We start from the raw sequence: 56,775 nt of genomic DNA on the forward strand, positions 1-56,775 counted from the left end.
ACACGGTTTCCGGGTACTGCTCCTTGATCTGTTTCAGAAAATTTTTCATGACCTCGGTGCCGCCTTCTGTGCCTCCCCAGTCCTTGAACTGCAGATCCAGCAATTCATCATCGTCGGCCTGCATCCACAGGTTCAGAAATTGTGCATCCGTATACGGGAATTCCACAAACAGATCCCGCATTCCTTTTTCGTAATACTCGCCCCAGATGGAAAGTTCCTTGTCGAGAATGCTCTGCTTGCTGTGTTCTTCTCCGTAAAGATAGATTTCGCCCTTCGGCCCATTTTTTACATAACTCCAGAACAGCCCCACCAGCAGGGTCACAATTAGCACGATGGCCGCATATTTCCAGCGTCCGGTCTTTGTTTCCGTTTTCATTTCAATTCCTCTTTCATTTCGGTCATATCTGCCCAAAAGCGTTTGGGGCAGTGGGTCATACGTCCCTTTTCGTTGTGGCGGGCCTTGATCTCCAGCGTTTTGTAGAACTGCCGCCAGAGCTCCTGAAACTGCTGCTCCTTTTCATCAGGTAGGGGCAGGGTGAGGGGTTCGGCCAGCTCCATGAGCTGAGCCTTGTGGTTCTGGTACAGCAGCACCGCCTGATGGACAGCATCATAGATCAGGAAGTTCTCCTCCGGGAAGCGAGCGCAGAAATGCCCGCGCAGGAGGGGCAGAATATAGTTTTTGGGGTGGATGACTGCACCCAGCATCCCATCGTGCTCCTGAAAACGGACAAAGCCCTGAAACTTGTCCACTTCCCAGTCCAGGCTCTGCTTCATCTGGTAGAGCGGAGCCACCTCCGGGTGGCCCCGCCGCTTGACGGTGCCTGGCCCCAGCGCAAAGGCCAGATGCAGAAATCGGATGAGCCGCAGCTCCTTATCCTCCCAGCCCGAGAGAAAATCCCGGGTGACGAGAGATTCCGTCTCTTCGCCCAGCTTGGCGCGGAAGCTGGCAAAGACCCGCCGGGCCGTTGCGCGGTCAGTGGGGATCTCCTTCACTGGGTAGAGGGTAGCCGTCTCCCGCTCCGGGGTCCAGATCGCGAAGGGCAGCTCATGCTGGGCAAAGCTCTCAAACACACAGCAGAGAAAGCCCTCGAAGCTGCCATCATAGAGGTAGACCACGTCGGCATCGTGGAGCTTCCGGGCAGGGCTTACAGGGCTCTGGCCAGACATTGCACTGCCTCCTCCCGCACCATTTTCTGGGCTGTGCGGGGCGGCACGCCCTGCTCCACCAGCCGATCCACGGCGGGCGGGCTGAACATGCTCAGCTGCTCCACCCCGCCGCTGAATACGTTGGGGTCGATAAGCGCCCGGGTGATGCGCTCCCGCCCGGCACTGCCGCGGCCCGGGTGCGCCCCCGCAAAGCCCCGGCAGGTGATGAAATACTGCGCCCGCTTGAGCACCACGCCCATCCGCTTGAGCTCGTCCAGCCCCAACGCGGCCTGTTTGCGGGCGTGCCAGATGCGCCGGGCGCTCTTGGGGCCGATACCCGGCACCCGCAGCAGCATCTCAAAGGGGGCGCGGTTCACGTCCACCGGGAACAGCCCGTAATGCTGCACTGCCCAGTTGCACTTGGGGTCCAGATAGGGGTTGAAGTTGGGGTTGTCCCTGTCCAGAAGTTCCTCTGCCTTGAACTCGTAAAAGCGGAGCAGCCAGTCTGCCTGATAGAGCCGATGCTCCCGCAGCAGCGGCGGCTTGGTGTCCAGCGCGGGCAGGCGGGTGTCCTCGGTCACAGGGATGTAGGCGGAGTAAAACACCCGTTTCAGGTGATACTTATTGTATAATCCTTCCGTTAATTGCAGGATGTGATAATCCGTTTCCGGGGAAGCACCCACGATCATCTGGGTGCTCTGGCCCGCCGGGGCAAATCTGGGGGCCTTGCGGTAGAGCGCCACCTCTTCCCGGTTGGCGGCCCCCTCCACCGCGATCTGCTTCATGGGCCGGAAAATGGAGTGCCGCCCTTTGTCCGGAGCCAGCAGGTTCAGGCTGCGCTCACTGGGCAGCTCAATGTTCACACTCAGGCGGTCGGCCAGAAAGCCCAGCTGTTCCAGCAGCTCCGGGCTGGTGCCGGGAATGGCCTTGGCGTGGATGTAGCCGCCGAAATGATACTCCCCCCGCAGCAGGCGCAGAACCGCCAGCATCCGCTCGGTGGTATAGTCCGGGCTCACCAGCACGGCACTGGAAAGGAACAGACCCTCGATGTAGTTGCGGCGGTAGAATTCAATGGTCAGCTCGGCCAGCTCCCGGGGGGTGAAGGTGGCCCGGGGCACATCGTTGGACTTGCGGTTGACGCAGTAGCTGCAATCAAAGGAGCAGCAGTTGGTCATCAGCACCTTCAGCAGGCTGACACAGCGGCCATCGGCAGTAAAGGCGTGGCAGCAGCCCGGGGCGTAACAGCTGCCGACCCCGCCCGCTCCTGCTGCCCGGGAAGCACCGCTGGAGGTACAGGCCACATCATATTTTGCGCTGTCCGCCAGGATCGTCAGCTTATCCATCAGGCTCTGTTCCATGGGACACCTCCGAAAAATGGGTATAAAAAAGAAAGCCATACAGGATGGCTTTTCTTTTTCAGGCGATAATGGGCCGTTTTACCACTTCGCCTTGGTTTCTACCACACGGCCTGCAATGTGCAGATGGTTGAGCTCCTCGCCCTTGATGACCATTTCCTTATAGGCCGGGTTGAAGGGCTGCAGCACCACGCAGTTGCCGCGCTGGAGGTAGCGCTTGAGGGTACCCTCGCCCTCGTCACCGTAGATCAGCACGCCCAGGTCGCCGTTTTCCAGCGTATCCTGACGGTGCACCAGGGCAAGGTCACCATCGTGGATGCGGGGTTCCATGCTGTCGCCGCGCACAACGAGATAGAAGTAGCTGGAAGGGTCCTTGACCCGGGCATACTCCTTGCCGTAGTCTTCCTCATAGGCCAGCGCGCCGTAGCCCGCCTTGACCGTGCCGATGACAGGGATCAGGCTGTACACATAGCTGCCGAAGAAGCGCTCTTCGGTCTGGCCCTCCGCGGTGGGGTCGAACAGACCCAACAGATAGTCCGCGGTCGTGTCCAGGATCTCCGCCAGCTTTGCCACGGTGGTGGGGTCCGGGGAACTCTTTCCGCTCTCCCATTTTCCCACGGCCTGCTGAGTCACGCCCAACAGGGAAGCAAGCTCCGCCTGGCTCATGTGCTTTTGCTTTCGGCATTGCCGTAACAGCTCCGGAAACGACATTGTTCAACACTCCTCTGCTTGTACCGGGTCCGGTAAGGTTTTATCTGTATTTATTATACAACAAAAAGATGTTTCAGTAAAGAGGAAATCCCGCTTTTTCTCGAAGAAAAGTTGTCGCTCCGCACAAAAATGCGCACAACGAGCGGAAATTTTGATTTTGGGCTTGACAGCGCCGCTGAAATCTGGTAAATTAAATAGGCATTCGGTACGGCGTGTGCGGGTGCCCACGAGGAGAGATGTCCGAGTGGTTTAAGGAAGCAGTCTTGAAAACTGCCGTACGGCAACGTACCGTGGGTTCGAATCCCACTCTCTCCGCCATTTTTATTGAATAAGTGCAACACACTTTGCTCTGGAGTAGTACTCAAGAGGCCGAAGAGGCGCCCCTGCTAAGGGCGTAGGTCGTCTAAACAACGGCGCGAGGGTTCAAATCCCTCCTACTCCGCCAAGAAAAAGCTCGATGATTCTTTGAAATCACCGGGCTTTTTCCATTTTCAGAAACCAAAAGGCCGCCTCCTCGGAATTTGTTCCGTGAAAGCGGCCTTTCTGTTACAAGATCAGATTCGTCACCGCAGCCAGCACGCTCAGGTGCACCGGGTAGAACCAGTAAAAGGCCTTCTTTTGCAGCGGACTGCACGCGCCCCGCTGCCCGTTGTAGAACCAGACCAGCACAAAAGCCAGCGGGGCGGTGAGTTCCCAGGCAAACAGCACGGCTCCCACGATGCACTGCCGCTTGCGGTTTGTGCGGGTCAGATACAGCGCGCAGATGATGAGCACGCCGATGCCGTTGTAGTCCGTACAGGCCAGAAGCGCCGCAAGCGTGCAGCCTGCCGCACACAAGAGTCCTTTCCAGCTGGCAGAGCCGTCCGGCTTTTCATAATGCTTCAGGCCTGCCATGGCCAGCACGCCCAGCGCCAGCGTCCAGTAAACGTTCTGCGCACTGAAGTCAAAGGGGGTGCGGAAGAACGCAAGGTCAAAGGGCACCTCACTGATGAGGGCAAACAGGAACAGCCTCCGGACGTATTTTTTCACATCGTGGGTATGTACAAAGCCCTCCACCAGCAGGAAGCAGAAGATAGGAAAGGCCAGCCGTCCGGTGAAGCGCAGCACCATGTCCAGCCGGTACAGCGGATAGGCGGAAAGGGTGTCCCGCGAGAGGGTGCCGCTGTCCAGCCCGGGCGTAAGGATACCTGCCTCGATGCAGGACGCGCCGATGTGGTCCACCAGCATGGTGATGCAGGCAATGGTTTTAAGGGCGGTGCCGCTGAAGCTGCAGCGCGGGGAAAGTGCGGTCATAAAAAAACACCTCGGTCAGTTTGTAAAAAATCGTTATAAGAACTATAACGGAGGAAAGGTGGCATTTCCTGCGTCTGCTGCGGCAAAATCTGCACAGAGCATGCACAAATCAGCCCAAAATGCTTGACAGGACGGGCGCAGGATAGTAAAATCAAGAAGATAATTGAACTATCTCAAACCAAAGATGAAAAAGATTCACAGAGGATCGAGCGTCTCCGAACCAGATCAGACCGGAAGGAGGCATTGGGAATGACGCTGTTTTCTTATGAGATTTTCGACGCAGTTGCACGGCAGGGCAGCTTTAACAAGGCGGCTCAGCAGCTGCATCTGACTCCCTCGGCCATCAGCCACGCCATCGCCGTGATGGAGGCTGAGCTGGGCTTCACCTTATTCAATCGCGGCAAAAACGGCGTTACCATGACCAGCTACGGCGCTTCGCTGTACCCCTCCATCCGTGCGGTGCTGAACAGCGACGAGGCCCTACAGCAGAGCATTGCCCGCCTGAACGGCCTGGAAAAGGGCAAGGTCAAGCTGGGCGCCTTCAACTCGATCTGCTCCGGGCTGCTGCCCAGCATCCTCAAGGGCTTTATGGCCCACTACCCCCAGATCGAGGTCGAGGTCTATCAGGGCACCTACGACGATGTCAAGGAGTGGCTGCGCACCGGTCAGGTGGACATTGCCTTCCTCTCCAACAACTGCCGGGAGGAGTTTGTTCTGACCGAGCTGTTCCACGAGCCGCTGCTCTGCATCACCCCCATGGACTGGCCCGAGCCGCCCAACGGCGTGATGACCCCCGCCCTGATGAACGGGCAGAACTTTGTGGTGCAGTGGGATGCCACCGACGCGGAGATGCGTCAGTTCCTCAAGAAGTATTCCCTCTCAACGGAGCGCCGCTGCCATGTCATCGACGACCAGTCGAACATTGCCATGGTCGAGGCAGGCCTGGGTATTTCCATCATGCCCCGGATGCTGCTGCGCAACTGCACGGCAGCAGTCAAGATCTACCCCATCGAGCCCGAAGAGGATCGCGTGGTGGGTCTGGCCGTCCAGCGCCCCACCGCCATGGCTCCCGCCGTGGAGCAGATGTTCCACCACATCGTGGAGTGCTGCAAGGATCTGGACTGAACAACAGTGTAACATAACGGGCCGGTGTGCGCAACACCGGCCCGTTTTTTGCCGCCCGGAAAACTTTGGATTGTATCCCCGCCCGGGATACGGTATACTAAGAAAAAAATCCATTCTGGTTTTTGAGGGGAAAAATTATGGATCGAAGAAGTTTTTGCAAGGTGCTGGGGTTTGCGGCCAGCAGCACTCTGCTGCCCGGGCTGATGGTCCAGGCCGCCGGGCAGAGCCCCGTGGGCCATGCAGTGCCGGATGGCCGCTACACCATCGGCATCCGCAGCGACCTGAGCGGCTGCGACCTGACCCACGCGTTCTATTACTCCGACAGCTTTTTCACCCACCCGGCCACCCAATATGACCACCAGCTGGCGCTGGCAACGCTGGGTCTGGTCTGCGCTGCGGCCAACACCGTGGCCAGCGATGCGGAATACTGGGTCAACAGTTCTGTGGGGCGGGAAGCCCACATTGCCGCCGCCTACGAGACCCTGGGCTTTGAGGACGCGCTGTTCTACAATTACGACCTCGACACCGGCCGGGCCGGGGACTTTGTGGGCTACTCGCTGGCCCGCAAGACCCTGACCCTGAACGGCCAGCGTACCACCCTTGTGGCGCTTGTCCTGCGGGGCGGCGGCTACGGCGGCGAGTGGGCCAGCAACTTCCACACAGGCGATACCAGCGCGCACACCGGCTTTGTCACGCCTGTGGCGGCGGTGTTTGCGTCCCTCAAGGCCTATCTGACCCGGGCAGGGCAGGGCGGTGCCTTCAAGCTCTGGCTGGGCGGCTACAGCCGCGGTTCCATCATTGCAAATCTGCTGGCGGCAAAGATCGCCCGGGAGCTGCCCCAGCTGGGGCGTGAGAATATCTATGCCTACGGCTTTGCGGTGCCTGCGGCCCTGACTGCCGCCGACCGGCCTGACCTGCAGCAGGATTTCGATGCCAACCACGCCCCGGACGGCACCCTGCTGGAAAACTGGCCCGAGAGCAACATCTTCAACATCATTTCCAGCGGCGACGCGGTGGCCCGGGTGCTGCCCGCTGCCTGGGGCTACCACCGCAACGGCTGTGACCGCTTTCTGCCCGCCACCCGGAATGCCGAAGAACTGGCCGACCTGGACGCACTGGGGGCGGAATTCGGCCCCACGCCGCTGGTGGTCAGCAGTCTTGCCACCGCCGAGGACACCAGTGCCCTCATCGACATCGTGGCCAAGTTCTGCGTTTCCCGGGAAAATTTCCACCAGAAATACGAGGCCGCCATCATGGACATGATCCAGTGTGCCTTTCTCCGCTCCGAAAAAGAGGTGGTCGATGGCTACATCCTCAGCGACGGTGAGATCGTGGAGCGGCTGCAGAGCCTTTCCCACATGAAAGAGATCGATTACTGGCAGATCGTGGGCAGCGTCTGGGCCGCCTCCACCATGAGCCGCCCCATCCTCGAGCGGTACGGCCAGAACGTGCCCCTGCTGGCCCGGCAGATCCTTATCCCGGTGCTGGCGGTCGGCCTGTGCTACGGCATCGAGACCGATGTGGTGCAGATGGTGGCCCAGTACATCATCCGCCTGCTCACCGCCCGGGGCGAGCTGGACAGTGTTCTGCGCGCGGCGTTCTGCCACCACCCGGAAAACTACATTTCCCTGATGGAATACTACACCCCCGAGGAGCACGGTATGGAGCCCTTTACTCGAAAGTGATTCACTTTTCTTCACCTTTCGCCTGAAATCTCTCCACCGGTGAAACGCCTGCGATTCGTTGAAATCCCGTTTTCTCTATGTTACACTTGATTTTATCAACTGGAAAAGAGGAAAAAACATGGAAACTCAACACAAGCGCAGTGCGTTTTCCGGCAAACTCGGATTCGTGCTGTCCGCCGCCGGTGCGTCGGTCGGGTTGGGAAACATCTGGCGCTTCCCGTATCTGGCCGCAAAATACGGCGGCGGCATTTTTCTGCTCGTCTACATCCTGCTGGCTGTCACCTTTGGCTACACCATGATCATTGCCGAAACGGCGCTGGGCCGGATGACCCGCAAAAGCCCGGTGGGCGCTTACAGCCATTTTGGCAAGGGGAAAGGGCTGGCGTTCGGCGGCTGGATCAACGCCGTCATCCCCATCCTGATCGTTCCCTATTATTCGGTCATCGGCGGATGGGTCATCCACTATCTGGCCCAGTATCTCACCGGCCACGGCAGCGCGCTGGCATCGGACGGGTATTTCTCCGGCTTCATCTCCAACGGTCTGCTGGCCGAGATCGCGTTCCTGCTGTTCACCTTTATCACGCTGGGCATCATCTTTGCGGGTGTGCGCAACGGCGTGGAGCGCGTTTCCAAGGTGATGATGCCGGTGCTGGTGGTGCTCTCGGTGGTCATTGCCCTCTACTCGGTCACACGACCCGGCGCACTGGCGGGTGTAAAGTATTTTCTGGTGCCCAACCCGGCCAACTTCTCGTGGATGACCGTGGTTTCCGCCATGGGGCAGATGTTCTACTCCCTCTCCATTGCCATGGGCATCCTGGTGACCTTTGGCTCCTACATGAAAAAGAACGTGTCCATTGAGCAGTCCACGGAAAACGTGGAGATCTTCGACACCGCCATTGCTATCATGGCGGGCCTGATGATCATTCCCGCCGTGTTCGCTTTTTCGGGCGGCGACCCTGACACCCTGCAGGCGGGCCCGGCCCTGATGTTCATTACCATCCCCAAGGTCTTTGCCAGCATGGGCATGGGCACTGCCGTAGGCGTGCTCTTCTTTGTGCTGGTGCTGTTCGCGGCCCTCACCAGCTCCATTGCCCTGACCGAGAGTGCTGTTTCTACCTTTGAGGACGAGTTGGGCTGGGACCGCACCCGCTCCACCATCCTCATCGGCTGTATTATGATCACACTGGGCAGCCTTTCCGCGCTGGGCTACGGCCCCCTTGCCAGTGTGACCGTGTTCGGGATGCAGTTTCTCGATTTCTTCGACTTCCTGACCAACTCGGTGATGATGCCCATTGCGGCCATTGCCACCTGCCTGCTGGTCTCCCGGATCGTCGGCGTGGAAAAGATCGAGGAAGAGGTCACACGGGAAGGTCAGCCCTTCCGCCGCAAACCGGTGTTCAACTTTATGCTCCGGTATCTCTGCCCCATCTTCGCGGCCATCATCCTGGCCAGCTCGGTCGCCAACGCACTGGGCTGGATCGCGATGTGACCCTGTTTTCTGCACGCAAAAAGCCCCCGGCCTGTATCCTCACAGGCCGGGGGCTTTTCGATCATTCTTTTTCAAACACAAGGAAGCGGAACGCGATGTCCGTGGTCAGCTCGGGCAGGGCGGCCAGGCGGGCCGCGCCATCCCGTGGCGTTTTCCAGTAATAGGGGGTCATGGCGAACAGCGCCTCCAGCTGCCCGGCAGGCACCGTGATGCTGCCCGAGACTTCCCGCTCCCCAATGGGACGGAAGCCCTCATAGGCCACCTCCTGCACCGGATTTTTATAGGGCGTGTCGTAGAGGACAGCCTTCATCTGGTAGAGGTGTTCCGCACCGGGCACGACATAGATCATCCGTCCGCCCGGGCGCAGCACGCGCCGGAACTCTTCCTGCGCAAAGGGCGAGAAGCAGTTGAGCAGCAAGTCGGCCCATCCGGTGCGGACAGGCTGGGCAAAGCTGGATGCCACCGCGTATTTTGCGGCAGGCAGTGCCTTTGCGGCCAGACGCACCGCAGGCTTTGCGATATCAAAGCCCGCCAGCTGCACAGGCCTGCCCGCCTGCGCAAAGGCCTGTGCAATGCAGCGGTCGTACCAGCCCTCGCCGCAGCCCGCATCCAGCAGGTGGAGCGGTGCATCTGCCCCGGCGGAAGCACCGTACGCAAGGCACAGTTCCCCCAGCGCCCGGCCGAAGATGCCGTAATACCCGGCGTTCAGGAAGGCACGGCGGGCGGCGACCATCTCTTTGCTGTCGCCCGGGGCCTTGGTACGCATACTCTGCACCGGCAGCAGGTGCCAGTACCCCTCTTTCGCCCGGTCAAAGCTGTGGTTCCTGCCGCATTTCAGGGCAGTGTCCCCGGTCAGGGGTTCGCCGCAGAGCGGGCACTGCCAGGGGGCAAACGGCTCAGGTTTCATCGGTGTGATCCTCAATGGGTGCGGTGGCACCGCCGTGGGCGGTCATATACTCTTCAAAGTTGGTGAACTTCTGCTGGGGCGGGCGGCGGCTGATCAGCATCAGGCCCGGGTCCTCGTCCCGTGCGGGGGCGGCGTTCCGGCTGCGGCCGCGGGGTGCCTCGCTCTTGGCGGGGCGGTCCGGGCGGCTGCTCGGCACTGCATTGCGATTATTGCGGCTGCCCTGCTGGCTCTGGCCGTTCTGGGCCGGGCGGGCATTGCGGTCGGTGCGCTGCTCGGCACGGGCAGGCTGACCGCCGCGCTGACGCTGGCCGTTCTGGGCCGGAGCAGTCTGCTTTGCGGCAGGCTGCGCAGCCGGAGCCTTTTTGACCGGGCGCAGGGGGGTAGCCTCCGGGGCGCTCACAAAGTGGGGGTCGAATTTGGGCTGGGCGTTGCTGCCGCGGTTGGCCGGCTGCGGGGCATTGCCCTCGCGGCGGGTGCGGCTGTTATTGGAGCGGCGGTTCTCACTGCGGCCGCCGGAAGTGCGCTTCTGGTTTTCCTCCATGGATGTTCCTTCTTTCGGTTCGGTATTCTTGGGACTGGGCTGTTTTGCAGCCGCTTTTTCCTTCTTGGGGGCAGCGGGCTTTTCGGCCTTGGCTGCCTTTTCTGCTTTGGCGGGCTGCTCTGCCTTCACGGGCTGCTCTGCTTCCGCCTTGGGCTTTTTACCCCGCACCGGGGGCGCAGCCTTGACAGGGGCAGGCACGCCGTCCCAGGGATGGCCGGAGACCACCGGGATCTGGCGGCGGTTCAGCTTTTCGATCCCGGCCAGATATTCCTTTTCCTCCGGGGCGCAGAAGCTGACGGCAGTGCCGTCGGCACCGGCACGGGCCGTGCGGCCAATGCGGTGGACGTAGGTCTCGGGCACCTCGGGCAGGTCGTAGTTGAACACATGAGACAGCTCGCTGATGTCAATGCCGCGGGCGGCGATATCGGTCGCCACCAGCACCCGGGTCTTGCCCGCCTTGAAATCCTCCAGCGCCGTCACGCGGGCGGTCTGGCTCTTGTTGCCGTGGATGGCGGCAGCGGGGATGCCCTGCTTGTTCAGATCTTTTGCAATTTTATCGGCTCCGTGCTTGGTGCGGCTGAACACCAGCGCGTTCACCACCTCAGGCTTCAGGTTTTTGATGAGCCAGGGCAGCAGGAACTTCTTGTTGCCCTTCTCCACAAAATACAGGCTCTGCTGGATGCGGTCCACCGTGCTGGACACCGGGTCTACCTTGACAAAGGCCGGGTCACGCAGGATGCCTGCGGCCAGCTGCTCGATCTCCTTGGGCATGGTGGCGCTGAACATCAGGTTCTGGCGCTGCCTGGGCAGCTTGGCGATCACCTTTTTCACGTCGTGGACAAAGCCCATATCCAGCATCCGGTCGGCTTCGTCCAGAACAAAGATCTCAATGTTGGAAAGGTCCAGCAGCCCCTGCCCCACCAGGTCGTTCAGGCGGCCCGGGCAGGCAATGAGGATGTCCACGCCCTTTTTCAGGGCTGCGACCTGCGGAGCCTGACCCACACCGCCAAAGATGACGGTGCTGCGCAGGGTCAGATACTTGCCGTAGGCCTCAAAGCTCTCGCCGATCTGCAAAGCCAGCTCCCGGGTAGGAGTCAGGATCAGGGCGCGGATGGCACCCTTTTTGCGGGGTGCGCTGGCAGTCAGGCGGTCGAGCATGGGCAGCGCAAAGGCAGCCGTCTTGCCGGTACCCGTCTGGGCGCAGCCCATCAAGTCCCTCCCGGCCAGCACCGGCGGAATGGCCGCCGCCTGAATGGGCGAGGGGGATTCATAGCCCGCCTGTGCCACAGCACGCAGCACAGGCGCGGAAAGATTCAGTTCGTTAAATGTCATTCTTCACCTAAAATGTTTCTGCATTCCATATAATAGCGCTTTTCCTCTGCGTGCCCCATGCTGAAGGTCTTGCGGGGCAGCACACCGCCCATAACGATGCCCTTGAACAGATCGCTTTTCTCAAAGGGCGGCATCAGGAAAGCCACACCCCCCTGCCTGCACAGGGCGCGGACAGCGGGCTCATCGTGGACATAATCCACCCGGGCCTCGATGTGGCGGGCCATGAAATACTCAATGAATGCGTCAATGGTGCCCACGGTCAGCGGGGCAACGGGATGTTCAAAGCTGAGCACATTGGCCACATGGGGGCCTGCCAGCGTAAAGGACTGCTGTTTTGCATCGCCGAAGCAGATGCCTGCCGCGTGGGAATCACTCCACGCGATGAGGGCCAGCAGCACGGCACCGCAGTCCACATTGAAAAGGACACGGTGGATGGGCTCGATCTCAATGGCCGGAGAGTGGACATTGCAGACCTCAGCCAGGCACCAGCGGGCCGGGTGGGTCAGCTGCTGCTCCGGGGTCAGGGTCTTTTTCAGCTCCTCCCAGCAGGCCTTGGCGGAAGCCAGCGAATGGTTGCCGTCGCCCACGGCCAGCGTCAGGGGCGCGCCGCCCTTTGCCTGGGGATACCGGGCATCAAAGGCCTCCTGGCTGCCCAGAGCGTTCAGGGCGCTGTCGATCTGTGCCAGCAGGGCGGGATCTTCCACTGCCCAGCCGGCAATGTGGCCGCCGTTCAGCATCAGGTCGCCCTCGTAGACCTTGCGCAGCTGCTCCTTCTTCTCGCCGATGGGCTCGATGAGGGTGCAGCCAGGGTCATCGGCCAGCATCATAATATGGGGCGTTTCCAGCCTTGCCCCCCGGCGCACCGCCATGCGGGGCGGGATGCGGCTTTCCACGGTGTGCTCACTGGGGCGGATGGCAGGCACCGCACCCTCGGCATAGCTGTATGCCTCCAGGTCGATCCTGCCCACAAGGCCCTGCCGCACCCGGCCGCTCTGCTCGGTGCGCTCCACATAAATGAAGCCGTCCACCGCGCGGGTCAGCACGTTCCGGGTGTAATCGTCCATGGCCGCATGGATGGCGCTGATCCTTGCATCCACGTCATCCTCTTCCAGATAGACCTCCGGCAGGATCAGGTCCAGTGTGCTGGGGCCGCCTGCGGCGGCCTGCGCAGCCTTTTCCCAATAGGAACGGTCACTGGTGAACTGATCGCAGGCCACACAGCCCCACTGCCCCACCGGGATCTGTTCCGACGGCAGCAGGATATGCGCCGGGGAAAAACAGGGTGTTTTGTTCATAATACTTCCCTCCCTCTCACAAAAACGCAGGGATCACTCAAAATAGCTGGCGGCATCGTCCCGGATGACCACATGCTCCACACCTGCCTCGGTCAGGGAGAGGGTCAGCTCCTCCCGGGCCGCTGCATCCAGCGTAGAGGAGGACGGGACCTTCACCAGCAGGTTCTTCACGCCCAGTTGGACCGCAGGGGCTCCCAGCTGGCTGGAGGAGCCGGTCACCTCGGCCAGCGAATAACCGTACCAGAGCGTCACCGTATCTCCGAAGCGGGCCTGCCAGGCGGCGATATCCGCAGTCAGCTGCCCGGCACGATCCACACCGTTGGTGGTGCCATAGTCCTGCTTGGCGCTGGTGGACGAGGGGAACTGGACATTTTCCAGCAGCACCTGATCAAACCCGGCGGCGTGTACCTCGGCGATCAGATCGCCGATATACTGCACGGTCTCCGCGGCGTAGGGGTTCAGCCAGGGGTTGCCTCCGGCGGAAGCCTTGTTGTCCAGCCAGAGGTACTCCTGCCCCTGATACCGGATGGCCAGAGCGTGGTCGGCCCGGGCACCGGCAGGGTCACGGAAGGCAGTCAGCGCAACCACCGGCACCAGCCCCTCCTCCTTGAAGATGGATGCCACGCTCGTCAGCTCGACCTGCGTGGGGGCCGCGTTGGCGGCACCCACCGCCGTCTGGGAGGCGTAATACACCTGCCCGGCGGTGTCCTTCAGGGTCAGGATGGCATAGGTCATGCCCTGTGCCTTGAGCTGCCGGGCGGCGGAGCGGATGGCGGCCTCGTCGGTCAGGGTGGTCACATCCACCTCTGCCCACAGGCCCGTCACAATATCAGTGCCCTTGGCCTCGGGCTCCGGCTCCTTTTCCGGCACCGAGGAAGCTGCCGGTTCGCTGGCAGCGGTGCTCTGCGTCCCGGAGGATGCACTCTCGCTGACAGCACTGGATGCGGAAAGGTCACGATCCCGCACCACGGTATACCAGGTGTGGGTGGCCCAGTCCAGCACATGGGGCGCGGCCACCCAGGCCGCTGCCAGCACGGCCACCACCAGCACCGCAATGCCGATGCCCTTTTTCAGCCGCATCTCGCGGGTGTAAAAGCTGCGCCGGTAGCGCTTGACCTTCTGGCGTTTGGGATATCTTGCCATAATCAACCACCCTCCTTGGGGTCAACTTACAGGATCACGGAATGGCCGGTAAAGCCGTAGATGGCCAGCGCCAGCACACCGATATAGATCAGGGTGATGGGCAGGCCGCGGAATGCTTCAGGGATGGCCTTGCTGCGCAGGCGGTTGCCCGCCTCGGTCACCAGCATCACAGCCAGCAGGTAGCCCAGGCCGCTGCCCAGGCCAAAGCCGATGGACTGCGCCAGCGTAAAGCTCTGGGTGCGCTCCACCAGCACGGTGCCCAGCACGCCGCTGTTCACGGCGGCAATGGGCAGGATGCGGAGGAGCAGACCGCTGCGGGGGCCCTTGACCGCCCGCAGGATGGCGTGCTCAAAGATGCAGACCACCGCCACACAGGCCAGGTAGAGCAGCGGGCGAAGCTGGGCACGGTAGGGCAGATCCACGATCTGGCTGCCCGCAAAATACGCCAGCGGAGCCACCAGCGTCTGGGTAACACAGAGCAGCAGGGCAAACCACCAGCTGCTGGTGCGCTCGTCACCCACCAGCTGGATCAGGCGCGACACGCCCAGACCACGGGTAAAGATGGCGTTCTGGGCAAACAGGGCCAGCACGGCGTAGGCAAAGGCCACACCGATGGTATTCATCACAGCACTCACTGATCCTGCACCTCCTTCCGGGGGTGCGCAGCCAGAGTGCCGCGCGCCTCAGTTTTCAGGTATTCCTTGTGTTTGCGGGCCAGCGCGCGCCAGACGGCACACACCACGCCCAGCACGATGAAACCGCCTGCCGGCATGGATGCCATGGGCAGGACAGAGCGGCTGAGCTGGATCCCAAACACACTGCCCAGCGCCAGCCACTCCCGCAGGCAGCCCACGATGAACAGGATGAGCGCGTAGCCCACCGTGATGCGCAGACCCTTGGAGACAGCCTTGTGCATAGATTCCTGCACGCGGCCAAAGCGGTAGGTCAGCAAGGGCTCCACCACCAGCATGGGCAGGTAGATGCCCAGCATCAGCAGGTCGGTGCCGAACACAGCGTTCAGGATGGGATAAGCGGCGAGGTAGACCACCGCCGCACTGCCGCTGTACACCAGCGCCCGGGGCAGCAGCTTTTTCTCCAGCTCTTCCGGGGCGGGCTGCTCGTCCCGCAGGGGGAACAGGCGGCTGACCAGACAGGCCAGCATTCGGGAAGGCGTGAGCAGCAGGGCCACAGCCACGGCCAGCATCAAAGCATTTTTGCCCGTGGTGGCAAGCACCACCAGCGGAGCCAGACCCATGCCCTGCATGACAACGGGGTTGTTTTTGAACACCCGGTCATGGTGGGCGAACTTTTCAGGATCGCGGGTGATCAGTTCTGCAATGGAGCGTTTCATTCAGCGCCCTCCTTTCCGGCCGCAGGGCGGTGCATCAGCTGATACAGGCGGCTCTCGGTGCGGTCCATCCAGCCGGAAATGCTGTTGACCGTGAGCAGGGCAAAGCAGACACCCGTCTCATACACGCCGTAATACCGGAAGCCCATGGTGATCGCACCCACCAGCACACCGTACAGGATGCGGCCCAGATGGTGGTGGGCGCAGGTGTAGGGCTCGTTGAGCAGGAACACCGCGCTGAACAGCATGGCACCGGTCAGCAGCTCGTCCCGCACGCACTGCAGGCGCAGGGCGATGTCCACGCCGTTTACTCCCACCTGACGGGGGAAGAGGAAGGCGATGAGGGCACAGGTGACCACAAAGCTGACAGAAGCGCTCAGACGGACATCCTTCTGCAGCCAGAGGAAAAGCCCGCAGGCCAGAAGGATGAGGGCAGCACCGGTGCCCATGGGGGCGGCGTACTCGCCCAGCACAAGCGAAATTGCGCCGATGTTCAGGCTGCCGCCGCTGCGCAGGGTATCCGAGATGGTGCTGGACACCGGCACGCCGGTGGCATCCCACAGGGGGATGTTGATATAGGGCTGGGGGTAGCGGAACACCTGCTCCGGCCAGGACACCGCCGCCACAGCGTAGCCCACAGCAGCGGGGTTGAAGGGATAGCTGCCGTAGCCGCCAAACACCTCCTTGCCGATGAGGACACCGGCCAGCACCGCCATAATGACCACATACCAGTCCACCGTGGCGGGCATGAGCAGGGCGATGATGAGGGCAAAGCTCTCGTTGGAGAAATCCCCGGCCCGATACACGCGGCGGCGCAGCAGGGAGACCAGGCGGTCACACAGATTGCCGGTGAGCAGCGCCGCGCCGCAGAGCAGCAGGGGCCGCAGACCGTACAGGAAGCATGCCATGCAGAGCAGCGGGATGGTCATAAAGCAGACGTGCAGATAGTACCGCCCCGTCTTTGCAAGCTCCTGCTCCTGCTGCTGGATCAAACGTTCATCCATGGTAAGGCACCTCTCACAGGGCGGCCAGACGGCGCACCGCCGCAGCCGGGTCGGCTGCGCCGAACACGGCACTGCCCGCCACCAGAATATCGGCACCCGCCTCCACACACAGGGGGGCGGTGGTGTCGTCCACGCCGCCATCCACTTCCAGCAGGTAGCGGGCGCTCCGCTTTGCCCGCTCTTCCTTGAGCCAGCGCAGCTTTTCCAGCGCCGAGGGCATGAACTTCTGCCCGCCGAAGCCGGGCTCCACGCTCATCACCAGCACCAGATCCAGCTGGTCGAGATACGGGGCCAGCGCCTCCGGCGCAGTACCGGGTTTGATGGTCAGGCCCACCTTGCAGCCCAGTGCCTTGACCGCATCGATGGTCTGCTGGATGTCGTCCTCGCACTCGAGGTGGAAGTTGTACAGGCTGGCACCCGCCTTGATGAAAGGCTCTGCGTACTGCAGCGGGTGGCTGATCATCAGGTGGACATCGTAGAATGCTGCGGGCATCCCCTTGTGCAGGCTTTTCAGCACCGGCACGCCAAAGCTGATGTTGGGCACAAAGTGGCCGTCCATCACGTCATAATGCAGCATCTGCGCACCGGCATCCAGCACCATGCGGCAGTCTGCGCCAAGCTGATTGAAATCAGCCGAAAGGATCGAAGGACTAATGATCGTCATTGTGTTTTGTACTCTCCGTTATTTTTCAGAAAGATTACACCATCCGTTCTGCCAGAGCACCTGTTTTGGGGCCGGAATGCAGGGCGGGCATGGTTACTCTTAGTTTACATGAAAACACGCAAAAAATCAAACCCGGAGCCGTGTTTTTCACGGAAAAGTCTCAAACCTGCCCCTGTATCCATCCAAAATCCATTCCAAAACCAAAAACGACCAGACCGCCCCGCCCGTTTCAGGGGGACAGTCTGGCCGCGGATTCAGTTGACAGGCTTCATGCTAGCAGGGTCCTCCACCGGCACAGGCTGACCGGATTCGTCCGGCAGTCGCTTCATGCCGCTGGGGTTGGGGGGCGTAGCGGGCAGGGTGAACACGAACTGACACCACTCGCCCTGCTGGCTCTCCACACGGATCTGGCCTCCGGAAAGGTTGACCAGCACCTTGCAGATATTCAGGCCAAGACCGGCCCCCCGGGCGTGCAGTCCGCGGGACCTGTCCTCTTTGTAGAAGCGCTGGAACACATAGGGCAGCGCCTCGGGGCTGATGCCCTGACCGGAATTCCAGATCGAGATCTCCACCTCGGGGCCCAGCTTCTCCACATGGAACTTGATGGTGCCGCCCGCCGGGGTAAACTTGATGGCATTGTCCAGAATGTTATAAGCCACCTGATGGATGAGGTCGGGGTCCGCGTAGACCAGCACCTTTTCATCCATGGTCAGGCCTTCCAGATCGATCATGCCGTCATTGATGCGCTGCTCCGCCGAAAGGGCCACACCGGTGAGCGTCTCCCAGATGTTGAACATCCGGGCGTTCACCTGATACTCGCCGCTTTCCAGCTTGGAGAGATCGAGCATGTTCTGGATGAGCCGGGCCAGGCGGCCGGTCTCCTCGCTGACCAGCTGCAGGTAGTGGTTCTGCATATCAGGCGGGATGGTGCCGTCCAGAATGCCGTCCACAAAGCCCTTGATGGTGGTCATGGGGGTGCGCAGCTCGTGGGCGATGTTGCCCATGAACTGGCCGCGGGAATTGTCGTTGGACTGAATGTTCTCCGCCATCTGGTTGAAGGTGTGGGCCAGATCCACCACTTCGCCCTCACCTTCCACGCCCTCGACACGGACAGAGAAGTCCCCGCCGCCAAACCGCTGGGCGGCATCGGTGATCTTCTGGAGCGGGTCGGTCAGCTTCCGCATCAGAAAGGAGGTCAGCACACTGGCGCAGAGCAGCATGATGCAGGCCGAGAAGAAGAAGTTCGACCAAAACTCCTCCTTGAAGTCGGTCAGCCGCGCGCCGGAGGAGCAGAGGAAGAGATAGCCGCTGTTGTTGCCCTGGGCATCCTGCATGTGCCGCACCGAGACATAGCTCTTCTCGGTCAGCACACCGTCCAGCGTGCTCAGGGTGTGGTAGGGCTGATCCCCGGCAACTTTTTCCATAAGCTCCGGCCCCACAACATCTGTTCCCACCATCTCGGGGTTGGAGGCAATGAGGACCCTGCCCTCTTCATCGGTAAAAAACAGGTAGGCCTCGGCGCTCTCGCCGATGATCTCCAGCTTGGTGTTCAGGGCATCCAGCTCGGCCCCCTTGGGCAGAGCCGCCTGCTGCACGATATAATCCGCCGCGCGCTGGGTCACATCCGCCACGCTGTCCAGCGTGTCGTACCGCTCCTGGGCAAAATAGCGGCTGAACAGCAGCCACTCGGAGCAGCCCAGCACCGCCGTGCCCAGCACCAGCAGGGTGGCCACCATCGAAAAGAAGGTGACCGAAATACTTTTGCGCATTACTGACGCACCTCGAACTTATAGCCCACGCCCCAGACGGTCTTGAGCTCCCACTTGTCGGAAGCGCCCGCCAGCTTTTCGCGCAGGCGCTTGACATGGACATCGATGGTGCGGCTGTCGCCGTAGTACTCAAAGCCCCACACCTCGTCCAGCAGCTGGTCGCGGGTGTAAACACGGTTGGGGTGGGAGGCCAGGCAGTTCAGCAGCTCCAGCTCCTTGGGGGGAGCCTCCACCACCTTGCCCTTGACCCGCAGCTCGTAGCTGTTCATGTCCAGCCGCAGGTTGTCGAACTCGATCACGCCCTCAGTGCTCTCGGTCTGGGCGGTGGTGGTGGTGCAGCGGCGCAGCACCGCCTTGATGCGGGCCACGACTTCCTTGGTGTCAAAGGGCTTGACCATGTAATCGTCTGCGCCCAGCTCCAGGCCCAGCACCTTGTCAAAGGTCTCGCCCTTGGCGGTCAGCATCATCACGGGGGTGTTGCCCAGCTTGCGGATGCGGCGGCAGACCTCCAGGCCATCCATCTTGGGCATCATCACATCCAGCAGCACCATATCCGGTTTGACCTGATTGAACTTGTCCAGACCTTCTTCGCCGTCGTTCGCGGTGGTGACCTGATAGCCCTCCTTGGTCAGATAAAGCCGCAGCAGCTCGCAGATGTTGGTATCGTCGTCCACGACGAGGATCTTTTCGTTTGCCATGAGTGTTCCTCCTGTACCTGATACTCCAAAAAACAAATTCTCCGGCTGTCTGCCGGAGCAGTATTTCCGAATCAAACAGGGTAAAGTTCCCCTATCCTTTATTATACGGAATAGTTATGACAAAATAAAGAAGGTTTTGTATGATTTTTGGGACGCAGGCTCCGCCGCTCAGCTCATCATCAGCCGGATGATCTCCTCATTGGTCTGCCGCATCCCGTCCTTGCCCAGACGTCCGATGCCCTTGATGGTGGTCTCGATGTCCTTCATCACGATGCCATCGCCGCCCTTGAACTCCTGATTGCACTTGTACATGTTGTAGCCCAGCAGCGCCGCATCCACCGAAGATGCGATCTTTGCGGCGCAGGAAGCCTTGGCTCCGTCGCACACGATGCCGGACACGATGGCAAGGGCGTTGACCACCGTGTGGATGGCAGCCTGATAGCCGTCGCCGCACAGGTACACGATGCCTGCGCCCGCACCCGCACCCGCGCTGACCGCGCCGCAGTAGGCAGACAGGGTGCCGATGCCGGTCTTTTCGTGGATGGCCACCAGATTGGAGATGATGAGGGCGCGGTAGAGCTTTTCCTTGCCGCTGTGCAGCTCCTTGGCGTACTCGATGAGGGGCACCGAGCAGGTGATGCCCTGATTGCCGCTGCCGGAGTTGATGATGACCGGCAGCTCGCAGCCGTTCATGCGGGCATCGGAGCCGGCGGCGGCCTTGGCTTTTGCGCGGTTTGAGACATCGTTGCCGTAAGTGGTCAGCAGCACCCGCCCGATGTTGGCACCGTAGTCGCCCAGCAGGCCCTCTTCTGCAATGGCGTTGTTGTAGCGGATCTGCCGTTCCAGCAGGTCTGCCACGTCCCGCAGGTCGGCGGTCTCGGCAAAGTCCCAGATGTCCTGCATGTTCAGCAGGCTGCGGTCGGCGCGGGCATCCTCCTGCACGGTCTCGTCCAGCAGGGGCACCTCGTACAACACCGTGCCGTTCTTCTCGATGCGGCAGATGTTGGTGTGGTAGTCCGCGATGCGCACCCGGGCGTAGTCCTGCCCGCAGCGCTCGGTGACGACGATGTCAAACACATGCCCCTGCTCGGTGTGCTCGATGGTGATGGGCACCGTCTGCAGATAGTCCCGGATGGCAGACTTCTTTTCCTCGCTGACCTCCGAGATGACCTCCAGCTCCTTCTCGGCGGAACCGGCGATGATGCCTGCCGCCACCGCCGCCTCCATGCCCTTCAGGTGCCCGGTGTTGGGCACGATGACGCTTTTCACGTTCTTGATGATGCTGCCGCTCACCTGCAGCTGCACGCTGTCCGGCAGCACCCCCAGCACCTCGCGGGCTTTTGCCGCCGCATAGGCCAGCGCGATGGGCTCGGTGCAGCCCATCGCCGGAATCAGCTCCTCCTTCAGGATCTCCACATAAGCCTGATAGCGCGGGTCGTTGCGTTCCATAACATCCTCCTGCCTTCCCTTCTGGAAATCGGTTCGTATTTTAAGAACAGTATAATATAGAACTCCCGCCGTGTAAATCCGTTGTTTTGCGCCCATCCCCTTGCGCTCCGGGTTTTCATCGCGTATAATGATAGTTGTATCGTTATGCCAAAAAAACGTGTAAGGAGCGTATTTTATATGAAGTTAGGTATCGTCGGTCTGCCGAACGTCGGCAAGTCCACTCTGTTCAACGCCATCACCTCCACCAAGAACGCGGAAGCCGCCAACTACCCCTTCTGCACCATTGAGCCCAACAGCGGCATCGTGGCCGTGCCGGACAAGCGGCTGGACAAGCTGGCTGAGATCTGGCAGACCAACAAAAAGACACCTGCCATCGTGGAGTTTGTAGACATCGCCGGTCTGGTCAAGGGTGCCAGCCAGGGTGCCGGCCTGGGCAACAAGTTCCTGGGCCACATCCGCGAGTGTGATGCCATCGTGCACGTGGTGCGCTGCTTTGATGACGACAACATCATCCATGTGGTGGAGGACGTGACCAAGGCCGAGGCCGTGGACCCCATCGCCGACATCGATGCCATCGACTACGAGCTGATCCTCTCTGACCTCGAGGTCGTTCAGAACCGCGCGGGCCGGATGGCCAAGGCTGCCAAGAGCGGCAACAACAAGGGTGCTGCCGCTGAAGCCGCCTGGCTGCAGAAGCTGGCTGATCACCTGAGCGCAGGCAAGCCCGCCCGCAGCTTTGACTTTGACGAGGGGGATGCCGAGCAGCAGGCCGTGCTGCACGAGATGGGCCTGCTGAGCTCCAAGCCCGTGCTCTACGCCTGCAACGTGGGCGAGGATGACCTGATGGAGGGCATTGAGAACAACCGCTATGTCCCGCTGGTGGCCGCCCGCGCCGCCGAGGAGGGGGCCCGCTACATTCCCATCTGCGCCAAGACCGAAGAAGACATTGCCGACTACTCCCCCGAGGAGAAGAAGGCTTTCCTGGCCGAGATGGGCATCGAGGCCAGCGGCCTGGACAACCTGATCACTACCAGCTACGACCTGCTGGGCCTCATCTCCTTCCTGACCGACGGCAAGAAGGAGTGCCGCGCCTGGACCATCCGCAAGGGCACCAAGGCACCTCAGGCCGCCGGTAAGATCCACAGCGATTTCGAGCGCGGCTTCATCCGCGCCAGCGTCATCGGCTATGGCGACCTGGAAGCCAACAACTTCGATTATGCCGCTGTCAAGGCCAAGGGCCTGCAGCGCACCGAGGGCAAGGAGTACGTCGTGAAGGACGGCGACGTGATCGAGTTCCTGTTCAACGTCTGATGTATGATAAAAGTGTCTCCCGCGCGGCGCGCGGGAGACACTTTTGCCCGGGAGAAAGGACATCTATATGATTATCGGAATTATGGGCGCAATGCCCGATGAAGTCGATCAGCTGTGTGCAAAGCTGGAAAATGTCACCGTGGAGCTCTACGGCGGCGTGGAGTATCACAGGGGCACGCTGGCAGGCAAGCAGGTCGTGGTCTGCTGTGCAGGCATGGGCAAGGCCAATGCCGCCGCCACCACTCAGGTGCTCATCACCCGATACGGTGCCGAGAAGATCATCTTCTCCGGCATTGCAGGCAATATGACCAGCAAGATCGGCATTGGTGATGTGGTCATTGGCAAGACGGTGCTGTACCACGATGCCCAGCTGGACATGATCTGCCAGAACCCGCCCTACCTGAAGGAGTACGCCGGTGACCCGGCCCTCATCGCCGCCGCTGAAAAAGCCTGCGCCGAGGCAGGGGTCAAGGCCCTGACCGGCAAGATCGCCACCGGCGACCTGTTCGTGGGCGACAGCGAGACCAAGGCCGCCATCGAAGCCAAGTGCGCCCCCGACTGCGTTGAGATGGAGGGTGCCGCTGTGAGCCAGATCGCCGCCAAGAACGATGTGCCCTGTGTCATCCTGCGCGCCATGAGCGACAACGCCGACGAGGACGGCCACGAGGTGCTGGTGGTGAAGAAGTTCAGCATCGCCGAGTACGTGGCTACCGCCACCCGGATCGTGGCAGCCATGGTAGAAGCACTCTGAGCAGCCGGAGCGGCCTTTACAGAAACTGCTCCAGTTTCAGCCGGTTCTCTTCCTCCAGATCCTGTAGTTTCTGCATCAGGCGCTTGGAGCCGGGGGCCGCATCGGGATAGTCTTTCTGGCTCTTGATACAGTCCATCACGCCCTGGCTGCTTCCCTCGCTGAGCATTTCGGCCAGATTGCGGGTGGATCTGTCGGTGAGCGTTTTCATCCCGATGCCCATTTTGGTGTTGAGCTTTGCCATGATGCTCTGGCCCTGAGCCGTGCCGCCGCAGGCCTCAATGGCAGTGTGGGCCTCCTGATTCAGTTCCCGGTAGAGATTCCGCTCCCGCAGAAGCTCGGCCCGGAAGGCAGGGTCCTCGGTCATGGGCACGATCTGTTCCAGCGTGTTCTTGCCCATCTCCGTGTTCTGCACCACCGCTTCCAGCAGATTCAGGTTATCATTTTTCTGATTTTCCATACAAAAATCCCCCTTTGTGGCACTAGCTTGTACCGCAAAGGGGGATTTTATGCATTCGGTTTATTTGCTGCAGATCTGGTCGCCGCCGGCGGTCTGGGCCGCCTTCAGGCGCTGCTCACACAGCTGATACAGTGCGTCCCAGTTTTTGCCCCGCACCTCGCCGGTGCAGGCGCAGCCGATGGACTGGGTAAAGGGCACCCGGCGCATCAGGCCCACCGATGCCACACACGCGCGGGGCATCTCGGCATAGATGCCGTTCAGCTCCTCGGCCAGCTCTGCGCAGTTCTTATCCGCGCAGCCGATGGCGAACAGCGTGTCCGTCAGGCGGCAGACCACCCGCTCTGCAGGGCGGTCGTAGTGCTTTTTCCACTGGTTGGCCACAAAGCAGACCAGCTGGTTCATCACGGCATCGCCCTGCCGGGCGCGCATCCCGTCCTCATCGTCCAGCGCCACCAGCGCCAGCGAAGCACAGCGGTGGGCATCCGTCCACTCATCCAGCCGGGTGCAGAACTCCGTTTCAAAATAGCGGCGGTTGAACACGCCGGTCAGAAAATCGTGATTCATATCGTCCCGGCAGAGCTCCCGCTCCCGCGCGGTCATCCGATCCTCCGGCAGGTCGCTGCCCGCCAGCGGAGCCGTCATCTGCAGCTGCCAGAGCTTGCCGTCCGCCTCGATCAGGCGGCGCAGCACGCAGTCCACCTGCCCATTGCGCAGGACATAATCCACCTGCAGGCCATCGTCCTGCCAGGTGTCCGCGGTCTCCTCATCGGCTTCCGTCAGGGTCACGTCTTCAAAGGCGGTCTGTGCGTTTTCTGCAAAGGCGCGCAGATCCTGTTCCGTCCATTCTTTTTTCATGCGTTTTTCCCCACTATCCGGTGCCGGACTCTCTCCCTTCCGGCACAGCTTTGCCACACGGCCGCTGAAAGCGCAGCCCTCATTACCGGAATTATACCATCTCGTGCCGGGCGTTTCCAGCAAAACGCACAAACTTTAACGTAATTTTTTACATTTTCGTCAAACTGCTAAACACGCTCCAGGTTTCCGGCCCGGTTCTGTACGGCAGTACACGGCGCACTCCGCCAGAATGCGCTTGGCCAGCGCGGCAGTGTCGAACCCATCGGCGGCGCGCCAGCTCCAGTTTCCGCCCAGCTTGCCGGGGCTGTTCAGGTGGGCTTCCTCGCCCAGGCCCAGCCAGTCGGCCATGGGGATGATGGCACGGTCGGCCACAGAGCCCAGCGCAGCCCGGAGCAGCGCGGTGCGGGCCGCCTCTGTTCTGACAGCGGCCACCTCCTTTGCGGTGGGCTGACAGCCGGTCAGATGCAGGTAGGCGGCGGCCACAGCCTTTTCCTTGGCCGATGCGCTCTCGTCCCACCAGGCGGTCAGCGTCGTGTTGTCGTGGGTGCCGGGGTAGACCACGCTGTTCTTGACGTGGTTGTGGGGCAGGTACTCGCTGTCCCCGCCGCCGAACGCGAACTGCAGCACCTTCATGCCCGGGAAGGTGCTGTCTGCCAGCAGCTCCCGCACACTGGGAAACAGCTCACCCAGATCCTCGGCGATGATGGGCAGCTTGCCCAGCGCACCTTCCAGCGCGTTGAACAGCTCCATCCGGGGGCCGGTCTCCCACTTGCCGGTCTTGGCGGTAGTGCTGTCTGCCGGGATGGCCCAGTAGGTGTCGAAACCACGGAAGTGGTCGATGCGGAGCAGGTCATAGATGCCCAGGGCATGGCGGACACGCTGGATCCACCAGGCATAGCCGGTCTGCTTATGGTAGGGCCAGTTGTACAGCGGGTTGCCCCAGAGCTGGCCGTCTGCCGAGAAGTAATCCGGCGGGCAGCCTGCCACCCGGGCAAAGCCGCCGTCTGCATCCAGCTCAAACAGCGGGCCGCCCACCCAGGCATCCACGGAATCTGCCGAGACATAGATGGGGATATCGCCCAGGATCTGCACGTTGTTGGCGTTGGCGTAGGCTTTCAGCTTCTTCCACTGGATGCTGAACTCGTACTGCAGAAACTTCCAGAAGCCGATCTCTTCCTCGTTCTCTGCCTTAAAAGCTTCCAGCGCCTGCGGCTCCCGCTTGCGGTACTCCCGGGGCCACTGGGTCCAGCTCTTCATGCCGTTGGCGGTCTTGAGGGCCATGTAGAGGGCATAATCCTCCAGCCAGCCCTCGTTTTCCAGCGTGAAGGCATAGTACGCATCCGGATAGTAATGGACACAGCCGTGCTGGCCCGCGCACTGCCTGCGCCAGGCGGCATAGGCGGCACGCAGGATCTTGTAGCGGCTGGTGTACAGGGTGCCGTAATCCACGTTCAGCGGGTCATCGCCCCAGGGCTCGGCCTTGAGCTGGGCGGCTGTCAGCAGCCCCTCGGCTTTCAGAGCATCCAGATCAATGAAATAAGGGTTGCCCGCAAAGGCAGAGCAGCTCTGGTAGGGGCTGTCCCCATAGCCCGTGGGGCTCAGGGGCAGGATCTGCCAGATCTTCTGGCCTGCCGCCGCAAGGAAATCCACAAATTTTTCTGCCTTTTTGCCAAAGCAGCCGATCCCGTAGGGGCCGGGCAGGCTGGACACCGGCATCAGAATACCACTTTCACGCATTGTAAATCCTTCCTCGTCTCAAACTTTTTGCTGGGGCTTGTCTGTTTTCTATCATAACATAACTGCAGACTATTTTCCACAGGCAAAAAACGTGGTATACTTGTTTTTATATTAGGAGGTGCTTATGCAGCCAACCGAAAAATACTATGAACACGATGCCTACCGCCGGGAAGCGGTGGGGCATATTTTAGCCGCAGAGCCGGACAGCCGGACCGGCGGCGGGCGCATCGCGCTGGACGGCACGGTGTTTTACCCCGAGGGCGGCGGCCAGCCTGCCGACCGGGGCACCCTGACCCTTGCCGACGGCACGGTGCTGACCGTCACCGATGTCCACGAGCAGGCGGGTGTCATCTGGCACATGGTCACTTCCCTGCCCGCCGGGGCGGTGCCCGGGGCCGAAGCGGCACAGGCCATCGACTGGGCATGGCGCTTTGACAAGATGCAGCAGCACACCGGCGAGCACATCCTCTCCGGCATCCTGCACAGCATGTTCGGGGCCGAGAATGTGGGCTTCCACATCGGCTCCGATGCCGTGCGGATGGACACGAACATCCCCATCTCCGCCGAGGGGCTGAAAGCGGCCGAGACTGCCGCCAACCGCATCATCTGGGAGAATGTGCCGGTGAACATCACCTACCCCACCCGGGAGGAGCTGGCCGCCCTGACCTACCGCTCCAAAAAGGAGATCGAGGGGCAGGTGCGGATCGTGACCATCCCCGGGGCGGATGTCTGTGCCTGCTGCGGCACCCACACCGCCTTTACCGGTGCGGTGGGCCAGATCAAGATCCTGGCCGCTGAAAACTATAAGGGCGGTGTGCGCCTGAGCATCGTCTGCGGCGGGCGCGCGCTGGAAGCCGCGCAGGCCATGCGGGCGCGGCAGGCAGAGATCGGTGCCCTGCTCAGCGCCAAGGCCAGCGAGACGGCCAACGCCGTGCACCGGGTGTATGACGAGTACACCGCCCTGAAATTCACCCACTTCGGACTGTGCAGCCAGCTCTTTGACGCGCTGGCCGCGCAGGCAACGCCCGGTGCGGATGCCATCCGCATCGTGCCGGGGCTGGACCCGGACGGCCTGCACCGGCTGGCTAGCCGCCTGAGCGAAGCCACCACCGGCCTGTGCGCGGCCCTGACCCCCAACGAAAAGGGCACCGGCTACTGTATCGCCCAGGCGGGCGGTGATGTCCGTGCCCTGACCAAAGCCCTGAACGCCGCCCTCAATGGCCGCGGCGGCGGCAAACCCGGCATCTGTCAGGGAAGCTGCGCCGCAGAGCCGGAGGAAGTGAAAGAATTTTTGCAGAAGCAAGACCGGTAAGCATCCTCGCCCTCTCCGTCTTTGCTTCGCAAAGCCACCTCTCCCAAAGGGAGAGGCTTTGGCAGTGTGGAAAACCATCCGTTTCTGCCAAAGGCTCCCCCTTTGGGGGAGCTGGCGCGTCAGCGCCTGAGAGGGCGAGCCACGTTAATTTTAAGGAGAACAACAAACTATGAGAATGCGTTTCAAACCCTACGCCCACGATGAGCTGATGGCCGCCGATTTCCACGTCCACGAGCCCCTGATCTGGGGCGGCAAGTGGCACGCACAGTATGCCCGCCCGGAGCAGCCCTTTGTGCTGGAGCTGGGCTGCGGCAAGGGCGGCTTCCTCTCCCAGCTGGCCTGCGCCCACCCGGAGAACAACTATCTGGGCATTGACATCACCGATAAGGTGCTGATCCTTGCCAAGCGCAAGATCGAGGCCGCTTACACCGAGGCAGGCCGCCCCATCGACAACGTGAAGATCATGAGCACCGACATCGAGCGCATCAAGGGCGTGCTCACCGCCGAGGATACCGTCAGCCGCATCTACATCAACTTCTGTAACCCGTGGAGCAAGAACGCTTCCTCCAACAAGCACCGGCTCACCTATCCCCGCCAGCTCATCCAGTACCGCGAATTCCTGAAGGACGGCGGCGAGATCTACTTCAAGACCGATGACGACGACCTGTTCCGCGACAGCCTGGAGTATTTCCCCGCTTCCGGCTACGAGATCACCTGGAAGACCTTTGACCTGCACGAGAACGAGCCGGAGTGGAACATCCGCACCGAGCACGAGGGGATGTTCACCGAAATGGGCATCAGGATCAAGGCCCTGATCGCCAAAAAGCTGCCCGGCGATGAGACCGTGACCTGGATCGAGCCCAAGGTCCTGAAAAAGAGGAAGGCTGCGGAGGAAGCTGCTGCCGCCGCAAAGGAGGCGTAAGATGTCCTTTTTTGTCAACACCATGGTCTGCGGCTTTTCGCTGTATCAGATCCTGGCGTTTTTCCTGATCTACTCCTGCCTGGGCTGGTGTCTGGAGGTCATCTATGCTGCCGTTTCCACCGGCCAGCTGGTGAACCGCGGCTTTCTGAACGGCCCGGTCTGCCCCATCTACGGCTTTGGCATGATCATTGTGCTGTTCACCCTTTCGCCGCTGGTAGACAACCTGTTGCTGCTCTATATCGGCGGCGTGATCCTGCCCAGCGTGCTGGAGCTGGCGGGCGGCTGGGCGCTCTACAAGCTCTACCACACCCGGTGGTGGGATTACAGCGACTTCCCCTTCAACATCGGCGGATATATCTGCCTGGAGTTCTCCCTTTTGTGGGGCGTGGGCACCGTTGTGGTGATGAAGGCCGTTCACCCCGTGATCGCCGGCCTTGTGGAGATGGTCCCCCAGATGGTGGGCTTTGTTCTCATGTGCATCCTGTACGCCTGCTACGCCGCCGATGTGGTGGTGACCGCCTTTGCGGCCTCTGACCTGGCCCGTGAGCTGGATGCCCTGGAAAAGGTGGCCGACAGTATGCACGCCGTGTCCGATGCCATGACCGAGCTGCTGGGTACCACCGCCATGGATGTGGACCAGAAGATGGACGAGAGCCGCCTGCAGCTCAAGCTGGCGGCTGCCGAGGCCCGGGACAATGCCGCCAGGCTGAGCCCCCGGGATGCCGCTGCCGCCCTGCGCGCCAAGGCCGACGAGGCCATGGAGGCCGCACGCAAGTCCTCGCAGGAGGCCCGGCTCAATGCCTCTGAGGCCGCCGCTGCCGTCAAGCTGGCCGCCAAGGGCACCGCAGAGCGCACGGCAGAGCTGCTCCGTCTGGAACAGCTGGCCGAGGAGCTGCAGGCCCGCAGCGAGGAGATGCGCGCCCGCACCCGGAGCTCCAAGTACTTTGGCAAGGGCCGTATGCTCCGCGCTTACCCCAAGCTGCGCCACGGCGAAAAGCACCGCTCTCTGGACGAGCTGCGGGAGCGCCTGAAGTACGAGCGCAGGCACTGACCCTGACCGCTGCAGCAACCCCAAATGCCCCTGACCGGCTTCTTTCGGTCAGGGGCATTTTTCTTGCACTGCATTCTCCATAAAGTCAGGCAGATCTTGTGCTGCCGCAGGATTTTGTTTTCGTTATGTTTTCCACATTGTACGCTCCTTTTTGTATACTCTTCCAAATCTATTTTCGTCATATTGACAAAAAAAAAAATAGAGTATCTTATCCTGTGCAATATGCTATTCCCGCTAAAAACTGAAGAATCGGCAAGCCAGTCGAAAGGCTGCGACGCAAAGCTACAAGGGCCTGTAATATGGCAGCCAGCCGCACGTTATTCTATCCGGGTAAGGTAACATGAAACCTTGCACCTCCTTGTGAAGATGCGTCGGCTTCCCTTCAGGAGAGCGAGCGCGCAGCGGGCCTGCAAGGGTTCAGAGTGTCGTACCAGCCGTTTGGCCGGTGCGGCGCTCTTTTGTTTTGGTTGAAATAGAGAAAGTTTTTGGGAATATCATGGAAAAGGAGTAAAAAATTATGAGACCTAAGCGTTTGATCAGCTTATTGGTTGCGGTCTGCATGATGATCACCATGCTGCCCCTGTCGGCAGTCACGGCATTTGCGGCAGACACGTCATCGTCAACTGTATATGAAGCCACCGTTGACGGTTACAAGTATGCCTATACGGTAAATGCAGACGGTAATGCAACCATCACAGATTTTCTTGGCCCTGTTGCTTCAACAAGCACTGGCTCCTACGACATCACCATACCCGAAAAGTTGGACGACCACCCTGTAACCGGTTTGGGAGAATCTTCATTCTCTGGCACCTATTCACCTGATCATCCGAAAAATAACACTCTGCTCTCATTCTGTAACCAGATTCAATCCGTCACAATTCCAGAAAGCGTCACTTCCATCGGTAAGTCTGCCTTTGAAGATTGCTCCAACTTGGACTCTCTTACCATCAAAGGTGTTGCCACTTCGATAGGAGCCTATGCCTTTGGAAGCTGTACTTCTCTTACATCACTTTCGTTAGTTGGCAGCTTTCAAACGATCGGCGATTACGCCTTTGTAAGCTGTGGCATGACATCTCTTACCATTGATGCCACTATCACATCGATTGAAAAATACGCCTTTTCAAGCAGATCTCTTACATCGCTTTCATTAACGGGCAACGTTCAGAAAATCGGCGATTACGCCTTTTATTCTTGCTCTTCTCTGAAGACCGTCACTCTTCCCAAAAGTCTGACTTCCATCGGAGCGTATGCTTTTGATTCCTGCACCAGCCTGGATTCGATTGAAATTCCCGGAACGGTCACTGAGATCGGTGATTTCGCATTCCACCTCAGTGGGCTTACCTCCGTCAAAATTGACGAAGGTGTGCAGTCAACCGGAGTTCATATGTTTTATGATTGCGATAACCTGGCCACTGTGAACCTCCCTGAAAGCCTGACAACCATTGCCAAGGGTTCCTTTGCGTTTTGCTCCGACTTGAATCATGTTAAGATCCCCGCCCGTGTCACTTGCATTGGGGATGGTGCGTTTTCCCATTGCACCTCACTTTCAGAGATCACCCTGCAAGATGAAGTGAAAACCATCGGTGCGGATGCTTTTTTATCCTGCCAAGAGCTCACCTCGATCACTCTGCCGGACAGTGTGACAGACATTGGCAAGGAGGCTTTTGGGCATTGCTCAAAACTCGAGTCCATCACCATCCCGAAAAATGTAACAACCATTAAATCTGATACCTTTGACTTTTGCTTCAATCTGAAATCCATTACGCTCCCTGCCGGATTGACCTCCTTCCAGGATGATCTGAGCACTTGTACGGCTGGGTATTTCTACGCTACCGATTACAAAAAGGACGAAAATGGCGACCCCATTTATGGCGAAGATGGACAGCCTATCTATATTTACACTCCCAATGGTGCCATCTACTATAACAGCAATAAAACCGATGCAGATAAACTGCTTGCAAACTCTACCAACACCGATCTGAAAAACCGCAATTTTCTTTACCTCTGCAATGTGACCTTTGATGCCAATGGCGGCAACCTGACCGACTCCGCTGAGGTGCCGGTTTATAAGACCGAAAAAATCACTGATACCAAGGCAAACGAACTGACTGCCATCCATGATCCCACCCGTGCGGGTTACAAGTTCACCGGCTGGTACACCACCCCAGATGGCAAGCCCGAAGATGGCAAGTTTGATGTGGACGAAACCGCAATTACAAAGGACATCACCCTCTATGCCGGTTGGGAGTTCGACCCCGATGCTCCGAGCTGCCACCCGCTGACCGTGACCGGCGGCACTGTTACTGTGAAATACGACGGCAGCGATGTGACCAGCAAGTTGAACAGCAGCACTGACGCAACCACCGGCCAAAAGACCTACTCTGTACCGGAAGGCGCAGAAGTGACCGTGACGCTGGACAAGAACACAGCGCCCGAGGGCAAGGTGTTTGACGGTTGGTCTACCTCCCTGCCCACAGGTCAGGACTACAAGGCAGAAAACATCACCTTTACCATGCGCAGTGGTGTGAATGTGTCTGCAACGTACCGTGATGCCGCCGCTGACCACACCCCCGGTACCGCAGCCTGCCACCCGCTGACCGTGACCGGCGGCATTGTTACCGTGAAAAACGGTGACAAGGATGTGACCGATACCCTGACTGTTACTACTGACGAGACCACCGGCAAAAAGACCTACTCTGTACCGGAAGGCGCAACAGTGACCGTGACGCTGGACAAGACCCTGATCCCTGAGGGCATGGTGTTTGACATCTGGTCTACCGGCAAGTTCTCCCTGCCGCTGGGTCAGGACTACAAGGCTGAGAGCATCACCTTTACCATGAACACCATGAGCAGTGATGCGGATATTGCCGCACAGTACCGTGATGCCACCATTGAAGATGATGGGCCCAATGTGCTGGGCACTGCCGCGATCATTGGTACTGCCGCTGTGGGCGGTGCAGTGCTGGGCTATCAGGCCTATTCTCTGGGCACTGAATTTGCAGGCAAGCTGATGGCTCTGCCCTACTTCCCCAGCAACCGCAGCGCCCTTGCCATGATGCTGTGGGAGGATGCAGGCAAGCCCATGCCCGAATCTGAACTGCTCTACCCCGATGTAGGGCAGGAAGAGCAGGATATGGACCTGCAGCATGCCGCCCGCTGGGCCATGGAAAACGAGCTTATCCCTGACCTGAACGATGAGGGCACGGCTCCGGAAGAGATGAAGTTCTTCCCGGCCAATCCCGTAAGCAAGCTCGATGTGCTGAATGCATGGCAGAAGGCACAGGAGCTCAAGAACAACTAACGCCATCCCCGAATATTCCCAAATATACGTAGAAGCGCCTCATCCTTTACCGGATGGGGCGCTTCTGCGTTGTAATGTGTCGAATTTTCTGTTATACTGTACCTGTCGGCCTTCCGACCCATTTGATGTGGGAAGGAGGTGGTAACCATGGAAATGGTAGTCTCATTTATACTGTCCGTCGCAGCGGGTGTGGTCAGCTACTACATCTGCAAGTGGCTTGAGGAACAGTTCAAGGCCGGTAAGCACTAACCCTTAGCAAGCAGGAAGCCCCCTTGGTATTCGCAGTACCGAGGGGGCTTCTTGTTGCTTTGGTGGAACCATGGAATGGTTCCGTAGTCTCATCTACAACTTTAGTATATGCACTCCTGCGCAAAAAGTCAAGAGGGCCGCCACAGATTTTGTTTCGCATCTGCGCCTGTTTCAGCTTATCACGCCCACAGATCCTCGGGGTACAGGCCCTCCTGGGTTTTCTGGGCGATGGCGGCCACCACGGTGGGCTTATCCTCACGGTAGGTCACGCCGTACCACTTATCGGTGCTCTTGAGCACGGTGACTGCCGCCTTGCCCTCATCGATGAGCTCGCTGGCCACGGTGGGCAGGAAATACTCGCATTTGAGGGGGTTCTTGGGCAGATTCTCACGCAGCCAGCCTGCAAAGCGGCGGTCGGCCTCGTCCAGGAAGCTCTTGCCGAAGCCCCACAGGTTCATGCTGACAGGTGCTTCCACCGGCAGGTCATCCGTGCCCTCACCGACAAGAGCGGTGCAGCGGATGCCGCCCTCATAGGTCTCGATGCCGGTGCGCTCGGTCACGCTGTGCAGGGTGCCGTCCGGGTTCACCACGCAGACACCGCGGGAGACGGTGCCGTTCTCGGAGACAGTATTTTTGAGCAGGTAGCTCACCATGCAGTAATCGTAAACTGCGCCGTCCTGATGGGTGGACAGATACTCATAGATGACCTTGAAGGCCTCGGGGCCGTAGTAGTCGTCCGCGTTGATGACAGCGAAGGGCCCATCAATGAGGTCTTTTGCGGCCAGCACGGCGTGGCAGGTGCCCCAGGGCTTGACACGGCCCTCGGGGATGGTGAAGCCTGCGGGCAGCTCATCCAGCTGCTGGAAAGCGTATTTCACGTTCATGCCCTGAGAGACGCGGTCACCGATGGCGGCTTTGAAGGCATCCTCGATCTCGTGCTTGATGACAAAGATCACAGTCTCAAAGCCTGCGCGGTGGGCATCGTACAGGGAGTACTCCACAATGGGCTGACCCTTGGGGCCCACCGGGTCGATCTGCTTCATGCCGCCGTAACGGCTGCCCATGCCGGCAGCCATGACCACCAATACCGGTTTGTTCATTTTTCTTTCCTCCTGCGTCAGTGCGCTGTTCTTTGAGTCTATTATACTCCAAAATTTCCCGGGCAACAAGGGATAGCTTTTTCTTGAATTTTTGCATGGATTCTCACCCACTGCCGTGATAGAATAGAGGCAATGGAGTTTCCGCAGAAAAGGAGAATGCTTATGTCAACCAAAACTGTCTGGATCACCGGCGCTTCTTCCGGCATCGGGCGGGAGTTTGCCCGCCGCTATGCCCGGCTGGGCTTCCGGCTCATTCTGACCGCCCGCCGCCGCGACCGGCTGGAGACCCTTGCCGCCGAGCTCCGGGCGAAACACGGCACCCTCTGCCGCATCGTACCCGCCGACCTTGAGCAGGATGCGCAGGTCACCGCCCTGTGCGAAGCACTGGCAGACGAACGCATCGACCTGTTCATCAACAACGCAGGCTTTGGTGCCTGCGGTGCCTTTTCCGAAACAGACGAGGGCAAGGAGCTTTCCATGCTGCGGGTGAACGTGCTGGCCATGCACCGGCTGTTCAAGTTCACCCTGCGCAAGATGGAAGCACAGGGCTATGGCACCATCCTGAACGTGGCATCCTCGGCGGGCCTGCTGCCGGGCGGGCCCTATATGGCGGGCTACTACGCCTCCAAGGCATACGTTGTCAGCCTGACCCGCGGCGTGGCTGAGGAGCTGCGGGAGCAGCACAGCCCGGTCTATGTCTGTGCCCTCTGCCCCGGCCCCGTGGACACCGAGTTCAACGACCGTGCCGACGTGGTATTCGCCCTTAAGGGCATCACCCCGGAGCTCTGCGTGGAGGAGGCCATGCGCGGGATGCTCCGCCGCAAGACCATCATCGTGCCCAGCACCCTGATGCGCCTTGCCACCACGGCCCAGAAGCTCGTTCCCACGCCCCTGCTCATGCCCATCGTGGCACGCCAGCAGAAAAAGAAGCTGGGCTGATGGCCGCTTGACAGCGCACCGCCGCTCATGTATCTTAGAGGTATCCGAAAAAACAGGAGGAATGTTCCATGAAAATTGCACTCATCAACGAAAACAGTCAGGCCGCCAAGAACGGCATCATTGAAACCGCCCTGAAAAAGGTGGTGGAACCCATGGGCCACGAGGTGGTCAACTACGGCATGTACACCGCCGAGGATGCCGCCCAGCTGACCTATGTTCAGTGCGGCATTCTGGCCGCCATCCTGCTGAACAGCGGCGCGGCCGACTACGTCATCACCGGCTGCGGCACCGGCGAGGGTGCCATGCTGGCCCTGAACAGCTTCCCCGGCGTGATCTGCGGCCATGTGGAGGACCCCGTGGACGCTTACACCTTTGCCCACGTCAACGACGGCAACGCCGTTTCCATGCCCTTTGCCAAGGGCTTTGGCTGGGGCGGCGAGCTGAACCTCGAGTACTGCTTCGAGAAGCTGTTCGGCTTTGGCCACGGTCAGGGCTACCCCAAGGAGCGCGTTGTGCCTGAGATGCGGAACAAGGCCATTCTGGATGATGTGCGCGCTGCCACCTTCAAGCCCCTGATCGAGTGCCTGCAGAGCATCGACCAGGACCTGCTCAAGGGAGCCATTGCAGGCGAAAAGTTCAGTGAGCTGTTCTTCGCCTCCTGCAAAGATGAGCAGCTGGCCGCCTACATCAAGACCCTGCTGTAAGCAGAAGCGGCAGGATATACGAATCTTATCCAAACACATCCTGCTCACCCTGAAAAGGGCGGTTTATGATACGAAACACGAGGAAGTCTAATATGGCATGGTTGTACCATTTCAATCAGATCGTCACCCACGGCATGGAGGGGTTTCTGGAGACAGCGGTGCCGATGATCTCCGGGCTGGCTGAGATCATCGGCCTGTTCATCATCGTCACCAGCCTTGTCAAGGCCACCTACCACTATGTGCGGGCCACCTTTTTCCATGGCCAGCACGATTTCCTCCACGAGATGTCCAGCGGCCTGACCACGGCGCTGGAGTTCCTGATGTCGGCGGAGATCGCCAAGACTTTCCTGCTGCAGAATCTGGAATCGGTGGTGCCGCTGGCGGCCACCTTTGCCCTGCGGGCCATGATGAGCCTGATGCTCCACTGGGAGATGGAGGGCGGGCACCGCTCCGGCCGCAAAAAGGAAGAAACGCCCGCCGGTGAGGCCAAGAGAAAAGAATGACTTTTAAAGTTTCCCTCTTTTTTCTCGGTTCTGGGTTGTGTAAAACGTAAAAATCGCACCCCGGCTCTTGACAGTTTTGCACAAAGGGGCTATACTCGTGCCATCGAAAGCAAAGGCGCTGACGGAAGTGATTCCGCCAGCGCCTTTTGTGTTTTCGCTGGATATTGCTCGGGAGGAATAGAGGGCCTCCTGAACAAGGCTCCCGCGCACATTCGGTGCGGGGAGCGCATTACAAACCGGGGAGGTATTATAATGTTCAGTTCCATAAACACCTGTTGGGTGCTGGTTGCGGCGTTCCTGGTCTACTTTATGCAGGCCGGTTTCGCGCTGTGTGAGGCGGGCTTTACCCGCGCCAAAAACACCGGCAACATCCTGATGAAAAACATGATGGACTTCTGCATCGGCACACCGTGCTACTGGGTCATCGGCTTCGGCCTGATGTTCGGCGGCACAAGCGCGCTGATCGGCGGGTTCGATCCGTTCATTCAGGGCGATTACAGCCACCTGGGGCTTGATATCCCGCTGTGGGTGTACATCGTGTTCCAGACTGTGTTCTGTGCCACGGCAGCCACCATCGTGTCCGGCTCCATGGCCGAGCGCACCAACTTCAAGGCTTACTGCGTTTACTCCGCTGCCATCTCGCTGGTGGTCTACCCCATCTGCGGCCACTGGATGTGGGGCGGCGGCTGGCTGCAGAGCATGGGCTTCCATGATTTTGCCGGTTCCGCAGCCGTTCACAATGTGGGCGGCGTGATCGCCCTGCTGGGTGCCGCAATGCTCGGCCCCCGCATCGGCAAGTACGACAAAGACGGCAATCCCCACGCCATTCCCGGCCACAACCTGACCGCCGGTGCGCTGGGCGTGTTCATCCTGTGGTTCTGCTGGTTCGGCTTCAACGGCGGCTCTTCCCTGAGCCTTGCCACCGATGAGGCCATGACCCTGACGGGCCTTGTCTGCTTCAACACCAACCTGGCCGCTGCCGTTGCCACCTGCGTGACCATGATCTTCACCTGGCTGCGCTACGGCAAGCCCGATGTCTCCATGACCCTGAACGGCTCTCTGGCCGGTCTGGTCGCCATCACCGCAGGCTGCGACGCTGTCTCTCCCTTCGGTGCCTTCCTCATCGGCTTCGTGGCCGGTATCCTCGTGGTCCTGAGCGTTGAGTTCTTTGATAAGATCGCAAAGATCGATGACCCCGTGGGCGCTGTCTCCGTTCACTTTGCAAACGGCGTGTGGGGCACCATTGCTGTGGGCCTGTTCTCCAACGGCGGCGACGGCGTGGGCAAGGGCCTGTTCTACGGCGGCGGCTTTGCACAGCTGGGCACCCAGCTGCTGGGCCTTATCACCGTTGATGTGTACGTTGTGGTCGTGATGTTCATCGTCTTCAAGATCATCGACAAAACCATCGGCCTGCGCGTCCCTGCTGAGGTGGAGATCGACGGCCTGGATATCCACGAGCACGGCCTGACTTCTGCTTACGCCGGTTTCTCCATCTCCGATGCCAACGCCGCTGCCATGGTGCCCAACGAGAACACCGATCTGGGCGAGGATGATGCCTCCAAGGCAAGCGCCGTGCAGATGAACGCTGCCGTGCCTGTGGTCAAGGAGCCTGCCGTCATCCACGATGGCATCTACGACACCGGGATGCACAAGGTGTCCATCATTGCAAAGCTCTCCAAGTTCGATCAGCTCAAGACCGCGCTGAACGATCTGGGTGTGACCGGCATGACCGTGACCCAGGTGATGGGCTGCGGCATCCAGAAGGGCACCACCGAGAAATACCGCGGCGTGCCTGTGGACAGCACCCTGCTGCCCAAGATCAAGGTCGAGGTCATCGTTTCCAAGATCAGCGTGGACGCTGTGGTGGATGCCGCCAAGAAGGCCCTGTACACCGGCCACATCGGCGATGGCAAGATCTTTGTCTACAACGTGACCCGCGTGGTCAAGATCCGCACCGGCGAAGAGGACTTTGCCGCCCTGCAGGATGTGGAGTAACGCTCCGCACAATTTCAACCGCTGTCCCGCTTTGAAAGCGTGACGATATTTGTTCTCCTTGTTCTCCTTTTCCTTTTTCTGAAATCCATTTGGCAGAACCCCTGCTTCCTCCGCACAAGGAAGCAGGGGTTTGTCGTTGTCATCACGATGTGAGCCCCCCTGCAATGGTTCCGGGTTGACATCCCTGTGCGGGCGTGTTATTTTGAAGTGTAAAATTTTCAGTTTTTTTGTATCAGGAGTTTCTATGAGCAACTTGAATGATTTTAACCGCGAGGCCAAAGCCGCCCTGTGGGTGGTCCTGCAATGGCTGCTGCTGGCCGTGCCCACGGGTCTGGTCTGCGGCGCAGTCGGCACAGCGTTCCACCTGAGCGTGGAGTACGTCACCGAGCTGCGGGCCGCGCAGAGCTGGCTGCTGCTCTGCCTGCCGCTGGCGGGCCTTGCCATCGTGGCACTCTACAAGGTCACAAAGTGCGAAGGCGTGGGCACCAATAACGTCATCCGCGCCGTGCAGAGCGGCGAGCCGGTCAGCCCGCTGCTGGTGCCCGCCATCTTTCTGGGCACGGTGCTCACCCACCTGTGCGGCGGTTCTGCCGGCCGCGAGGGTGCCGCTTTGCAGATGGGCGGCAGCATCGGCTGGAACGTGGGCAAACTGCTCCACCTGAGCGATTACGTCCGCCGCACCGCCACCATCAGCGGGATGGCCGCGTTCTTCTCCGCCCTGTTCGGCACCCCGCTGACCGCTGCCCTCTTCGCCATGATGGTGGAGGACGTGGGGCTGACGTTCACTTCGGCCTTTATGCCCGCGTTCACGTCGGCACTCATTGCTTACGGCGTATCCCTGTTCTTCGGGATCGCCCCGACCAATTTTGTGCTCAATTCCATCCCGCACCTGACGCTGGAAACCGCGCTTCAGACCGCCCTGCTGGGCATTGCCTGTGCCGCCGTGACCCGGCTGTTCTGCTGGACGCTTCACACCCTGGAACACGGGATCCCCAAACGGATCCCGAATCCCTGGCTCCGGGCTTTTGCAGGCGGTGCAGCCGTGGTAGCGTTCTCGTATCTGTTCGGTGTCGGGCGGTACAACGGGGCCGGAATGGCCGTCATTGCCGATGCCGTGGAGCAGGGCACTGCCCTGCCCTGGGATTTTGCCTGCAAGATTTTCCTGACCGCCCTGACCCTGGCAGTAGGCTTCAAAGGCGGCGAGGTGGTCCCAAGTTTCTACATCGGGGCGACCTTTGGCTGCATCGCCGGGCCATGGCTGGGCCTGCCCGCCGGGTTTGCCGGTGCCATCGGTCTGGTCTGCGTGTTCTGCGGAGCCACAAACGCCCTGATCCCCTCCATCCTGCTGGGATTCGAGCTGTTTGGCGGGCAGGGGCTGGAGCTTATTGCGCTGGGCTGCGGCGTATGCTACATGCTCTCGGGCCACCACGGCCTCTACAGCAGCCAGACCTTTGTCACCAACAAGCTGCGGCCGGAGTACGCCTCCCACAAGTGGCGGGTCAAGCTGAAGAAAAAAGAAGAATGATTTTTCGCAGATTTTCGCCGCGGAGAGCTTGATTTTTTGCCGCTATCGTGCTACAATCAGCGTAGTTTCATCCTGACCAAAGCGATGATGCGGACAAACCGAAGCTCGTTCCCCATGACGCAGAGAGGGCTGCCCCGGATACCGGGTGCTGCGAGCAGCCTGCCGTGCACCGGGCTTCTACCACCGCAGAGCGCAGAGGAGAACCTCTGCCGGGTGCGCCCGTTACAGCACAGCGAGTGGCGTGTTCTCAAGGGCACGCAATTCGGGTGGAACCGTGGAACGCGTGAAATCTTCAGGCGCTTCATCCCGTAAATTTGAGCGGGATGGAGCGCTTTTTGTTTTAACTTTCATCAAAAGGAGAACCACTATGAAGATCATCTACAAAGACGGCCATGTGGACGAGTGCCCGCAGGACCAGGAACTGCATGTTATCCGCCACACCGCTGCTCACATCATGGCGCAGGCTATCAAGCGCCTGTACCCCGAGGCTGACTTTGCCTTTGGCCCTGCCACCGAGAACGGCTTCTACTACGATGTCGATCTGGGCGACACCAAGCTCACCGATGACGATCTGGCCAACATCGAAAAAGAGATGCGCAAGATCTGCAAGGAAAATCTGGCCATCAAGCCCTTCATCCTGCCCCGTGACGAGGCTGTGAAGCTGATGGAGGAGCGCCAGGAGCACTACAAGATCGAGCACATGGCTGATCTGGCCGACGAGACCGAGTTCAGCTTCTTCCAGCAGGGCGAGTACGTTGACATGTGCATCGGACCCCACCTGACCTACACCAAGGCGCTGAAGGCCTTCAAGATCACCCAGCAGTCCGGCGCATACTGGAAGAACGACAAGGAAAACAAGATGCTGACCCGTATCAACGGTGTGGCATTCCACAACCAGGAAGAGCTGGAAGCCTGGGAGAAGGAGCAGCAGGAGGCCCGTGAGCGCGATCACCGCAAGATCGGCAAAGAGATGGGCCTGTTTATGACCGACGACCTGGTGGGCCGCGGCCTGCCCATGTTCCTGCCCGCAGGCTACACCGTCTGGCAGGAGCTGGAGAACTATATCAAGGAGAAGGAGCGTGCACGCGGCTACCTGCACGTGATGACCCCCTGCATCGGCACCGTGAACCTGTACAAGACCTCCGGCCACTGGGATCACTACCGCGAGAACATGTTCCCCGCCATGGAGATGGAGGGTGAAAGCTACGTCCTGCGCCCGATGAACTGCCCCCACCACATGATGATCTACGCAAATCGTCCCCACTCTTACCGTGACCTGCCCATGCGCATCGGTGAGATCGCACACGATTTCCGCTACGAGTCCTCCGGCACCCTGAAGGGCATTGAGCGCGGCCGCCACTTCTGCCAGAACGATGCCCACCTGTTCTGCACCCCGGAGCAGATCAAGAGCGAGGTCGCCGATGTCTGCAACCTGATCTTCGAGACCTACAAGGACTTCAAGATCACCGATTACCGCTGCGTTCTGTCCCTGCGTGACCCCGCCGACAAGAAGAAGTACCACGACGACGATGCCATGTGGAACCACGCCGAAAACGCTCTGCGCGAGGTGCTGACCGAGCTGGGCATCCACTTCACCGAAGAGATCGGCGAGGCCGCCTTCTACGGCCCCAAGCTGGATGTGAACGTCAAGCCCGCCGTGGGTGCTGAGTACACCCTGTCCACCTGCCAGCTGGACTTCTGCCTGCCCGCAAAGTTCCACCTGACCTATGTGGACAAGGACGGCTCCGAAAAGACCCCTGTTGTCCTGCACCGTGCAATCCTGGGCTCTCTGGACCGCTTCATGGCCTACCTGATCGAGGAGACCAAGGGCAAGTTCCCCACCTGGCTGGCACCGGTTCAGGTCAAGGTCCTGCCCGTTTCCGAAAAGACCCTCGAGTATGCGGAGAGCATCACCGAGAAGCTGGTGGAGGCCGGTGTCCGCGTGGCTCTGGACGACGACAACCAGAAGATCGGCTACAAGATCCGTGCCGCACAGCAGGTGGACCGTGTGCCCTACATGCTGGTTCTGGGTGCAAAGGAAGCCGAGGCTGGCAACCTCTCTGTCCGTGACCGCAAGGGCGAGACCACCACGATGGAAGTGGATGAATTCATCGCAAAGGTCACCGAGGAGATCAAGACCCGCAGCTACAATACCTGATATTGTAAAAATAGAGCTGCAAAGTGAAGAGCATCCAAACGAAGAAACCATTGCTGCCATGATGGAAGCCGAGCGCATTGCGCGAGACCCCAATGTAAAGCATTATACGGATTTGGATGAACTATTTGCAGATTTGAAACGTTAAATGAACAGCGCCGCTTTCCCATGACCGGGAGAGCGGCGCTGTTCGTTTACTGATTTTTTCGGTCTGCCCACGCACGGACGGCGGAGTAGAGGGCGGCGAAGACAAGCCCGGCCACGGCCCAGATGATCCAGCTCTTTTCCCAGTTGTTGTTCCAGAAGCTGACAGCGAGGTACACCGCCGTTACAAGACACCAGTAGGCCCCGGCAAACCAACCGACGCGGCGGTTCGTCCACTTTTCGCGGACGGTGTATTCCCCCGTTTGCAGCAGCTTATCAAAGCTGCCCTGGGTCATCCCGGCCCGGATGAACAACTGTACTGCACCGGCCACAATGGCCAGCAGCAGGCCGACTGCGGCAGCGACCCAGAAGTCTGGTACTCCCAGCATGGCCGTACCCAGGATCGGCACCACGGCCAGCACACAGAGCACCACGCCCTGGGTCATGCTGCGGCGGTAGGTGGGCGCATACTCCTGTTTCTGCCGCTCCACGATGCCCTCCACACCATAGGCAAGGGCGATCTGCTCTTTTTCCAGATATTCAAACGCTTCCAGCCGGATGGCGGCGGGCAGGATGAGCAGCAGCCCCAGCGCGACGAAGAGCAGCAGGAAGATGACACCGAGCCCTGTCATCCGCTCTTCGCTGGGTGTACCATCGCTCCATGCGCCCAGAACAAGCAGCGTGATGGGGCTGAGGATGCACAAGCTCACACCCGCCGCCATCTTCCCATGCACGGCCTGCACCGTGCTGAGATATGCGTTTGCCTCGTCAAATGAGACGGTGCGGCAGGGTTCCGTCACCCGCTCTTCCTTCGGCAGCGGGGCCGTGGCATCGGGCTGTTCCAGCTCATCTTTTAATAAGTAGTCGGTGCTCACTTCAAACAGAGCACTCAGCTTCAGTATTTTATCCAAGTCGGGGATGGACATTCCGCCCTCCCACTTCGAGACCGCCTGGCGCGAGACATTCAGCTGATTGGCCAGTTCCTCCTGGCTCCATCCATTCTGGCGGCGGAGAAGGGCAATTTTTTCTGCTAAGATCATAGTGTTCTCTTTTCTGCCGCAGGGCGGCGTATCAATGGATTCCGGCGGACGTCCTCTATGCTGTTATCATAGCAGATTTTCCAGTTGACAACCACCAATTGCGGCTTGAAATTTGTCAACCAGCGGTTGCAGCCACGCAAAAACCGCCTGCACCCAGCATAATCGCATGGGCACAGGCGGTTTTGTTTCTACCATTTGTTACTTCAGCAGGTTATTATCCGCGAAGTAGTCAATGCGCATGGCTTTGCGGACATTGGCCAGGGTGGCGGCAGCGGTCTTTTCGGCCACGGCGCTGCCTTCCTTCAGGATCTCCACGACCTCGGGCAGGCGCTGCTCCCACTCCTTGCGGCGGTTGCGGATGGGCTCCAGCTCGGCCTGCATGACGGCGTTGAGGAACTTCTTGATCTTCACGTCGCCCAGACCGCCACGCTGATAGTGGGCCTTGAGCTCATCGAGGTTCTGGTACTCCGGCAGGAACTCGGCAAAGTGCTCGGGGCGGCTGAAAGCGTCCAGATAGATGAACACGGGGTTGCCCTCCACCTTGCCGGGGTCCTGCACCCGCAGGTGGTTGGGGTCGGTGTACATGGACATGATCTTCTTCTTAATGTCCTCGGGCTCATCCGACAGGTAGATGCAGTTGCCCAGGCTCTTGCTCATCTTGGCCTTGCCATCGATGCCGGGCAGGCGCAGGCAGGCGGCATTCTGGGGCAGCATGATCTCAGGCATGGTCAGGGTCTCGCCGTAGACGGCGTTGAACTTGTGCACGATCTCGCGGCACTGCTCCAGCATGGGCATCTGATCCTCACCGGCCGGCACAGTGGTGGCACCGAATGCCGTGATATCCGCTGCCTGGCTGATGGGGTAGGTGAAGAAGCCCACCGGGATGCTGGTCTCGAAGTTCCGCATCTGGATCTCGCTCTTCACGGTGGGGTTGCGCTGCAGGCGGCTCACCGTGACCAGATTCATATAATAGAAGCTCAGCTCTGTCAGCTGAGGCACCATGGACTGGATGAAGATGTGGACCTTGTTGGGGTCCAGACCGCAGGCCAGATAGTCCAGTGCCACCTGCAGGATGTTCTGGCGGACCTTCTCCGGGTTATCGGCGTTGTCCGTCAGGGCCTGCGCGTCAGCGATCATAATATAGATCTCGTCGAACTTGCCGGTGTTCTGCAGGCGCACGCGCTCCTTTAAAGAGCCAACGTAGTGGCCAACATGCAGGCGGCCCGTGGGACGGTCGCCGGTCAGAATGATCTGTTTCATTGTGATTTCTCCTTTTCAGGCAGCTCACCCTCTCAGTCATTGCTGCGCAATGCCAGCTCCCCCAAAGGGGGAGCCTTGGGCAGCTTCACCGTTTCGTCAGAAGCTCTCCCTTTGGGAGAGCTGGCGCTCAAGCGCCTGAGAGGGTGAGGACGCTGACCACAAGGATGCCGCTATCGTGATATTTCTTACTCTCCAGTATATCCCCTGTGCAATTTTCTGTCAACAAAAAGAAAAAAGCGATGGAACATTTCCATCGCTTTGCTGGCGCCTCTTGCCTGACTCGAACAGGCGACACCCTGATTAACAGTCAGGTGCTCTAACCGACTGAGCTAAAGAGGCATCTATATAAAACGGCATACAGCCGTTTTACTACTATAAAATGGTGACCCGTACCGGAATCGAACCGATGTTAAAGGCGTGAGAGGCCTCTGTCTTAACCGCTTGACCAACGGGCCATACGTCCATTTTCGCATCGGGGTTTCGCTCCCGACTCGATTATTTTAGCATAGCAGTCGTACTTTGTCAACAGGAAATTTCAAGTTTTTCAGAAATTTGTGCTGCGGGCCTCCCGCCCCGGTTTTTCCGCTCTGGGATACCCAGTTGCATCCAGAATCGACAAAATATTATCAAAGTTGTGTTTTGGGTCTCTTTTCTTTATTTTGTTCGCCGCGGTTCCCCTTTCTTCTTATGAAATCACTTCAAACAGCTAAGATTCTGAATGAAATTTGTTACATTTATAAGAACCTTTTGTTTCCTCTGGTTGATTTTGGAACGTTTTTATGTATAATGGTAAACAGGAGAATACGCATCTGTATTTCTTCATCGCCCGCGCTGCCCATTGGCTAAGGGCCTGTGCGTCGCGCGATCAGAATTGATCTGAACGAAAGAAGAGGTATAAGTATCATGGCAAAGGTAGATCTGAGCAAGTACGGCATTACCGGCACGACCGAGGTCGTGTATAACCCCTCTTACGAGCAGCTGTTCGAGGAAGAGACCAAGCCCGGCCTGGAAGGCTACGAAGTGGGCAAGGTCAGCGAGCTGGGCGCTGTGAACGTTATGACCGGCATCTACACCGGCCGTTCCCCCAAGGACAAGTTCATCGTGATGGACGAGAACTCCAAGAACACCGTTTGGTGGACCAGCGATGAGTACAAGAACGACAACCACCCCGCTTCTGAGGAAGCCTGGGCTGCCGTGAAGGAGATTGCAAAGAAGGAGCTGTCCAACAAGCGCCTGTACGTTGTGGATGCTTTCTGCGGCGCAAACAAGGACACCCGCATGGCTGTCCGTTTCATCATGGAAGTGGCCTGGCAGGCACACTTCGTCACCAACATGTTCATCAAGCCCACCGCTGAGGAGCTGGAGAACTTTGAGCCTGATTTCGTTGTTTACAACGCTTCCAAGGCCAAGGTCGAGAACTACAAGGAGCTGGGCTTGAACTCCGAGACTGCTGTTATGTTCAACATCACCAGCAAGGAGCAGGTCATCGTCAACACCTGGTACGGCGGCGAGATGAAGAAGGGCATGTTCTCCATGATGAACTACTTCCTGCCGCTGAAGGGCATTGCTTCCATGCACTGCTCCGCCAACACCGATATGGAGGGCAAGAACACTGCCATCTTCTTCGGTCTGTCCGGCACCGGCAAGACCACCCTGTCCACCGATCCCAAGCGTCTGCTGATCGGCGATGACGAGCACGGCTGGGACGACAACGGCGTGTTCAACTTCGAGGGCGGCTGCTACGCAAAGGTCATCAACCTGGATAAGGACTCCGAGCCTGATATCTACAACGCCATCAAGCGCAACGCTCTGCTGGAGAACGTCACTCTGGATGCCGAGGGCCACATCGACTTCGCTGACAAGTCTGTCACCGAGAACACCCGTGTGTCCTACCCCATCAACCACATCCAGAACATCGTCCGCCCCATCTCTTCTGCACCTGCTGCAAAGAATGTCATCTTCCTGTCTGCTGACGCATTCGGCGTTCTGCCTCCCGTCTCTATCCTGACCCCCGAGCAGACCCAGTACTACTTCCTGTCCGGCTTCACCGCCAAGCTGGCTGGCACCGAGCGCGGCATCACCGAGCCCACTCCCACCTTCTCCGCTTGCTTCGGTCAGGCTTTCCTGGAGCTGCACCCCACCAAGTACGCTGAGGAGCTGGTCAAGAAGATGCAGATGAGCGGCGCTAAGGCTTACCTGGTCAACACCGGCTGGAACGGCACCGGCAAGCGCATCTCCATCAAGGACACCCGTGGTATCATCGATGCTATCCTGAACGGCGATATCAACAACGTGCCCACCAAGAAGATCCCCTACTTCGACTTCGAGGTTCCCACCGTCCTGAACGGTGTTGACACCGGCATCCTGGATCCCCGCGATACCTACGCCGACGCTTCCCAGTGGGAGGAGAAGGCCAAGGATCTGGCTGGCCGCTTCATCAAGAACTTCAAGAAGTACGAGGGTAACGAGCACGGCAAGGCTCTGGTCTCTGCCGGCCCCCAGCTGTAAGCTCTGATCCCAGCATTTTTCTTCTGAACTCCATATAAAATATCCCCCACCGCCTGTCCATTGACCGAACAGGCAGTGGGGGATTTGTGTTTTGGAGCAGGTAAACAAAGCGTCGATTGCCTTTTGGTGCGTGGTATGCTATCCTTTTTCCAAAGGATGTGAGCACAATGGATGCGAAAACGTTCGGGGCATTTCTCGCCCGGATGCGCAAGTCACAGGGATTAACACAGGCAGAGCTGGCCCAGCAGCTGCATGTAACAGATAAGGCTGTCAGCCGATGGGAACGCGGGGTCGGCCTGCCGGACATCAACACGCTGGAACCACTGGCCGACGCGCTGGGGCTGACCCTTGCCGACCTGATGCACTGCCGTGACCCGCAGGAAGCAGATATTGCACCGGAAGTCCCGCTGGAAGATTTCTTTACCCTGCTGCGCCGTCAACAATCCATTGACTGGCGCTCGGTACGGGCAGTTTTGTTTTGGCTCAGTGCCGCACTGGCCATCTGGGGCATCCTCGCCTGCCCGGGCCGGATGGCCGTCCACTGGCGTACCCTGAGCAATGGGAACCTGCAGGCAGATGGCTGGCTTCCCTCCTGGGTGTTTTTCCCATTGTTCGTCGGGATAGAATTTCTCTCGCTGGAGCTCTGGAACAACTTTGAGCAGACCGGCTACTACCGACACTGGGGTGAGATAGGTGCCTCCGTCACCCGCTCCATGAACTTCTGCTCCCCTGCTGTCCGGCTCTGGAAGTTTGTGCTCGATCTGCTGTTCTTCTTCGGGTTCGGCTTCGCGATCCCCTGCGCTGAGATGATGGCGATTCTGATCAACTGAAAAAAGAAAGCCCTCCCATCGCACAAGCGAAAGGAGGGCTTTCTATCATCTTATCAGAAGTTTCTCCGTTCTTCTATTCCTCTGATTTTAAGATCATTTACTTTTCGTTCTTTGCCCGGCGTTCTTTCAGATCGCTTTCCATCTGCGCCAGGGTCTTTTTATCCAGATTGAACACCACGCCGTACGCAATGATCATCACGATATAGCTTCCCAGATACATGACCGGCACCAGATAGCGCATCCGGGTTGCCACTTCGATCGTCTGTGCAGCCTTCAGAGATGCATCATAACCCAGTTTGGTTGCCAGAACAAGGCCCAGAGAAGGTCCGATGCCCTGTGCAAGCTTACGGAAGAAGGAGTGCAGTGCATAGGTAGTGCCTTCTTCTCGCACACCAAATTTCCACTCGTTATAATCGATCGCATCTGCCATCAGAGACCAGCTCAGGCAGCTTCCGATACCGCCGCCCAGCATTGCAATGATCTGACACAGGACATAAAGGCTGAGACCCCGGCCGTCCGGTGTGATGGGCAGAACCAGCATCAGGACGTATGCCAGCGCACAGACAACCGAACCAAAGGTCACGGCTTCTTTCTTGCCAAAGCGCTTGACGATACGGCTCACAAAAGGACTGAAGATGAAAACGCCAAAGTAGGAGATCATACCCACAATGCCGGAGATCTTTGCATTCTTGAAATAAGCCTGGAACAGGATCTGACCTGCAGTAGAGGCACCATACATACCAATAAACGTTGCGATAGGTGCCAGCGTTGCGCCCACAGCCGGGCGATTATGGATAAAGTTGTTGAATGCCTTTATGATGTTGAACTTAGGTGCATCCTCTTTCAGAGTGATCGTGGTGTCCACACGCACCTTTGTGTTCGTGACCATAAAGCGGAAGCAGATCAGACCGATCACACCCATGATCAGAGCAATGACAAACATCTGCTCACCACGCAGGTTGTTCTGGTTATCATAAATGATCACCGGAATCAGCATACCGGTCAGAAGCGCACCGCCCATAGAACCAATGGAGCGGAAAGTCGACAGCTGTGCACGCTGGATCGGGTCATCCGAAATCAGAGACAGCATCGAGCCATACGGCACATTTGCAACGGTGTAGAAAGCATCCCAGATCATATAGCCTGCCACAAACAGAATATTCTTGACCATACCGGGAGCCTGCGGGAACGGCAGATAGCAAAGTGCACCAGCCACGGTCAGTCCGATCGCACCGAACCAGATATAGGCAAGGAACTTGTTCCGGCGGTATTTGTGCGTATCCGCATCTACCATTGCTCCGATAATAGGATCGTTGATTGCGTCCCAGATCTGCACGATCAGCAGAAGGGATGCCATCAGGTAGTTGTCGATCCCCATAAACTGCGTCCAATAAATCGTCAGGTAGCCTTTGAGTGCAAAACTCATATTGCAGCCAAAGTCACCCGCTGCGTATGCAAGTTTATCACGCAATCCAAACCCTGCAGACGCATCCACTGTTGATTTCCCCATGAAAATACTCCTTTCTGAACTTTCCGGACAATTTTGGCACACCGCCCGCAAGCCGTATGCATATTTATGAATCCATGATACGGCATCTCTTTCCAAAATGTTAGAATTTTTTTACGATTCCGCCTGAAGAATTTACGATTTAAAAGTATTTCTTGTTGTATTCTTTAATTCGTGCAGCGTTTTCGTGATTCTGCACAAGCAATCTTTTCTTTTTTTGTATGCAAAATATTTTTTCTTAGCCGAATCTTTTCTTTGTTGAGAACGGCGTTGTGCGCCGAGCATAAAGCAAGGGCCATTGCACGAGAATCTGTGCAATGGCCCTTGCTTTCTATTGTTTCTTATTTCGCCGCCTCAAACTCGGCTTCGATTTCCTTCGAGGGGGCGGGGGTGACCAGGCTGACCACCACGCAGACCAGCAGGGAGGTCAGGAAGGCGGGCAGCAGCTCATAGATGCTGAACACGCCGCCCAGCGGACTGATGAGGTACTTCCAGACAAAGACCATCAGGCCGCCGGCGAGCATCCCGGCCAGCGCACCCTGCCAGTTGCAGCGCTTCCAGAACAGGGCGCAGAGCATCACGGCACCATACGCGCCGCCGAAACCGGCCCATGCAAAGCTGACGATGCCGAACACGCTGGAATTGGGGTCACGGGCCAGCACCACGCCCACCACGCTGACGCAGATGATGGTCAGGCGGGCGGCAAACAGGCTCTGGCGTTCGGTCAGCTTCATGTGGCCGAACTCCTGCAGGATGTTCTGGGAGACGCTGGACGCGGCAGCAAGCATCTGGCTGTCGGCGGTGGACATGGTGGCGGCAAGGATACCCGCCAGGATCAGGCCCGCCAGCACGGCTGCCAGAATGCCGTGCTGTGCAATGAGGTTTGCAATGCGGACGATGACCGTCTCGCTGGAGGAGCCGCTCAGGTACTCCAGCGCGCCCGCCTTGGTCATGCCAAGGCCCACCATGCCGATGATGATGGAGGCGGTCATGGCAATGACGACCCACACGCTGGCAATGCGGCGGCTGAGTACCAGCTTCTTTTCATCCTCAATGGCCATGAAGCGGAGCAGGATGTGGGGCATTCCGAAGTAGCCCAGGCCCCACGCCATGGTGGAGACGATGTCCAGCAGGCTGTACGAGGTGGCCGTACCCTCGGCGGCGTTGTGGCTGGCCATCATGGTCAGGTAACCGGGCAGGCTCTGGGCGTTGGCCACAACGGCATCCCAGCCGCCTGCCGCGCCAATGCCGTACACCAGCACAGCCACAAGGGCCAGACTCATCACGATGGACTGGATGAGGTCGGTGGTGGTAACGGCACGGAAGCCGCCCGTGATGGTATAGCCCACGATGACGCAGGCCGAGACCACCATGGCCGCCATGTAATCCACGCCGAAGAGGCTGTGGAACAGCTTGCCGCAGGCGGCAAAGCCCGAAGCCGTGTAGGGCACAAAGAACACGATGATGATCACCGCGCCCAGTGCGTTGAGCAGATTGCGCTGGTCGTGGAAGCGCAGGGACAGGAACTGCGGCACGGTGATGGCTTCCAGATTGGCCGAATACCGCCGCAGCCGCCGGGCCACGATGAGCCAGTTCAGCCAGGTGCCCAGCGCCAGGCCGATGGCGGTCCAGCCGGGCGAGGCGATGCCGGTGAGGTAGGCAAGGCCCGGCATTCCCATCAGCAGCCAGCTGGACATATCGCTGGCTTCGGCGCTCATGGCCGTAACCAGCGGGCCCATTTTGCGGCCGCCGAGGTAGAAATCGGTGCTGTCGTTGTTGGACTTGCTGTATGCAAACCCAACCAACAGCATTGCCACCAGATAGATGATGATGGTGGCGATGATGCAGATGTTGGTCATATACTTTTTCCCCCTTGTCTTTCCAAATGAAAGTACGCTTCGATTTTACCACAGTAAAGCATCAAAGTGCAAGTCTTTTGGCAAAACTTTGTCCTGATTCGCCAAAAGTCCACGAGTGACGGACAAAAAGTTTTCAAATTGACAGGAAACATCCGGCCCCGGGATTTTTCTTGCAAAATCCCGGAAATCTGTTATACTACCAATCCAGGGGGTTAGTGTATATGAAAGAATCCAAAACCATACAGGCTGTACCGGGCTCCGGTGTGTTATGTGCTGCTGGTGCAGCTGGTGTTCGCATAACAGAAACGGGAGGTGCCGGTGGGGCATCTCCCGTTTGTTTCAATGATAGAATGTATCAAAATTGATCTGCCGGTAGAACCGCTGCTGGAGCTGGTCAAAGTTCTCGCAGTTCTGGGCCAGCAGCCACATGACCTTGGTGACAACGGCCTCAATGGTCATATCGTGGGCCTCCAGGAAGCGGAAGCGGTTCTTGACCCGCTTGCCCACCTCGTAAATGCCCACATCGCTGCCCTCATAAGTGACCTGCGTGGTCAGGATCAGGATCTTGTGGGTCTTGTCGTAATCGCCCAGCTCTTCGGAAAAGGCATCCATGAGCCGCTGGGGAATGCCGCCCACGCCAAAGCTTTCCACAATGACGCAGTCATATTGTTGAAAGATGGCCGGGATGAGCTCCGGCCCAAGGCCGGGGGTCAGCTTGAGCAGGAACACTTTGGGGTTCAGCGCCCGGCCAAACTCCACCGGGCCGGTGGGCCAGGGCGAAGCCACATACCGCACCAGTCGGTCGCCCTGCACCAGCGCCAGCGCCGGGAAGTTGACCGACGCAAAGGCATCGTAGCTGATGGTCTTGTTCTTCTTGGCGCGGGTGCCCGCAATGACGTGCCCGCCAAACACCACCATCACACCCCGGCTGCCCGGGTCAAGGGCACAGATCACGCTGTCCCGCAGGTTCTTCTTGGCATCGGTGATCTCGTTGGAAATGGGCTGCTGGGCACCCGTGAGGATGATGGGCTTGTCCGCATTCTGAATAAGGTAGGACAGCGCCGCCGCCGAGTAGGCCAGCGTATCGGTGCCGTGGCAGATGATAAAGCCATCGTAAAGTGCATAGTTTTCCTGCACGGCCTTGGCCATCATCAGCCAGTGCTCCGGGCCAAGGTCGGTGCTGTCGATGCTGCACAGGTTGAGCGTTTCCGGGCAGCAGAGCTGCTGCAATTCCGGCAGATGGGCCAGCAGCTCCTCGCTGGTCAGAACAGGCTTGAGCCCCTGTGCGGTGCGCACGCTGGCAATGGTGCCGCCGGTGGTGATAAAAAGCAGGCGCTGCTTGGACATAGGTTTTTCCCCTCCATGGTGTCGATTCTTGCGATATTTTCAGTATAGCACAGTTCGTCGGAGATGAAAAGTGCGGGGAGTTGAGGTATAATAGTGATCATAAGATCAAGCTATCCTCTGTACAACCTACCATAAGGAGAAACTGCCATGCCAAACATTGTGATCATTGGTTCCGGCCCCGCAGGTGTCTCGGCGGCATTGTATGCCGCGCGCGCCGGGGTGCAGACCACCGTTCTGACCAAGGGCCCCGGCGCACTGGACCGGGCCGAGCTCATCCAGAATTACTACGGCTTTGCCGAACCCATCACCGGTGCCGAGCTGGAACGCCGGGGCATCGAGGGTGCCAAGGCCGTGGGGGTGGAGTTCGTCACCACCGAGGCCGTGGGCCTGACCTACACCGACAAGCTGACCGTGGAGACGCTGGCCGGGGATTTCCCTGCCGATGCCGTCATTCTGGCCACAGGGGCTTCCCGGGCAGCGCCCCGCATTCCGGGCCTTGCCGGGCTGGAGGGCCACGGCGTGAGCTACTGCGCCACCTGCGATGCCTTTTTCTACCGCGGCAGGGATGTGGCCGTGCTGGGCAGCGGAGAGTACGCCCTGCACGAGGTACAGACCCTGCTGCCCGTGGCTCACAGCGTCACCCTGCTCACGGGCGGGGCCCCGCTGACGGCACAGTTCCCGCCGGAAGTGGCCGTGCGGACGGAAGCCGTGGAAGCCATCCTCGGCGAGGAGCGGGTCACCGGCGTGCAGCTGAAAGACGGCGGGAAACTGGAAGTCTCCGGCGTGTTCGTGGCGCTGGGCGTGGCGGGCAGCACAGCCCTGGCCCGCAAGCTGGGGGCCGAGGTGAACGGCAGCCGGATCGTGGTGGATGACCACATGCAGACCTCCCTGCCCGGCCTGTATGCCGCCGGAGACTGCACCGGCGGGCTGCTGCAGGTCGCCAAGGCCGTGTACGAGGGTGCCGTGGCAGGCACCGAAGCCGCCAAAGCCCTGCGGAAATGACCCAGACAGAAAAAGGACGCTGTGCCCTGCGGCACAGCGTCCTTTTATTGCTTTGCTCAGCTCTTGCAGCCGGATTCCTCTTCGATGCCGGTGAAATCGCTGGCCTCCGCGATCTTGGTGGTATCGAACTTGCCGTTCTCATCCTTGGGGGCAACGGCAGGGCCTGCCTCCACAGGATTCACGGTCGTTTCCTCTGCCGCAGGCTTTTCCTCGGCAGTCTCCTCTGCCCGGGCAGCTTCCACCACCGGTGCTGCGGGCGCAGTCTCGGGCTCGGCAGGAGCCTTTTCAAAGGCAGGGGGCCATGCGTCACCGGGAGTGGTCTCCTTGGCCTCGCCCTCGGCGTAGGCTTCGGCAGTCTTTTCAGCCTCGGCGGGGTCCTTTTCAGCTTCCTCGGGGAACTCCACGTTTTCGACGTGGAGCGGGTCCTTGTCGTTCAGAACTTTGTCCAGCACGACGATGGCGGCACCGGTAACAGCCACAGCGGCAACGGCACCCAGAACACGGAACAGAGTTTTCATGGTGAAGTCCTCCCTGTATAAGATAGGATTAAGAGAATGTTACGACATCGTTCTGCGGCTTTTCGGCAGGCTCCACCGAAATGGCGGTCAGCACCGGGCCCTTGCCGCGGTAGATGTTGTGGAATTTGTAATTGACCTTGGCGGTCACAGTGACCCAGGCGCGCTGCTCCAGTGCCTTGTAGCCATCATAGCTGCAGGGGAAGCCCACGAACTGGATATCCTGCACGCAGCAGGTCATTGCAAAACGGCCGGGCACAAAGCTGTTTTTGCCCGCGCGGTTGGTCTGGCAGACCTGCGCCAGGAACCGGACGGTCTTGCCCACATACTTCTGGGGCTCGTCCTGGCAGTCCATATACCAGATGCCGAAATCGTCCTCGCCGATCTCAACGATCGGGGCGTTCAGATCGAAGGGCAGCGGGTCGGGGATGTCATCGTATGCCACGCTGCCGTCGGCGAACTCATAGGCGATATCGCACTTGCGGGAGGCCTGACGCACCAGCTTGTGCAGCTCCTGACGGGCGGCATCGTTGTTCACGGCCTCGGCGCGGTTGAACACGATCAGCTCACTGCGGGCGATCTTGTCCAGCAGCAGAGAGCGCATGGAGTTGTCGCGGGCGTAGGTCAGAGCCGTGGTGCCGTCGGCCGTGGCAATGCACTGGTAGACGATCCAGTTTTCGGGCAGGTTGTTGGCCAGATCCTGCAGCAGCCACATGCCGTTGTACTCAATGACCACACGGCCTGCGCCGGATTCTTTTTCGAGCCTGGCCAGATTCTGGGGGTTCAGCTCCGCCTTATCCTCGAGGACCTTCAGGGTCACGCCGGGGAAGGCGAACTTCTTCTCGTTATATTCTTCCTCGCCCTCTTCGCAGACCAGCAGCAGGGTCTTGTCGCCGGAGTCGAAATTGGGGTCTTCAAAGGTCTCCTGAATGAACTTGGTCTTGCCGCTTTCGAGGAAGCCCACAAACAGGTAAACCGGAATCTCGTTTGCCATAATCGGTTTTTCTCCTTACACAACTTGCAGCTCAGCAGCCAAACAGTGCGGCAATGGCCTTTTCGTCCAGCTTGGAGCCGATGACGACCAGCTTGCCGCCCACGTCGGCACCGCGCTGACGCACTTCCCACTCGCCGGGGACGTAATCGAACTCCAGCCAGCCGTCGGCACCGCCGTCCACGATGCCCTTGGAGCGCAGGATCATGCCGTACTTGCCGCCGTCCAGCTCGGTCAGTGCACGCTCGATGTCTGCCTTGCTGAACTTCTTGGCCGTCTCGACACCCCAGCTGGTGAACACTTCATCGGCATCGTGATCGTGGTGATGGTGGTGGTGATGGCCGCAGCAGCAGTGGCCGTCCTCATCGTGGTGATGATGCTCATGCTCATCATGGTCATGGTCATCCTCATGGTCGTGGTCGTGATGGTGGTGGCAGCAGTGGTCCTCGTGGCCATCCTCTTCGTGGTCGTGGTGATGCTCGTGCTCGTCCTCATCATCGTCATCATCGTCATCGTGATCATGGTGGTGATGGCCGCAGCTGCACACACCGTTCTCATCGTAATGATGGTGATGATGCTCGTGCTCTTCTTCCTCGTCCTCCTCGACGTGCTCCTCATTGGCCTTGGCAGCCATGGCGATCAGCTCTGCCTTGAAATCGTCCTTGGAGGACATGGCCTTCAGGATCTGCTCGCCGGTCAGGGAATCCCATGCGGTGGTCACGATGGTAGCGGTGGGGTTCTTCTCGCGCAACATGGCAACCGCAGCGGCGATCTTCTCCTCGCTGGCGGTCTGGGTGCGGCTCAGGATGATGCAGCTTGCGTGGCTGATCTGATCATCATAGAACTCACCGAAGTTCTTCATATACATCTTGACCTTGTTGACATCGGCCACGGTGACAAAGCTGTTCAGCTTCACATCCAGATGCTCAGCCACGCCTTCCACAGCGCGGGTAACATCGCTCAGCTTGCCCACACCGGAGGGCTCGATGACGATGCGGTCGGGGTGGTACTGCTCCACCACCTGCTGCAGAGCGGCACGGAAATCGCCCACCAGAGAGCAGCAGATGCAGCCTGCGTTCAGCTCGTTGATCTGGATGCCGGACTCCTTCAGGAAGCCGCCGTCGATGCCGATCTCACCAAACTCGTTCTCGATCAGGACCACTTTCTGGCCCGCAAAGGATTCCTTGATGAGCTTCTTGATCAGAGTCGTCTTGCCGGCACCAAGGAAGCCGGAGAAAATATCGATATTCGTCATAATGCTGTATGCCTCTTTCTTTTTCCAAAAGCCCGCAAGGGCCGTTCAGCAATCAGAGCCGCAGAGTGCTGGCTCAAAAATCTTACACTCCTATTATAACAAGGCTGTCAATGGGAAACCGCCTTTTTTGATGAGAAAATTGTAACTTTTTTTGCAGTTTGGCTGCGTTTTCAGAAAACGCTGCCTCCCGGACACAAAAAAGCCCCCGGAACGGGGCAGAAAGCCCGCACCCGGCAGCCGTTTCAGCCGCCGGGCACGGGCTTTCTGTGCATAAGGTTTGGAATAGGAAGGAAAGGGGAGATAAAGGAGAACTTCAGTTTTATGCGGCCTTTGCCGGGGCAAAGACCAGTGCCTTCTTCCGCCAGGCCTGCATCGAACGGACGATGCAGCTCAGGGTGAAGTTGATGACAAAATAGATGACGCAGGCCGCGCCGAACAGCACCATCACATCCGAAACATTCACGGTGCCAAGGCCGTTGTAGGTGCCTGCGGCGCTCAGCAGCTGGCGGATCCGTGCCATCAGCTCAATGGTCGCCACGTTGGCAAGGTAGGAGGAATCCTTGATGGTGGTGATGACCTGGCTGAGCAGGGTGGGCACGATGTTGCGGTAGGCCTGCGGCAGGATGATGTACAGCAGCACCTCCGCAGTGTTGAAGCCCTGTGCATACCCGGCTTCAAACTGGCCCTTTGCCACGC

General features: G+C 59.3%; 47 protein-coding genes, 4 tRNA genes, 1 pseudogene and 1 riboswitch (2 of these 53 running past the window's edge). Of the genes and pseudogenes, 21 read left to right on the forward strand and 31 right to left on the reverse strand.

The genetic code is table 11. The annotated features are described in order from the left end of the window. The 4 genes from MTP40_RS13745 to MTP40_RS13760 form a co-directional block, all read right to left on the reverse strand. Window positions 1-376: the 5' portion of a hypothetical protein gene (locus MTP40_RS13745; protein ID WP_249259551.1), read on the reverse strand. The gene continues 689 nt to the left of window position 1, outside the view; 376 of the gene's 1,065 nt are visible here — the first part of the coding sequence; it begins with the start codon at window positions 374-376; its stop codon lies beyond the left edge, outside the window. Further along, window positions 373-1,167 (reverse strand): TIGR03915 family putative DNA repair protein, encoded by a 795-nt coding sequence (locus MTP40_RS13750; protein ID WP_249259552.1) that lies wholly within the window; start codon window positions 1,165-1,167, stop codon window positions 373-375. Before MTP40_RS13750 ends, MTP40_RS13745 begins: the two co-directional genes overlap by 4 nt. Beyond that, on the reverse strand, window positions 1,146-2,504 hold the full coding sequence (locus MTP40_RS13755) for a putative DNA modification/repair radical SAM protein (protein ID WP_117505780.1): 1,359 nt from the start codon (window positions 2,502-2,504) through the stop codon (window positions 1,146-1,148). Before MTP40_RS13755 ends, MTP40_RS13750 begins: the two co-directional genes overlap by 22 nt. A 78-nt stretch (window positions 2,505-2,582) precedes the next feature. Continuing rightward, complete coding sequence (locus MTP40_RS13760; protein WP_005934683.1) at window positions 2,583-3,212, reverse strand: LexA family protein; 630 nt, start codon at window positions 3,210-3,212, stop codon at window positions 2,583-2,585. Between the two features lie 230 nt (window positions 3,213-3,442). On the opposite strand from MTP40_RS13760, the gene MTP40_RS13765 reads away from it, so the two are divergent. Further along, window positions 3,443-3,530: transfer RNA gene (locus tag MTP40_RS13765), tRNA-Ser, on the forward strand. Between the two features lie 33 nt (window positions 3,531-3,563). Further along, window positions 3,564-3,657, forward strand: a tRNA-Ser gene (locus tag MTP40_RS13770). 101 nt (window positions 3,658-3,758) lie between these two features. Here the strand turns inward: MTP40_RS13770 and MTP40_RS13775 are convergent. Further along, a complete protein-coding gene (locus MTP40_RS13775) occupies window positions 3,759-4,505 on the reverse strand; it encodes a TraX family protein (RefSeq protein ID WP_207697296.1) in 747 nt (248 codons plus the stop codon). A 249-nt stretch (window positions 4,506-4,754) separates the two neighbouring features. On the opposite strand from MTP40_RS13775, the gene MTP40_RS13780 reads away from it, so the two are divergent. The 3 genes from MTP40_RS13780 to MTP40_RS13790 all read left to right on the forward strand — a co-directional run bounded on the left by MTP40_RS13780 (window position 4,755) and on the right by MTP40_RS13790 (window position 8,804). After that, window positions 4,755-5,630 carry a LysR family transcriptional regulator gene (locus MTP40_RS13780; RefSeq protein ID WP_097773180.1) on the forward strand — a complete coding sequence of 292 codons (876 nt, stop codon included), beginning with the start codon at window positions 4,755-4,757 and terminating at the stop codon, window positions 5,628-5,630. A 137-nt stretch (window positions 5,631-5,767) separates the two neighbouring features. Beyond that, entirely contained in the window at window positions 5,768-7,315 is a 1,548-nt protein-coding gene (locus tag MTP40_RS13785) for a lipase family protein (protein WP_249259553.1), read from the forward strand. 118 nt (window positions 7,316-7,433) lie between these two features. After that, window positions 7,434-8,804 carry a sodium-dependent transporter gene (locus tag MTP40_RS13790; protein WP_249259554.1) on the forward strand — a complete coding sequence of 457 codons (1,371 nt, stop codon included), beginning with the start codon at window positions 7,434-7,436 and terminating at the stop codon, window positions 8,802-8,804. A gap of 61 nt (window positions 8,805-8,865) precedes the next feature. Here MTP40_RS13790 and MTP40_RS13795 read toward each other — a convergent pair whose 3' ends face one another. The 11 genes from MTP40_RS13795 to MTP40_RS13845 all read right to left on the reverse strand — a co-directional run bounded on the left by MTP40_RS13795 (window position 8,866) and on the right by MTP40_RS13845 (window position 20,954). Continuing rightward, complete coding sequence (locus MTP40_RS13795; protein WP_154277110.1) at window positions 8,866-9,711, reverse strand: putative RNA methyltransferase; 846 nt, start codon at window positions 9,709-9,711, stop codon at window positions 8,866-8,868. Further along, the gene (locus MTP40_RS13800; RefSeq protein ID WP_249259555.1) at window positions 9,701-11,584 is read right to left on the reverse strand and encodes a DEAD/DEAH box helicase; all 1,884 of its coding nucleotides are present in this window, start codon (window positions 11,582-11,584) and stop codon (window positions 9,701-9,703) included. Before MTP40_RS13800 ends, MTP40_RS13795 begins: the two co-directional genes overlap by 11 nt. Continuing rightward, a complete protein-coding gene (locus tag MTP40_RS13805) occupies window positions 11,581-12,879 on the reverse strand; it encodes a DUF1015 domain-containing protein (protein ID WP_098924151.1) in 1,299 nt (432 codons plus the stop codon). The genes MTP40_RS13800 and MTP40_RS13805 overlap by 4 nt, the downstream gene beginning before the upstream one ends. A 33-nt stretch (window positions 12,880-12,912) precedes the next feature. Beyond that, entirely contained in the window at window positions 12,913-14,022 is a 1,110-nt protein-coding gene (locus tag MTP40_RS13810) for a putative glycoside hydrolase (RefSeq protein WP_249259556.1), read from the reverse strand. 26 nt (window positions 14,023-14,048) lie between these two features. Then, window positions 14,049-14,657 (reverse strand): electron transport complex protein RnfA, encoded by a 609-nt coding sequence (locus MTP40_RS13815; protein ID WP_249259557.1) that lies wholly within the window; start codon window positions 14,655-14,657, stop codon window positions 14,049-14,051. After that, complete coding sequence (locus MTP40_RS13820) at window positions 14,654-15,373, reverse strand: Rnf-Nqr domain containing protein (RefSeq protein WP_097771378.1); 720 nt, start codon at window positions 15,371-15,373, stop codon at window positions 14,654-14,656. Before MTP40_RS13820 ends, MTP40_RS13815 begins: the two co-directional genes overlap by 4 nt. Next, window positions 15,370-16,374 carry an RnfABCDGE type electron transport complex subunit D gene (locus tag MTP40_RS13825; protein WP_097773172.1) on the reverse strand — a complete coding sequence of 335 codons (1,005 nt, stop codon included), beginning with the start codon at window positions 16,372-16,374 and terminating at the stop codon, window positions 15,370-15,372. The genes MTP40_RS13820 and MTP40_RS13825 overlap by 4 nt, the downstream gene beginning before the upstream one ends. Window positions 16,375-16,387: 13 nt before the next feature. Continuing rightward, the gene (rpe, locus tag MTP40_RS13830; RefSeq protein ID WP_005934699.1) at window positions 16,388-17,038 is read right to left on the reverse strand and encodes a ribulose-phosphate 3-epimerase; all 651 of its coding nucleotides are present in this window, start codon (window positions 17,036-17,038) and stop codon (window positions 16,388-16,390) included. A gap of 254 nt (window positions 17,039-17,292) precedes the next feature. Beyond that, entirely contained in the window at window positions 17,293-18,807 is a 1,515-nt protein-coding gene (locus MTP40_RS13835; RefSeq protein WP_117506037.1) for a sensor histidine kinase, read from the reverse strand. Then, window positions 18,807-19,505, reverse strand: coding sequence for a response regulator transcription factor (locus MTP40_RS13840; RefSeq protein WP_005934701.1), 699 nt, complete (start codon window positions 19,503-19,505; stop codon window positions 18,807-18,809). Before MTP40_RS13840 ends, MTP40_RS13835 begins: the two co-directional genes overlap by 1 nt. A gap of 168 nt (window positions 19,506-19,673) precedes the next feature. Next, a complete protein-coding gene (locus tag MTP40_RS13845; protein ID WP_035394634.1) occupies window positions 19,674-20,954 on the reverse strand; it encodes an L-cysteine desulfidase family protein in 1,281 nt (426 codons plus the stop codon). A 177-nt stretch (window positions 20,955-21,131) separates the two neighbouring features. On the opposite strand from MTP40_RS13845, the gene ychF reads away from it, so the two are divergent. After that, window positions 21,132-22,265, forward strand: coding sequence for a redox-regulated ATPase YchF (ychF, locus tag MTP40_RS13850; protein ID WP_249259558.1), 1,134 nt, complete (start codon window positions 21,132-21,134; stop codon window positions 22,263-22,265). A 67-nt stretch (window positions 22,266-22,332) separates the two neighbouring features. Then, complete coding sequence (locus tag MTP40_RS13855) at window positions 22,333-23,016, forward strand: 5'-methylthioadenosine/adenosylhomocysteine nucleosidase (protein WP_117535881.1); 684 nt, start codon at window positions 22,333-22,335, stop codon at window positions 23,014-23,016. Between the two features lie 16 nt (window positions 23,017-23,032). On the opposite strand, the gene MTP40_RS13860 is transcribed toward MTP40_RS13855, so the two are convergent. From MTP40_RS13860 to malQ, 3 genes are all read right to left on the reverse strand, one after another. Then, complete coding sequence (locus MTP40_RS13860; protein ID WP_005934706.1) at window positions 23,033-23,473, reverse strand: hypothetical protein; 441 nt, start codon at window positions 23,471-23,473, stop codon at window positions 23,033-23,035. Window positions 23,474-23,533: 60 nt separating this feature from the next. Next, window positions 23,534-24,328 (reverse strand): GGDEF domain-containing protein, encoded by a 795-nt coding sequence (locus MTP40_RS13865; protein WP_207684624.1) that lies wholly within the window; start codon window positions 24,326-24,328, stop codon window positions 23,534-23,536. Window positions 24,329-24,487: 159 nt separating this feature from the next. After that, entirely contained in the window at window positions 24,488-26,065 is a 1,578-nt protein-coding gene (gene malQ / locus MTP40_RS13870; RefSeq protein WP_249259559.1) for a 4-alpha-glucanotransferase, read from the reverse strand. A gap of 124 nt (window positions 26,066-26,189) precedes the next feature. Between malQ and MTP40_RS13875 the strand changes: the two genes are divergently transcribed. The 4 genes from MTP40_RS13875 (at window position 26,190) to MTP40_RS13890 (ending at window position 32,651) form a co-directional block, all read left to right on the forward strand. After that, window positions 26,190-27,377 (forward strand): alanyl-tRNA editing protein, encoded by a 1,188-nt coding sequence (locus tag MTP40_RS13875; RefSeq protein ID WP_249259560.1) that lies wholly within the window; start codon window positions 26,190-26,192, stop codon window positions 27,375-27,377. Window positions 27,378-27,546: 169 nt separating this feature from the next. Then, entirely contained in the window at window positions 27,547-28,299 is a 753-nt protein-coding gene (gene trmB / locus MTP40_RS13880) for a tRNA (guanosine(46)-N7)-methyltransferase TrmB (protein WP_249259561.1), read from the forward strand. A gap of 1 nt (window position 28,300) precedes the next feature. Then, the gene (locus MTP40_RS13885; protein WP_249259562.1) at window positions 28,301-29,350 is read left to right on the forward strand and encodes a putative ABC transporter permease; all 1,050 of its coding nucleotides are present in this window, start codon (window positions 28,301-28,303) and stop codon (window positions 29,348-29,350) included. A gap of 241 nt (window positions 29,351-29,591) precedes the next feature. Then, window positions 29,592-29,668: riboswitch (cyclic di-GMP riboswitch) on the forward strand. A 253-nt stretch (window positions 29,669-29,921) separates the two neighbouring features. Beyond that, the gene (locus MTP40_RS13890; protein WP_256469201.1) at window positions 29,922-32,651 is read left to right on the forward strand and encodes a leucine-rich repeat protein; all 2,730 of its coding nucleotides are present in this window, start codon (window positions 29,922-29,924) and stop codon (window positions 32,649-32,651) included. A gap of 428 nt (window positions 32,652-33,079) precedes the next feature. Here the strand turns inward: MTP40_RS13890 and MTP40_RS13895 are convergent, their stop codons facing one another. Further along, window positions 33,080-34,000, reverse strand: coding sequence for a nucleotidyltransferase family protein (locus MTP40_RS13895; RefSeq protein ID WP_207684828.1), 921 nt, complete (start codon window positions 33,998-34,000; stop codon window positions 33,080-33,082). A 162-nt stretch (window positions 34,001-34,162) separates the two neighbouring features. Between MTP40_RS13895 and MTP40_RS13900 the strand changes: the two genes are divergently transcribed. The 7 genes and pseudogenes from MTP40_RS13900 to MTP40_RS14550 form a co-directional block, all read left to right on the forward strand. Further along, entirely contained in the window at window positions 34,163-34,939 is a 777-nt protein-coding gene (locus tag MTP40_RS13900) for an SDR family NAD(P)-dependent oxidoreductase (RefSeq protein WP_242700924.1), read from the forward strand. A gap of 68 nt (window positions 34,940-35,007) precedes the next feature. Continuing rightward, entirely contained in the window at window positions 35,008-35,643 is a 636-nt protein-coding gene (locus MTP40_RS13905) for an RpiB/LacA/LacB family sugar-phosphate isomerase (protein ID WP_207684830.1), read from the forward strand. 92 nt (window positions 35,644-35,735) lie between these two features. Further along, window positions 35,736-36,146: a DUF1622 domain-containing protein gene (locus MTP40_RS13910; protein ID WP_249259564.1), complete on the forward strand. Its 411-nt coding sequence runs from the start codon at window positions 35,736-35,738 to the stop codon at window positions 36,144-36,146. 252 nt (window positions 36,147-36,398) lie between these two features. Further along, window positions 36,399-38,141, forward strand: a complete 1,743-nt coding sequence (locus MTP40_RS13915) for an ammonium transporter (RefSeq protein WP_249259565.1) — start codon at window positions 36,399-36,401, stop codon at window positions 38,139-38,141. Window positions 38,142-38,385: 244 nt separating this feature from the next. Next, complete coding sequence (locus tag MTP40_RS13920; protein WP_249259566.1) at window positions 38,386-39,666, forward strand: chloride channel protein; 1,281 nt, start codon at window positions 38,386-38,388, stop codon at window positions 39,664-39,666. A gap of 367 nt (window positions 39,667-40,033) precedes the next feature. Next, window positions 40,034-41,824, forward strand: coding sequence for a threonine--tRNA ligase (gene thrS / locus MTP40_RS13925; protein WP_050762810.1), 1,791 nt, complete (start codon window positions 40,034-40,036; stop codon window positions 41,822-41,824). After that, a pseudogene (locus tag MTP40_RS14550) lies at window positions 41,793-41,969 on the forward strand (type II toxin-antitoxin system RelB/DinJ family antitoxin); the annotation flags it as partial. The gene thrS and the pseudogene MTP40_RS14550, both read left to right, overlap by 32 nt. A 46-nt stretch (window positions 41,970-42,015) precedes the next feature. Here the strand turns inward: MTP40_RS14550 and MTP40_RS13930 are convergent. From MTP40_RS13930 to MTP40_RS13945, 4 genes are all read right to left on the reverse strand, one after another. Continuing rightward, window positions 42,016-43,005, reverse strand: coding sequence for a helix-turn-helix domain-containing protein (locus tag MTP40_RS13930; RefSeq protein ID WP_249259567.1), 990 nt, complete (start codon window positions 43,003-43,005; stop codon window positions 42,016-42,018). A 198-nt stretch (window positions 43,006-43,203) separates the two neighbouring features. After that, a complete protein-coding gene (gene trpS / locus MTP40_RS13935) occupies window positions 43,204-44,265 on the reverse strand; it encodes a tryptophan--tRNA ligase (RefSeq protein WP_005934814.1) in 1,062 nt (353 codons plus the stop codon). A gap of 262 nt (window positions 44,266-44,527) precedes the next feature. Next, window positions 44,528-44,604 (reverse strand) — tRNA-Asn (locus MTP40_RS13940). A 41-nt stretch (window positions 44,605-44,645) separates the two neighbouring features. Further along, window positions 44,646-44,720 (reverse strand) — tRNA-Glu (locus MTP40_RS13945). A gap of 448 nt (window positions 44,721-45,168) precedes the next feature. On the opposite strand from MTP40_RS13945, the gene pckA reads away from it, so the two are divergent. Together pckA and MTP40_RS13955 are read left to right on the forward strand one after the other, a co-directional pair. Then, a complete protein-coding gene (gene pckA / locus MTP40_RS13950; RefSeq protein ID WP_249259568.1) occupies window positions 45,169-46,773 on the forward strand; it encodes a phosphoenolpyruvate carboxykinase (ATP) in 1,605 nt (534 codons plus the stop codon). A gap of 167 nt (window positions 46,774-46,940) precedes the next feature. Further along, window positions 46,941-47,603, forward strand: a complete 663-nt coding sequence (locus tag MTP40_RS13955; protein WP_005934817.1) for a helix-turn-helix domain-containing protein — start codon at window positions 46,941-46,943, stop codon at window positions 47,601-47,603. A 97-nt stretch (window positions 47,604-47,700) separates the two neighbouring features. On the opposite strand, the gene MTP40_RS13960 is transcribed toward MTP40_RS13955, so the two are convergent. From MTP40_RS13960 to MTP40_RS13970, 3 genes are all read right to left on the reverse strand, one after another. After that, a complete protein-coding gene (locus tag MTP40_RS13960) occupies window positions 47,701-49,113 on the reverse strand; it encodes an MFS transporter (RefSeq protein ID WP_156069955.1) in 1,413 nt (470 codons plus the stop codon). A 338-nt stretch (window positions 49,114-49,451) separates the two neighbouring features. Next, window positions 49,452-50,969, reverse strand: a complete 1,518-nt coding sequence (locus MTP40_RS13965) for a sodium/proline symporter (RefSeq protein ID WP_156069957.1) — start codon at window positions 50,967-50,969, stop codon at window positions 49,452-49,454. Between the two features lie 339 nt (window positions 50,970-51,308). After that, window positions 51,309-52,316 carry an asparaginase gene (locus MTP40_RS13970; protein WP_227610910.1) on the reverse strand — a complete coding sequence of 336 codons (1,008 nt, stop codon included), beginning with the start codon at window positions 52,314-52,316 and terminating at the stop codon, window positions 51,309-51,311. Window positions 52,317-52,463: 147 nt separating this feature from the next. On the opposite strand from MTP40_RS13970, the gene MTP40_RS13975 reads away from it, so the two are divergent. Continuing rightward, on the forward strand, window positions 52,464-53,318 hold the full coding sequence (locus MTP40_RS13975) for an NAD(P)/FAD-dependent oxidoreductase (protein ID WP_249259570.1): 855 nt from the start codon (window positions 52,464-52,466) through the stop codon (window positions 53,316-53,318). 56 nt (window positions 53,319-53,374) lie between these two features. Here the strand turns inward: MTP40_RS13975 and MTP40_RS13980 are convergent, their stop codons facing one another. The 4 genes from MTP40_RS13980 to MTP40_RS13995 all read right to left on the reverse strand — a co-directional run. Further along, window positions 53,375-53,836, reverse strand: a complete 462-nt coding sequence (locus tag MTP40_RS13980; protein WP_249259571.1) for a hypothetical protein — start codon at window positions 53,834-53,836, stop codon at window positions 53,375-53,377. A 28-nt stretch (window positions 53,837-53,864) separates the two neighbouring features. After that, entirely contained in the window at window positions 53,865-54,827 is a 963-nt protein-coding gene (locus MTP40_RS13985) for a TIGR03943 family putative permease subunit (protein ID WP_098924119.1), read from the reverse strand. 31 nt (window positions 54,828-54,858) lie between these two features. After that, window positions 54,859-56,079, reverse strand: a complete 1,221-nt coding sequence (locus tag MTP40_RS13990) for a GTP-binding protein (protein WP_249259572.1) — start codon at window positions 56,077-56,079, stop codon at window positions 54,859-54,861. 319 nt (window positions 56,080-56,398) lie between these two features. After that, window positions 56,399-56,775: the 3' end of an amino acid ABC transporter permease gene (locus MTP40_RS13995; RefSeq protein ID WP_207684840.1), read on the reverse strand. The gene runs 397 nt beyond the window's last position; only the last 377 of its 774 coding nucleotides appear in the window; its start codon lies off the right edge, out of view; it ends in the stop codon at window positions 56,399-56,401.

The sequence above is a fragment of the Faecalibacterium sp. IP-3-29 genome (assembly GCF_023347335.1).
In the GTDB taxonomy this organism is placed as follows: Bacteria; Bacillota; Clostridia; order Oscillospirales; family Ruminococcaceae; genus Faecalibacterium; species Faecalibacterium duncaniae.

What these genes read in the sequence shown, in the direction of transcription:
- MTP40_RS13810 (WP_249259556.1), bottom strand. Translation starts at nt 14,022, where the DNA reads ATGGCAAGATATCCCAAACGCCAGAAGGTCAAGCGCTACCGGCGCAGC.
- pckA (WP_249259568.1), top strand. Translation starts at nt 45,169, where the DNA reads ATGGCAAAGGTAGATCTGAGCAAGTACGGCATTACCGGCACGACCGAG.
- MTP40_RS13790 (WP_249259554.1), top strand. Translation starts at nt 7,434, where the DNA reads ATGGAAACTCAACACAAGCGCAGTGCGTTTTCCGGCAAACTCGGATTC.
- MTP40_RS13900 (WP_242700924.1), top strand. Translation starts at nt 34,163, where the DNA reads ATGTCAACCAAAACTGTCTGGATCACCGGCGCTTCTTCCGGCATCGGG.
- MTP40_RS13920 (WP_249259566.1), top strand. Translation starts at nt 38,386, where the DNA reads ATGAGCAACTTGAATGATTTTAACCGCGAGGCCAAAGCCGCCCTGTGG.
- MTP40_RS13930 (WP_249259567.1), bottom strand. Translation starts at nt 43,005, where the DNA reads ATGATCTTAGCAGAAAAAATTGCCCTTCTCCGCCGCCAGAATGGATGG.
- MTP40_RS13800 (WP_249259555.1), bottom strand. Translation starts at nt 11,584, where the DNA reads ATGACATTTAACGAACTGAATCTTTCCGCGCCTGTGCTGCGTGCTGTG.
- malQ (WP_249259559.1), bottom strand. Translation starts at nt 26,065, where the DNA reads ATGCGTGAAAGTGGTATTCTGATGCCGGTGTCCAGCCTGCCCGGCCCC.
- MTP40_RS13955 (WP_005934817.1), top strand. Translation starts at nt 46,941, where the DNA reads ATGGATGCGAAAACGTTCGGGGCATTTCTCGCCCGGATGCGCAAGTCA.
- MTP40_RS13915 (WP_249259565.1), top strand. Translation starts at nt 36,399, where the DNA reads ATGTTCAGTTCCATAAACACCTGTTGGGTGCTGGTTGCGGCGTTCCTG.
- MTP40_RS13890 (WP_256469201.1), top strand. Translation starts at nt 29,922, where the DNA reads ATGCTGCCCCTGTCGGCAGTCACGGCATTTGCGGCAGACACGTCATCG.
- MTP40_RS13845 (WP_035394634.1), bottom strand. Translation starts at nt 20,954, where the DNA reads ATGGAACGCAACGACCCGCGCTATCAGGCTTATGTGGAGATCCTGAAG.
- MTP40_RS13865 (WP_207684624.1), bottom strand. Translation starts at nt 24,328, where the DNA reads ATGAAAAAAGAATGGACGGAACAGGATCTGCGCGCCTTTGCAGAAAAC.
- MTP40_RS13905 (WP_207684830.1), top strand. Translation starts at nt 35,008, where the DNA reads ATGAAAATTGCACTCATCAACGAAAACAGTCAGGCCGCCAAGAACGGC.
- MTP40_RS13805 (WP_098924151.1), bottom strand. Translation starts at nt 12,879, where the DNA reads ATGAACAAAACACCCTGTTTTTCCCCGGCGCATATCCTGCTGCCGTCG.
- MTP40_RS13885 (WP_249259562.1), top strand. Translation starts at nt 28,301, where the DNA reads ATGTCCTTTTTTGTCAACACCATGGTCTGCGGCTTTTCGCTGTATCAG.
- MTP40_RS13960 (WP_156069955.1), bottom strand. Translation starts at nt 49,113, where the DNA reads ATGGGGAAATCAACAGTGGATGCGTCTGCAGGGTTTGGATTGCGTGAT.
- MTP40_RS13825 (WP_097773172.1), bottom strand. Translation starts at nt 16,374, where the DNA reads ATGGATGAACGTTTGATCCAGCAGCAGGAGCAGGAGCTTGCAAAGACG.
- MTP40_RS13820 (WP_097771378.1), bottom strand. Translation starts at nt 15,373, where the DNA reads ATGAAACGCTCCATTGCAGAACTGATCACCCGCGATCCTGAAAAGTTC.
- MTP40_RS13775 (WP_207697296.1), bottom strand. Translation starts at nt 4,505, where the DNA reads ATGACCGCACTTTCCCCGCGCTGCAGCTTCAGCGGCACCGCCCTTAAA.
- MTP40_RS13760 (WP_005934683.1), bottom strand. Translation starts at nt 3,212, where the DNA reads ATGTCGTTTCCGGAGCTGTTACGGCAATGCCGAAAGCAAAAGCACATG.
- MTP40_RS13835 (WP_117506037.1), bottom strand. Translation starts at nt 18,807, where the DNA reads ATGCGCAAAAGTATTTCGGTCACCTTCTTTTCGATGGTGGCCACCCTG.
- MTP40_RS13750 (WP_249259552.1), bottom strand. Translation starts at nt 1,167, where the DNA reads ATGTCTGGCCAGAGCCCTGTAAGCCCTGCCCGGAAGCTCCACGATGCC.
- MTP40_RS13780 (WP_097773180.1), top strand. Translation starts at nt 4,755, where the DNA reads ATGACGCTGTTTTCTTATGAGATTTTCGACGCAGTTGCACGGCAGGGC.
- ychF (WP_249259558.1), top strand. Translation starts at nt 21,132, where the DNA reads ATGAAGTTAGGTATCGTCGGTCTGCCGAACGTCGGCAAGTCCACTCTG.
- MTP40_RS13795 (WP_154277110.1), bottom strand. Translation starts at nt 9,711, where the DNA reads ATGAAACCTGAGCCGTTTGCCCCCTGGCAGTGCCCGCTCTGCGGCGAA.
- MTP40_RS13840 (WP_005934701.1), bottom strand. Translation starts at nt 19,505, where the DNA reads ATGGCAAACGAAAAGATCCTCGTCGTGGACGACGATACCAACATCTGC.
- MTP40_RS13785 (WP_249259553.1), top strand. Translation starts at nt 5,768, where the DNA reads ATGGATCGAAGAAGTTTTTGCAAGGTGCTGGGGTTTGCGGCCAGCAGC.
- MTP40_RS13895 (WP_207684828.1), bottom strand. Translation starts at nt 34,000, where the DNA reads ATGAACAAACCGGTATTGGTGGTCATGGCTGCCGGCATGGGCAGCCGT.
- MTP40_RS13855 (WP_117535881.1), top strand. Translation starts at nt 22,333, where the DNA reads ATGATTATCGGAATTATGGGCGCAATGCCCGATGAAGTCGATCAGCTG.
- trpS (WP_005934814.1), bottom strand. Translation starts at nt 44,265, where the DNA reads ATGAAACAGATCATTCTGACCGGCGACCGTCCCACGGGCCGCCTGCAT.
- MTP40_RS13970 (WP_227610910.1), bottom strand. Translation starts at nt 52,316, where the DNA reads ATGTCCAAGCAGCGCCTGCTTTTTATCACCACCGGCGGCACCATTGCC.
- MTP40_RS13755 (WP_117505780.1), bottom strand. Translation starts at nt 2,504, where the DNA reads ATGGAACAGAGCCTGATGGATAAGCTGACGATCCTGGCGGACAGCGCA.
- MTP40_RS13990 (WP_249259572.1), bottom strand. Translation starts at nt 56,079, where the DNA reads ATGACGAATATCGATATTTTCTCCGGCTTCCTTGGTGCCGGCAAGACG.
- MTP40_RS13910 (WP_249259564.1), top strand. Translation starts at nt 35,736, where the DNA reads ATGGCATGGTTGTACCATTTCAATCAGATCGTCACCCACGGCATGGAG.
- trmB (WP_249259561.1), top strand. Translation starts at nt 27,547, where the DNA reads ATGAGAATGCGTTTCAAACCCTACGCCCACGATGAGCTGATGGCCGCC.
- thrS (WP_050762810.1), top strand. Translation starts at nt 40,034, where the DNA reads ATGAAGATCATCTACAAAGACGGCCATGTGGACGAGTGCCCGCAGGAC.
- rpe (WP_005934699.1), bottom strand. Translation starts at nt 17,038, where the DNA reads ATGACGATCATTAGTCCTTCGATCCTTTCGGCTGATTTCAATCAGCTT.
- MTP40_RS13875 (WP_249259560.1), top strand. Translation starts at nt 26,190, where the DNA reads ATGCAGCCAACCGAAAAATACTATGAACACGATGCCTACCGCCGGGAA.
- MTP40_RS13975 (WP_249259570.1), top strand. Translation starts at nt 52,464, where the DNA reads ATGCCAAACATTGTGATCATTGGTTCCGGCCCCGCAGGTGTCTCGGCG.
- MTP40_RS13965 (WP_156069957.1), bottom strand. Translation starts at nt 50,969, where the DNA reads ATGACCAACATCTGCATCATCGCCACCATCATCATCTATCTGGTGGCA.
- MTP40_RS13860 (WP_005934706.1), bottom strand. Translation starts at nt 23,473, where the DNA reads ATGGAAAATCAGAAAAATGATAACCTGAATCTGCTGGAAGCGGTGGTG.
- MTP40_RS13985 (WP_098924119.1), bottom strand. Translation starts at nt 54,827, where the DNA reads ATGGCAAACGAGATTCCGGTTTACCTGTTTGTGGGCTTCCTCGAAAGC.
- MTP40_RS13980 (WP_249259571.1), bottom strand. Translation starts at nt 53,836, where the DNA reads ATGAAAACTCTGTTCCGTGTTCTGGGTGCCGTTGCCGCTGTGGCTGTT.